General features: G+C 56.5%; 46 protein-coding genes and 4 pseudogenes (2 of these 50 cut by a window edge). 26 read left to right on the forward strand and 24 right to left on the reverse strand.

All coding sequences use genetic code 11. From position 1 onward, the window contains the following. The 3 genes in view from AC07UI_RS24110 to AC07UI_RS24120 are tightly spaced (at most 17 nt apart) and all read right to left on the reverse strand, a layout consistent with a single transcriptional unit that may run on beyond the window. Positions 1–719, reverse strand: partial view of a TauD/TfdA family dioxygenase gene (locus tag AC07UI_RS24110; protein WP_494994867.1) — the 5' portion only. 328 nt of this gene lie to the left of the window's left edge; the window shows 719 of its 1047 coding nt (coding positions 1–719); its start codon is at positions 717–719; its stop codon lies beyond the left edge, outside the window. Between the two features lie 17 nt (positions 720–736). Continuing rightward, positions 737–4165, reverse strand: a complete 3429-nt coding sequence (locus tag AC07UI_RS24115; RefSeq protein ID WP_494994868.1) for a condensation domain-containing protein — start codon at positions 4163–4165, stop codon at positions 737–739. 8 nt (positions 4166–4173) lie between these two features. Further along, complete coding sequence (locus AC07UI_RS24120; RefSeq protein WP_494994869.1) at positions 4174–5151, reverse strand: TauD/TfdA family dioxygenase; 978 nt, start codon at positions 5149–5151, stop codon at positions 4174–4176. A 257-nt stretch (positions 5152–5408) separates the two neighbouring features. Here AC07UI_RS24120 and AC07UI_RS24125 point away from each other — a divergent pair, with 257 nt between their 5' ends. From AC07UI_RS24125 to AC07UI_RS24140, 4 genes are all read left to right on the forward strand, one after another. Then, positions 5409–7469 carry a TonB-dependent receptor gene (locus AC07UI_RS24125; RefSeq protein ID WP_494994870.1) on the forward strand — a complete coding sequence of 687 codons (2061 nt, stop codon included), beginning with the start codon at positions 5409–5411 and terminating at the stop codon, positions 7467–7469. A gap of 117 nt (positions 7470–7586) precedes the next feature. Next, positions 7587–9008 (forward strand): diaminobutyrate--2-oxoglutarate transaminase, encoded by a 1422-nt coding sequence (locus tag AC07UI_RS24130; protein WP_494994871.1) that lies wholly within the window; start codon positions 7587–7589, stop codon positions 9006–9008. A 69-nt stretch (positions 9009–9077) separates the two neighbouring features. Continuing rightward, positions 9078–10232, forward strand: coding sequence for an efflux RND transporter periplasmic adaptor subunit (locus AC07UI_RS24135; protein WP_494994872.1), 1155 nt, complete (start codon positions 9078–9080; stop codon positions 10230–10232). 44 nt (positions 10233–10276) lie between these two features. Beyond that, positions 10277–13402 carry a multidrug efflux RND transporter permease subunit gene (locus AC07UI_RS24140; protein ID WP_494994873.1) on the forward strand — a complete coding sequence of 1042 codons (3126 nt, stop codon included), beginning with the start codon at positions 10277–10279 and terminating at the stop codon, positions 13400–13402. Positions 13403–13791: 389 nt separating this feature from the next. Here the strand turns inward: AC07UI_RS24140 and AC07UI_RS24145 are convergent, their stop codons facing one another. The 5 genes and pseudogenes from AC07UI_RS24145 to AC07UI_RS24165 form a co-directional block, all read right to left on the reverse strand. Next, entirely contained in the window at positions 13792–15336 is a 1545-nt protein-coding gene (locus AC07UI_RS24145; protein ID WP_494994874.1) for a Fic family protein, read from the reverse strand. A gap of 384 nt (positions 15337–15720) precedes the next feature. Beyond that, positions 15721–15840: pseudogene (locus AC07UI_RS24150) on the reverse strand (HAD-IA family hydrolase); the annotation flags it as partial. 146 nt (positions 15841–15986) lie between these two features. After that, on the reverse strand, positions 15987–16175 hold the full coding sequence (locus tag AC07UI_RS24155; protein ID WP_494994954.1) for an aldehyde dehydrogenase family protein: 189 nt from the start codon (positions 16173–16175) through the stop codon (positions 15987–15989). Between the two features lie 25 nt (positions 16176–16200). Further along, positions 16201–16446, reverse strand: coding sequence for an aldehyde dehydrogenase family protein (locus AC07UI_RS24160; protein WP_494994875.1), 246 nt, complete (start codon positions 16444–16446; stop codon positions 16201–16203). A 252-nt stretch (positions 16447–16698) separates the two neighbouring features. After that, complete coding sequence (locus AC07UI_RS24165; protein WP_027603435.1) at positions 16699–17082, reverse strand: winged helix-turn-helix transcriptional regulator; 384 nt, start codon at positions 17080–17082, stop codon at positions 16699–16701. A 102-nt stretch (positions 17083–17184) separates the two neighbouring features. Between AC07UI_RS24165 and AC07UI_RS24170 the strand changes: the two genes are divergently transcribed. Continuing rightward, on the forward strand, positions 17185–18303 hold the full coding sequence (locus tag AC07UI_RS24170; RefSeq protein WP_494994876.1) for an NADH:flavin oxidoreductase: 1119 nt from the start codon (positions 17185–17187) through the stop codon (positions 18301–18303). Between the two features lie 321 nt (positions 18304–18624). Here AC07UI_RS24170 and AC07UI_RS24175 read toward each other — a convergent pair whose 3' ends face one another. Continuing rightward, positions 18625–18918 carry a hypothetical protein gene (locus AC07UI_RS24175; RefSeq protein WP_494994877.1) on the reverse strand — a complete coding sequence of 98 codons (294 nt, stop codon included), beginning with the start codon at positions 18916–18918 and terminating at the stop codon, positions 18625–18627. Positions 18919–19031: 113 nt separating this feature from the next. Between AC07UI_RS24175 and AC07UI_RS24180 the strand changes: the two genes are divergently transcribed. The 7 genes from AC07UI_RS24180 to AC07UI_RS24210 are packed head-to-tail and all read left to right on the forward strand — an operon-like array spanning position 19032 to position 25233. Then, entirely contained in the window at positions 19032–19976 is a 945-nt protein-coding gene (locus tag AC07UI_RS24180; protein ID WP_494994955.1) for a fatty acid desaturase, read from the forward strand. Next, positions 19894–21039 carry an ABC transporter ATP-binding protein gene (locus tag AC07UI_RS24185; protein WP_494994878.1) on the forward strand — a complete coding sequence of 382 codons (1146 nt, stop codon included), beginning with the start codon at positions 19894–19896 and terminating at the stop codon, positions 21037–21039. The genes AC07UI_RS24180 and AC07UI_RS24185 overlap by 83 nt, the downstream gene beginning before the upstream one ends. Beyond that, positions 21036–21665 (forward strand): ABC transporter permease, encoded by a 630-nt coding sequence (locus AC07UI_RS24190; protein ID WP_494994879.1) that lies wholly within the window; start codon positions 21036–21038, stop codon positions 21663–21665. The genes AC07UI_RS24185 and AC07UI_RS24190 overlap by 4 nt, the downstream gene beginning before the upstream one ends. Further along, on the forward strand, positions 21665–22348 hold the full coding sequence (locus AC07UI_RS24195; RefSeq protein ID WP_494994880.1) for an ABC transporter permease: 684 nt from the start codon (positions 21665–21667) through the stop codon (positions 22346–22348). Before AC07UI_RS24190 ends, AC07UI_RS24195 begins: the two co-directional genes overlap by 1 nt. A gap of 49 nt (positions 22349–22397) precedes the next feature. After that, positions 22398–23303: an ABC transporter substrate-binding protein gene (locus tag AC07UI_RS24200; protein ID WP_494994881.1), complete on the forward strand. Its 906-nt coding sequence runs from the start codon at positions 22398–22400 to the stop codon at positions 23301–23303. 36 nt (positions 23304–23339) lie between these two features. Next, positions 23340–24668 carry an LLM class flavin-dependent oxidoreductase gene (locus AC07UI_RS24205; protein ID WP_494994882.1) on the forward strand — a complete coding sequence of 443 codons (1329 nt, stop codon included), beginning with the start codon at positions 23340–23342 and terminating at the stop codon, positions 24666–24668. A 43-nt stretch (positions 24669–24711) separates the two neighbouring features. Next, complete coding sequence (locus tag AC07UI_RS24210) at positions 24712–25233, forward strand: substrate-binding domain-containing protein (RefSeq protein WP_494994883.1); 522 nt, start codon at positions 24712–24714, stop codon at positions 25231–25233. A 508-nt stretch (positions 25234–25741) separates the two neighbouring features. Here AC07UI_RS24210 and AC07UI_RS24215 read toward each other — a convergent pair. From AC07UI_RS24215 to AC07UI_RS24230, 4 genes are all read right to left on the reverse strand, one after another. Next, entirely contained in the window at positions 25742–26764 is a 1023-nt protein-coding gene (locus tag AC07UI_RS24215; RefSeq protein WP_494994884.1) for a transketolase family protein, read from the reverse strand. Further along, a complete protein-coding gene (locus AC07UI_RS24220; protein WP_494994885.1) occupies positions 26761–27609 on the reverse strand; it encodes a transketolase in 849 nt (282 codons plus the stop codon). Before AC07UI_RS24220 ends, AC07UI_RS24215 begins: the two co-directional genes overlap by 4 nt. A gap of 17 nt (positions 27610–27626) precedes the next feature. After that, positions 27627–28925, reverse strand: coding sequence for an MFS transporter (locus tag AC07UI_RS24225; RefSeq protein ID WP_494994886.1), 1299 nt, complete (start codon positions 28923–28925; stop codon positions 27627–27629). A 98-nt stretch (positions 28926–29023) separates the two neighbouring features. Continuing rightward, positions 29024–29773, reverse strand: coding sequence for an SDR family NAD(P)-dependent oxidoreductase (locus tag AC07UI_RS24230; RefSeq protein WP_494994887.1), 750 nt, complete (start codon positions 29771–29773; stop codon positions 29024–29026). Positions 29774–29971: 198 nt separating this feature from the next. Here AC07UI_RS24230 and AC07UI_RS24235 point away from each other — a divergent pair, with 198 nt between their 5' ends. Beyond that, positions 29972–30886 (forward strand): LysR substrate-binding domain-containing protein, encoded by a 915-nt coding sequence (locus AC07UI_RS24235; protein ID WP_494994888.1) that lies wholly within the window; start codon positions 29972–29974, stop codon positions 30884–30886. Positions 30887–31439: 553 nt separating this feature from the next. Continuing rightward, positions 31440–31895 (forward strand): annotated as a pseudogene (locus AC07UI_RS24240) (tyrosine-type recombinase/integrase); the annotation flags it as partial. A 96-nt stretch (positions 31896–31991) separates the two neighbouring features. Here the strand turns inward: AC07UI_RS24240 and AC07UI_RS24245 are convergent. The 6 genes and pseudogenes from AC07UI_RS24245 to AC07UI_RS24270 form a co-directional block, all read right to left on the reverse strand. Beyond that, positions 31992–32126: pseudogene (locus tag AC07UI_RS24245) on the reverse strand (methyltransferase domain-containing protein); the annotation flags it as partial. Positions 32127–32180: 54 nt separating this feature from the next. Further along, entirely contained in the window at positions 32181–33119 is a 939-nt protein-coding gene (locus AC07UI_RS24250; protein ID WP_494994889.1) for a carbohydrate kinase family protein, read from the reverse strand. Between the two features lie 131 nt (positions 33120–33250). Then, positions 33251–33889, reverse strand: a complete 639-nt coding sequence (locus AC07UI_RS24255) for a nucleoside/nucleotide kinase family protein (RefSeq protein ID WP_494994890.1) — start codon at positions 33887–33889, stop codon at positions 33251–33253. 164 nt (positions 33890–34053) lie between these two features. Beyond that, positions 34054–34980 (reverse strand): ABC transporter substrate-binding protein, encoded by a 927-nt coding sequence (locus tag AC07UI_RS24260; protein ID WP_218537081.1) that lies wholly within the window; start codon positions 34978–34980, stop codon positions 34054–34056. 43 nt (positions 34981–35023) lie between these two features. Then, positions 35024–36046 (reverse strand): ABC transporter permease subunit, encoded by a 1023-nt coding sequence (locus AC07UI_RS24265; RefSeq protein ID WP_223484890.1) that lies wholly within the window; start codon positions 36044–36046, stop codon positions 35024–35026. After that, positions 36043–37602, reverse strand: coding sequence for a sugar ABC transporter ATP-binding protein (locus AC07UI_RS24270; RefSeq protein ID WP_494994891.1), 1560 nt, complete (start codon positions 37600–37602; stop codon positions 36043–36045). The genes AC07UI_RS24265 and AC07UI_RS24270 overlap by 4 nt, the downstream gene beginning before the upstream one ends. 517 nt (positions 37603–38119) lie before the next feature. On the opposite strand from AC07UI_RS24270, the gene AC07UI_RS24275 reads away from it, so the two are divergent. The 4 genes from AC07UI_RS24275 to AC07UI_RS24290 all read left to right on the forward strand — a co-directional run bounded on the left by AC07UI_RS24275 (position 38120) and on the right by AC07UI_RS24290 (position 43142). Then, positions 38120–39130 (forward strand): LacI family DNA-binding transcriptional regulator, encoded by a 1011-nt coding sequence (locus tag AC07UI_RS24275; RefSeq protein WP_008006387.1) that lies wholly within the window; start codon positions 38120–38122, stop codon positions 39128–39130. A gap of 335 nt (positions 39131–39465) precedes the next feature. Then, positions 39466–41130: a glucose-6-phosphate isomerase gene (pgi, locus tag AC07UI_RS24280; protein WP_494994892.1), complete on the forward strand. Its 1665-nt coding sequence runs from the start codon at positions 39466–39468 to the stop codon at positions 41128–41130. A 239-nt stretch (positions 41131–41369) separates the two neighbouring features. Continuing rightward, positions 41370–42596 (forward strand): maltoporin, encoded by a 1227-nt coding sequence (locus AC07UI_RS24285; RefSeq protein ID WP_494994893.1) that lies wholly within the window; start codon positions 41370–41372, stop codon positions 42594–42596. 114 nt (positions 42597–42710) lie between these two features. Continuing rightward, the gene (locus AC07UI_RS24290; RefSeq protein ID WP_494994894.1) at positions 42711–43142 is read left to right on the forward strand and encodes a hypothetical protein; all 432 of its coding nucleotides are present in this window, start codon (positions 42711–42713) and stop codon (positions 43140–43142) included. 68 nt (positions 43143–43210) lie between these two features. On the opposite strand, the pseudogene AC07UI_RS24295 reads toward AC07UI_RS24290, so the two are convergent. Together AC07UI_RS24295 and AC07UI_RS24300 are read right to left on the reverse strand one after the other, a co-directional pair. Then, positions 43211–44008 (reverse strand): annotated as a pseudogene (locus AC07UI_RS24295) (tyrosine-type recombinase/integrase); the annotation flags it as partial. A gap of 152 nt (positions 44009–44160) precedes the next feature. Continuing rightward, positions 44161–45075, reverse strand: a complete 915-nt coding sequence (locus tag AC07UI_RS24300; protein ID WP_494994895.1) for a LysR family transcriptional regulator — start codon at positions 45073–45075, stop codon at positions 44161–44163. Positions 45076–45343: 268 nt separating this feature from the next. On the opposite strand from AC07UI_RS24300, the gene AC07UI_RS24305 reads away from it, so the two are divergent. From AC07UI_RS24305 to pgm, 5 genes are all read left to right on the forward strand, one after another. Beyond that, positions 45344–46366, forward strand: a complete 1023-nt coding sequence (locus tag AC07UI_RS24305; protein WP_494994896.1) for a zinc-dependent alcohol dehydrogenase family protein — start codon at positions 45344–45346, stop codon at positions 46364–46366. Positions 46367–46699: 333 nt separating this feature from the next. Continuing rightward, positions 46700–46909 (forward strand): hypothetical protein, encoded by a 210-nt coding sequence (locus AC07UI_RS24310; protein WP_494994897.1) that lies wholly within the window; start codon positions 46700–46702, stop codon positions 46907–46909. A gap of 104 nt (positions 46910–47013) precedes the next feature. Then, positions 47014–48474, forward strand: a complete 1461-nt coding sequence (locus tag AC07UI_RS24315) for a hypothetical protein (RefSeq protein WP_494994898.1) — start codon at positions 47014–47016, stop codon at positions 48472–48474. A gap of 110 nt (positions 48475–48584) precedes the next feature. Continuing rightward, positions 48585–49985 carry an aminotransferase-like domain-containing protein gene (locus AC07UI_RS24320; protein ID WP_494994956.1) on the forward strand — a complete coding sequence of 467 codons (1401 nt, stop codon included), beginning with the start codon at positions 48585–48587 and terminating at the stop codon, positions 49983–49985. Between the two features lie 104 nt (positions 49986–50089). After that, positions 50090–51736, forward strand: a complete 1647-nt coding sequence (gene pgm, locus AC07UI_RS24325) for a phosphoglucomutase (alpha-D-glucose-1,6-bisphosphate-dependent) (protein WP_494994899.1) — start codon at positions 50090–50092, stop codon at positions 51734–51736. Between the two features lie 182 nt (positions 51737–51918). Here pgm and AC07UI_RS24330 read toward each other — a convergent pair whose 3' ends face one another. Then, positions 51919–52614, reverse strand: coding sequence for a pirin family protein (locus AC07UI_RS24330; RefSeq protein ID WP_494994900.1), 696 nt, complete (start codon positions 52612–52614; stop codon positions 51919–51921). Between the two features lie 272 nt (positions 52615–52886). On the opposite strand from AC07UI_RS24330, the gene AC07UI_RS24335 reads away from it, so the two are divergent. Then, positions 52887–55361, forward strand: coding sequence for a UvrD-helicase domain-containing protein (locus tag AC07UI_RS24335; protein ID WP_494994901.1), 2475 nt, complete (start codon positions 52887–52889; stop codon positions 55359–55361). 75 nt (positions 55362–55436) lie between these two features. On the opposite strand, the gene AC07UI_RS24340 is transcribed toward AC07UI_RS24335, so the two are convergent. Both AC07UI_RS24340 and AC07UI_RS24345 read right to left on the reverse strand, forming a co-directional pair. Continuing rightward, positions 55437–55709 (reverse strand): DUF1652 domain-containing protein, encoded by a 273-nt coding sequence (locus AC07UI_RS24340; protein WP_494994902.1) that lies wholly within the window; start codon positions 55707–55709, stop codon positions 55437–55439. Between the two features lie 60 nt (positions 55710–55769). Beyond that, the gene (locus tag AC07UI_RS24345; protein ID WP_494994903.1) at positions 55770–56012 is read right to left on the reverse strand and encodes a hypothetical protein; all 243 of its coding nucleotides are present in this window, start codon (positions 56010–56012) and stop codon (positions 55770–55772) included. On the opposite strand from AC07UI_RS24345, the gene AC07UI_RS24350 reads away from it, so the two are divergent. Further along, positions 55983–56798 carry a helix-turn-helix domain-containing protein gene (locus tag AC07UI_RS24350; RefSeq protein WP_494994904.1) on the forward strand — a complete coding sequence of 272 codons (816 nt, stop codon included), beginning with the start codon at positions 55983–55985 and terminating at the stop codon, positions 56796–56798. The genes AC07UI_RS24345 and AC07UI_RS24350 overlap by 30 nt on opposite strands. Before the next feature lie 50 nt (positions 56799–56848). Continuing rightward, positions 56849–57671, forward strand: partial view of an NAD(P)/FAD-dependent oxidoreductase gene (locus AC07UI_RS24355; RefSeq protein ID WP_494994905.1) — the 5' portion only. It continues 584 nt past the right edge of the window; 823 of the gene's 1407 nt are visible here — the first part of the coding sequence; its start codon is at positions 56849–56851; the stop codon falls past the right edge of the window.

Consider the following 57671-nt stretch of genomic DNA (forward strand, 5'->3'; position numbering starts at 1 on the left):
GTACGCGGGTGACGCACCACCGCCGGCCCGCGCTGGCGTGTACGCAAGCGGTTGTTTTCTTTCCATTCCACTTCGATGCCGACGCTGGCGCAGTAGGCTTCCACTTCACTGCGGTCTTCGGACTGGAACACGGTCTGCCACGGCAGGCCGAAACCGTCGCCATAGTTGCGCACATACAGCACGCCTTTTTCACGGAACCGCGCTTCGATGTCGGGGCTGATCTTTGCCTTCACCGCACGGGTCGAGCCGATCGGGGTTTCGCCACCGGTCTCGGACGGGATATGGCAGTAAAAGAACAAACGCAGCGGAAAGCGTGGCGAATAGGAGTGTTCGTTGTGCGGAAAAATCATCTGGTCGGCCGGGTAGTCGGTCGAGGTATAAATGTTGCCGCCGACCCGGGTGCGCGGCGAGGCGCGGAACATGTATTCCAGCGCACCGGGGGAGAGGGCGGCGATCACCTGATCGAATTGCTCCACGGACAACACCGAGAACCCGCGAAACAGCAGGGCGCCGTATTGCAGCAGTTTCTTCTCAATGCTTTCACGTTCACGGGTCGCCCAGGCGACCAGATCGACGCCGCTGACCGCCGGCTCAATCACCAGCGGCAAGGCGTGGTCCGGGCTGAGCAGGCGCTCGCTGACCAGTTGCTGTTCCGAGACGTTCATGGCTTTGCGGCGCACAGCGCCGAGGGCGCGAGACGATGGGGGCACGATAGACATAAAGGCATCCAACTCGGTTAAAGGGTCAATGAGCGACGTTTGGTTTGCATCAGCTGGCTGCGACCGGCCAGGGCTTGGGACTGTTGGCGTTCGCGCTGGAAAACCTGATCCCATGCGCCGAGGCGTTCGGCCAGTGCCGGCAGCGATTCGTCCAACAGGTTCCGGGTTTCGCCCAACAGGCGCGTCCACAGGTGTTGCAGGCGCAAGGCGCGATCCTGATCGAAGCAGTCGCCGCGATACTTGAGGGTCGCGTCGATGCCTTCGGCACCGTGCACCAGATCGAGCACCAGGTGGAAATCCCCCGGCGCCTGCGCCACGTCCAGCGCCGTCATGTGCGCACCGGCGATATCGGTCGGGGTTACCCGTGACGGTTGATAGTTGAGCTTGACCTGGAACAGCGGCGAGTGACCGGCACGACGCTCCGGCGCCAGTGCCGACACCACCAGATCGAAAGGCAGACCCTGATGGGCGTAGGCCAGTCGTGCCTGGTCGCGAACCCGCTGAAGGAAACCGGCCAGGGTCGGTTTGCCATGCAGGTCGCAGCGCAGGATCAGTTGGTTGACGAAGAAACCGATGACGTCGTTGTGTTCCGCCAACGGACGGCCGCTGACGTCGGTGCCCAGCAGAAACTGCTCCTGGCCACCCAGTTGCTTGAGCACTAGCTGATAGCTGGCCAGCAACAGCATGAACAGGGTCATGCGTTGCTCGCGGGCCAGGGTTGCAAGGTGTTCGCAGGTCGCTTGAGGCACGCTGAAGTTCAGGCTGTGCTCGCCATGGGTCTGGCCGCTGCCACCTAGATCGAGGGTTTGCGGCACGTTTGCCAGATGCTCACGCCAGAAGTCTTGCTGCGCAGCAATCCGTTGTGCGCTCCAATGCTCGGTTTCCCAGTGGGCGAAATCCAGATATTGCACCGGCAGTTCGGCGTCGGTGACGCCGGCCAGTTCTGCCAGCAATACTTGCGCCGAGCGCCCGTCGAATGCGATGTGGTGCAGGGTCAGCAGCAGGTTGTGCCGCTCGTCGTTTTGGCTGAGCAGTTGAGCGCGCAGCAGCGGTCCGGTTTCCAGTTCGACTGGCGTGGCGTGTTCGTTGGCCAGGCAGTGTTGGAGTGCTTGCTGTTGCTGCGGCTCGCTCTGGTCACGCAGGTCGTGCCAGGTCAGTGGCACGGCGGTGGCCGGCAGCACCTGTTGCTGCGGGCCATTGACCCCGTCGCGATACACCGTGCGCAATACACTGTGACGGCTGACCAGCGTGTTCAGCCGCAGCGCCAGGGTTTCGATATCCAGCGGACCTTGCAGGCTCAGGTGCAACACCAGATTGTGCCGGGTGTCGTCCGGATTCAGTTGGCGCAAAAACCACAGGCGACTTTGCGCGAATGATTGACGACTTTGGCTGACGTTCGTACGTGCGGTCGAGGCGTTAGCCATCGGCGATGGCTCGCTCAGGAAACCCTGCAAGGCCAGCGCCCATTGCGCCAGGGTTTGTTCGCCGAACAGGCTTTGGGTGTCGAGCTTCCAGCCCAGATCCTTGTGCAGGCGAGCGGCGAAGTCGGCGACGCTGATGGAATCCAGACCCAAGCCGATCAAGCTGAGTTCGAAGTCTGCCGCGAGATACGGATTGACCTCGCGCAGGGTTTGTTCAAGCCATTGGCGGCAAGCGGTTTGCGCGAGTTGCGGCGTATTGCCCACCAACTGCTTCAGTTGAATGAGGTCAATGGTTTCGCTGTTCGGGGCGATCTGCCCGCCGCTCTGGGCGATGATGCTCAAAGTACCCGCAGCCAGTTGTTTGCGTGCACCCTGACGGGCGATCTTGCCGCTGGTGGTCATAGGGATGGTGCCAGCTTGCACCAGCACAATCTGATCGATGCCGCAGTCGGCGGCTTCGCGCACGGCGTTTTGCATTGACGCAAACAGCACCGGGTGATGCGCCGGGTCGACGAACTTGCGTTGTGGCTCGGCGACGATCACCAATTTCTCGCGACCCAGCAGCGGGTCCATTTCCGAAAACGCGGCGATGCGCCCGGTGCGAATGCCCGGCTCGGAATCGGTAATGGCGAATTCAATGTCGTGGGGGTACAGGTTGCGCCCGTTGAGAATCAGCAGATCCTTCAGACGCCCGCAGATCACCACCTGACCTTCGTGCATGAAACCCAGGTCGCCGGAACGCAGATAATTGCCGGGTTCGCCGACAATGCGCGCCTCAAAGGCTTCGCGGCTGGCTTCGGGGTTTTTCCAATAGGCTTCGGCGTTGCTCGGGCCGCTCAGCCAGATTTCGCCGATGCGATCGGCAGCGCAGCGTTCATGGCTCTGCGGATCGGCGATGGCGATGCTGTGCAAGGCCTGCGGATAACCGCAGGCGACGAATTCCACGGCGGCGGCATCGGTTGCCGCGAGGGCAACACGACCGGTTTCCAGTACGGCCTTGTCCAGACGCAACACCACCGGCAGCGCGTCGGCCGGCGTGGCGCTGACGCACAACGTCGCTTCGGCCTGGCCATAACCCGGACTGATCGCCAGAGGATTGAGACCGCAAGCGGCAAAGCGCTGGGCGAAGGCTTCGAGGGTGCCGGGGTGGATCGGTTCGGCGCCGTTGATTGCGTGTTGCCAGGCACTTAGGTCGAGCTGCGCGATCAGGTTGTCGCTGACCACCCGGTTGCACAGGGCAAAGGCGAAATTGGGGGCAAAACTGGCGCTGGCGCGGTAGCGGCTCAACGCCTGAAGCCAGGTAGACGGCGCGTTGACGAAGGTCTGCGAAGCCATCAGGTAGCAGGGCATACCGCTATAAAGCGGGGCCAGCATGCCACCGATCAAACCCATGTCGTGGTACAGCGGCAGCCAGTTGACCATGCCGCCATGCTCATCGAAACCGTAAGCCTGACGCATCAGTTCGACGTTGGCGATCAGGTTGCGCTGGCGTACTTCAACGCCTTTTGGCGTGCCGGTGGAGCCTGAGGTGTATTGCAGGAAGGCAACGGTCGCACCGTCGACATTCGGGCGTTGCCAGTCACTGGCTGGCGGCATGCCCAGGTTCTGGACCGTCAACACGTCGACTTGGTTTTCCACCAGTTCCAGCAATGCCTGGCAATGATCCGCCGGTGCGAGGATCAGTGCCGGTTCGGCATCCACCACCACCTTGCGCACGCGGTCGAGGTGCCGGGGCTTGCGCGACGGCGGCGGGAACAACGGCACGGCAATCAGGCCGGCATATAAGCAGGCGCAAAACGCGCGTGCGTAGTCGAGGCTGCTGGGTAGCATCAACAACACGCGATCGCCCGCTGCGTAACGCGATTGCAGGGCGGCCGCGAGGGATCGGGACTGCTCGTGCAGTTGGGCAAAGGTCAGGGTTTCGCCGATCTCGACGCCGTCCGGCAAGAAGTGCAGGGCAGCACGCTGCGGGAAGTGCAGGGCGTTGGCCTCCAGCACTTCGATCCAGTGATTGAATGAGAACATGGTGGGATTCACGCCATGGCAACGATGACTTTGCGGTCACCGGTGTAAGGATTGCGGCCGTGTGCGACCAGTCGATTGTCGAGCATCAGGATGTCGCCGGGCTGCCAGGGGAAACTGATGGCGGTCTGGCGATAGACCTCGCGCACGGAATCGAGCACCACGTCGGGAATGGCCGAGCCATCGCCGAAGTAAACGTGGCGGGGCAGGTTCTCTTCACCCACCGCGGCCAGCAGGCTGGCGCGCACGCCCGGCTCGATGGCCGACACGTGAAACAGGTGTGCCTGATTGAACCAGACCCACTCACCGGTATCGGGATGCTGCAGCACGGCGGCACAACGCTGGCGGGTGCGCAGGTCGCCGTCGGCTTTCCATTCCCACTCGATGTCGTTGTCCTGGCAATAGCGCTCAACCTGGGCACGGTCCTCGGTGTTGAACACCTTCTGCCACGGCAGATCCAGCGCACCGCTGTAGTTGCGCACGTAGAGCAGCTCGCGACCGGCAAACAGTTCACGGATGTCAGCGGGCATGCGCTGGTAAATCAGGCGGCTGTCGGCAATCGGCGTTTCGCCACCGCTTTCACTGGCCTTGATGCAGTGGAACCAGATGCGCGAAGGCCATGGCCGGGTGTAGGCCTGCTCGTTGTGCAGGGGAATGAATTGATGGGCCGGGTATTCGGTGGAGCTATAGACCCCGGCAAACACTTTGCTGCGCGGCGTGGAACCGAACTCGTAACTGGCCAGCGGTGCGCCGAAACTGGCGGCAAAGCGCTTGAAGTCGATGGGCGTGGCGACGGTGAAGCCTCGAAACAGCACCCCGCCAACGGTGGTCAGGATATGGGGCAACGTGTCGCGGATCGACGCGTCGAGGTCATGAATCGACTGTCCCGGTTTCGCCAGTACCAGCACGGGCAACGTTGGCTCGCGGCCATCCACTGGAGCATTGGATAAGGGTTCGGAACGCCCGCTCAGGTGTTCGATTGAAGTCATCCTTACGCATCCTTTTTATCTTTCTCGGTCAGGCGGAATGACGTTGGCAAACCTGAAAATCGGGGCAAGGTTGCCAGGACAAAGTCCGACTGAAATGTATTCGTTCTGATATGCGGCGGCATATTAAATACAAATGAGATAGATTATCAATACTATTCCTTTAAGTTTTTTTTTGATCTAGACTGCCGCCGTCTGTAGAAAAACAGCGTTCTTGACGTAAGAAAAAAACACAAATATCTGTTGCATGGGAGCGGGGCGTGAATTTCAAAAAGAATACAATTGCGTTGGCTGTAGGGTCGGCGGTGTGCCTGGCTAGCAGCGCATGGGCGACTGAACAGTCGAACACAATGGAGATCGCTCCGATCACGGTGACGGGTGAAAAAATCAACCGCACCCTTGAGCAAACCCAGTCCAGCGTCGTGGTAGTTACTGGCGAACAGCTGCGTGAACATGCTGACAAGGATCTGGTGGATGTGTTTGCCCGTACGCCGGGTGTGTACAACCAGGCCGGTAACGAAAACTGGGGTATTCGCGGTGTGCCGGTGTCCGGTTTCGACGACCAGGGCCCGGCCACGCTCAACGGTGCGGTATCGGTGTTCATCGACGGCGCCCAGCAGCCGAACCGCGCGTTGACCCTCAGCCCGATCCCGCTCTGGGATGCGGAGCAGGTCGAAGTGTTTCTCGGTCCGCAATCCTCCACGCAAGGCCGTAACTCCCTGGCCGGTGCGGTGGTCATCCAGACCAAAAATCCAACCTTCCAGCCGACCTTCTCGGCGCAGACCAATGTGGGGAACTATGGTGAGCGCGGAGCGGCCGTAGCCGGTGGCGGTTCGATCGTCGACGACAAGATTGCCGGGCGCATTGCCGTGGATTATCAGGACGGCGACGGCTATATCCGTAACGTCACGCTGAATGACGACGCGAACCCGCGACGCACCAGCAACGCTCGCGGCAAGTTGCTGATTCTGCCCAACGACGATGTCGATGTACTGTTGACCTATGCCCACAGCGAAAACCGCCAGGGCGACAACTCGGTGATGCGGGTCAACAACCGGGTCCGTTATTACGAGCTGTCCTCCAATACGCAGGCGTTCGATAACGTCAAGCAGGACACCCTCAGCGCGAAGATCGATTACCGCCTGAACGATGCCTGGACGCTGACCAGCCTGACCGCCAACACGCGCTCCGACTATAGCGCCCGGCTGGACTTCGACCAGACCGCCGAGGTCAATGACGTCATTCTGCGCAAGCAGAACGGTGACATGTTTAGTCAGGAACTGCGCCTGGGCTACCAGTCCGACACTGTTCGCAGTTTCGTCGGTGCCTACTACGGCCACACCACCAACAACTTCCACGACAAGTTGTTGTTCGACAACGAACTGGCCGGCGCCACCAAGGGTGACACGCGCATTGAAAACCAGGCGTTGTTCGGTGAGATCAACTGGACGTTCGCCCCGCGCTGGACCCTGATCACCGGCCTGCGCTTCGACCACGAGCAGAACGACACCGACATCGACCAGGATGACTTCTCCAGCGCCGGCAAAGTCAGCAAGTCGTTCAACGCCGCGCTGCCGAAAGTCGGCATCAACTATGAACTGGCCACGGATCAGTTCGTCGGCTTCATGGTGCAGAAAGGCTATCGCGGCGGTGGCGTCAACGTACGCGCCGGTGGCGGTCACGCGGCCTACGATCCGGAATACACCACCAACTACGAGCTGTCCTACCGCGGCTCGTTCTTCGACAAGACCCTGCGTACCCGCGCCAACCTGTACTACACCGACTGGAAAAATCAGCAGGTCAGTGTGCTGGACCCGGACACTCAGTTCGTTCACATCTTCAACGCCGGTCGCAGTGACATCAAGGGCCTGGAAGTCTTCGTTGAAAAAGACATCACCGAACAGCTGACACTGACCGTCGGTGGCGCCGTCACCGATGGCAAGTACAAGGACTTCGTCGCGGATGACGGCAAGGACAGGAGCGGCCAATCGTTCCTTTTTTCGCCCAAATACAAGATGTCGGTGGGCGGCGTCTATCGCTTCGACGACCGCCTGACTTTCGCCACCGACGTCACCTACCAGAGCACCACCCCGTCGGAATACGAGTTTGATTCGAGCGGCAAGGTCACCGGTGTGCGCAAGAGCGACAACTACTGGCTGGCCAACTTCAACACCGAGTACAAAGTCACCCAGAATGTTGCAGTGTCCGGGTTCATGAAAAACGCCTTCAACAAGGAATACGTCACCAACAACCGCAGCGGTGACATCATCGACGTCGGCGCACCGCGCACGGTGGGTGTGGTTCTGCGTTACGACATGTAAACCCATCTGCGCGAGGAGGCAGTCTCCCCGCGCTCGGTTTCAAGGTTGTTGCTGCCTGCGACGCTCGTTTTCAGGCAGCCCCGTTCCCTTCCAAACCCAGCCTCCATGGAGGAAATCATGAATGCTTTTTCGAATGTCACGGCGGGTGGCGCGCAACAGCTACATCTGTTGCATACCGGTTTGTCGAGTCCTTACTGCCTGGATCCGACACCGCTGCTCGAACGCCAGCAACAGCAGGAGTCCAACGCCCGCAGTTACCCTCGGCGCATTCCACTGGTGCTCGAACGAGCCCATGGCATTTACGTGCAGGACAGTCGTGGACAAGTGTTCGTTGATTGCCTGGCCGGTGCCGGCACCCTGGCGCTGGGCCACAACCACCCGGTGATTATCGAAGCCATCACCCAGGTCATGGCCGCTGGTGTACCGATGCACACCCTGGACCTCATGACGCCGGTGAAGGATGCATTCGTACAAGAAATTTTTGGCTGTCTGCCCACAGAATTCGCTCGCAATGCGCGCATCCAGTTTTGCGGCCCCAGCGGGGCCGATGCGGTTGAAGCGGCGCTCAAACTGACCCGCACCGCCACCGGACGGCACTCGATCCTGGCGTTTGAAGGGGCTTACCACGGCATGACCCTGGGGACGCTGGCCATCAGCGGTAACCTGTCGCCGAAGAATGCCCTCGGTGCCTTGATGCCAGGCGTGCAACGCTTGCCTTTCCCCCACGATTACCGTTGCCCGTTCGGTGTGGCCGGCGATCAGGGCGTAACCTTGAACGTGCGTTACCTCGAGCATTTGCTCAACGACCCGGAAAGCGGTGTTACTGCACCGGCGGCAATGATTCTGGAACCGATCCAGGGCGAGGGCGGGGTGATTGCCGCACCGGACCGCTGGCTTCAGGAGCTTCGCCGGTTGACCCAGGCTCACGGCATTCCGTTGATCGTCGACGAGATTCAGTGCGGCATCGCCCGCAGCGGCCGGATGTTCGGCTTCGAGCAGTCCGGTATCACACCTGACGTCATCACCTTGTCCAAAGCCATCGGTGGCGGTCTGCCGCTGTCGGTCATGGTCTACAACGATTCGCTGGATGTCTGGCAGCCGGGTGCCCACGCCGGTACGTTCCGTGGCAACCAACTGGCAATGGCCGCCGGTACCGCGACCTTGCGCTTCATCCGCGATGAAGGCTTGGTGGCACACGCCGAAACCGCGGGCGCGCATCTGCACAAGCAGTTGCAGATGCTGCAAAGCGAGTTCGCCTGGGTGGGCGATGTACGTGGTCGCGGCCTGATGCTCGGTATGGAAATCGTCGACCCGCAAGGCGCCCTCGACGTACAGGGGCATCCGCCAGTGGACGCGGTCCGGGCCAAGGCCTTTCAGCAGGCTTGCCTGAAGTACGGTCTGATTGTCGAGCTGGGCGGACGCCATGGTGCGACCGTGCGCTTCTTGCCGCCGCTGATCATCACCGAACAGGAAATCGACTTCGTCGCGCAAATCCTGTTCCAGGCAGCGAGCTCGATCAATGAGCGCTGCACGGGTTAATGATCTGCCGATGCACGGGGCTTGCCGAGATGGGCCGGCAAGCCCGCTCTTTTTGCACAGGGACTGACAATGCGCAAGGCTTTAGCGACGATGAAACCCGCTTGGGTGTTGATGGCGGTGTTGGGATTAAGCGGCTGCGGTGCTCAGAATCAGCCCTCTGAACACACTGCGTCAGCGCCTCAGGTGAAGACGCTCACCGTGCAACCCCGACCGTTTGCCATGACCTCCGACCTGCCGGGCCGAATCGAACCGGTGCGCATCGCCGAGGTGCGCGCGCGAATTGCCGGTGTTGTGTTGACCCGTCATTTTCAGGAGGGCAGTGACGTCAAGGCGGGCCAACTGCTCTTCAGCATCGACCCGGCGCCGCTCAAGGCCGCCTTGATGCGGGTCGAAGGCGACTTGGCCAAAGCCGAGGCGGATGTCTATCGCGCCAATGCTCATGTCCAGCGTTACAAACAGCTGGTGGAAGTCAACGCTGTCAGCCCGCAGGCATTTGACGACGCGGTCTCTGATCTCAAGAGTGCCCAGGCCAATCGCCTGGCCGCTCAGGCTGATGTGGCCACCGCCAGACTCAACCTCGGTTACTGTCAGGTGCGTGCACCGATCAGTGGCCGCATCGGCCGTGCCCTGGTCAGCGAGGGTGCACTGGTCGGCCAGGATGAAGCTACGCAGATGGCGAGGATTCAGCAACTGGACCCGATTTACGCCGACTTTACCCAGTCCGTCGATCAGGTCGTGGCCTTGCAGCAAGCCGTGGCCAGTGGTCGCCTGACCCTCACCGGCGCAGGCGCGGCCAAGGTCACGGTGCAGATCGGCAGTCCGGCACAAACCCGACAAGGCAAGTTGATGTTCTCCGATATCTCCGTGGATCGAAGCACCGGGCAGGTCACCTTGCGCGGCGAGTTTCCTAACCCTGACAACCTGCTGCTGCCGGGGATGTATGTGCGTGTAGTGGCGCCGGCGGGGGTCGATCCTCATGCGCTATTTGTGCCGCAAAAAGCAGTGCAGCGGGGCCCTGACGGTCAGGCCCGGTTGATGTTGGTGGACGCCGAGGGGGTGGTGCGCGAGCGCATTATCAGCACTGGCGCGATGCTTGGCTCCGATTGGCAAATCACTCAAGGGTTGTCGGCCGGCGAGCAGGTGGTCATTGAGCGGGCCGATAAACTGAGTGCCGGCACGCCGGTCACCGTCGTTACCCTGGCTGAGCAGCAGGCCCGAAACTGACGGTCTGACGCATTCTTCCACGGCTGTTAGCCAGGATTTTACCGATGCCCGATTTTTTCATTAATCGTCCGAATTTCGCCTGGGTCATCGCGTTGTTCATTGCGCTGGTGGGAGCGCTGACACTGGGCACCTTGCCGGTCAGCCAATACCCGGACGTGGCCCCACCGCAAATCAGTGTCAGCGCCAGCTACCCCGGCGCCTCGGCGCAGATCATCAATCAGAACATCACCAGTCTGATCGAGGAGGAACTCAACGGGCTGAAAGACTTGCTGTACTACGAGTCCAATAGCGCCAACGGCAGCGCCGAAACCACCATCACCTTCAAGCCGGGAACCGATCCCGACATGGCGCAGATCGATGTCCAGAACCGCTTGCAACGGGTGATTGGGCGGCTGCCTCAAGCCGTGATCGAGCAAGGCCTGAAAGTGGAACAGGTGCGCGCCAACTTCCTGATGATCTACGCCTTGTCTTACACCGATGGGCAGCAGGATTCTATCGGGTTGGCGGATTACGCCGCACGGGGCATCAACAACGAGATTCGCCGCGTGGCCGGGGTCGGGCGGGTGCAGATGTACACCGCCGAGCGCGCCATGCGCATCTGGGTCGATCCCACCCGGCTGGTCGGTTACAACCTGTCGATGTCTGACGTGAGCAAAGCCATTGCCGCGCAAAACGTGCAAGTGCCTGCCGGCAGCATGGGCGAACGTCCGGGGCCTGCCGACCAGCACATTACCGCCACCGTGATGGTGCAGGGGCAGCTCGAATCGGTGGAGGCGTTCGGCAACATCGTGCTGCGGGCCAATGACGACGGCTCCAGCGTCAGGATCCACGATGTGGCGCGGGTCGAACTGGGGCGTCAGGACTACCGCTTCGACGCTCGCCTCAACGGTAAACCCGCGGCGGCCATGTCGGTGCAATTGGCACCGGGCGCCAACGCGCTGCAAACAGCGGCCGCGATCAAGGCGCGGCTCGAGCAACTGTCGAGCACCTTGCCGGCGAACATGACATTGAGTGTGCCCTACGACACCTCGTATTTTGTCGACGTGGCGATCAAGCAAGTCATCTACACGTTGGTCGAAGCCATGGTGCTGGTGTTCCTGGTGATGCTGTTGTTCTTGCAGAGCCTGCGTTACACGTTGATCCCGGCGATCGTGGTGCCGGTCTGCCTGTTGGGTACACTCGCGGTGATGGCCCCGCTGGGTTTTTCGATCAACATGATGACCCTGTTCGGCATGGTGCTGGCCATCGGTATTCTGGTGGACGACGCCATCGTTGTAGTGGAAAACGTCGAGCGCTTGATCACTCAAGAGCGGCTGTCGCCCAAAGACGCGACCCGCAAGGCGATGCAGCAGATCAGTGGGGCGATTGTCGGCATTACTCTGGTGCTTGCGGCGGTGTTCCTGCCGTTGGCGTTCATGGGCGGTTCGGTGGGGGTGATCTACCAGCAGTTTTCCATGGCGCTGTCGGTGTCGATTCTGTTTTCCGGGTTCCTCGCACTGACCCTGACGCCGGCCCTGTGTGCCACGTTGCTCAAACCCTTCGATCCGACGCATCAGGCCCGCCCCAACCGCTGGGCGAATGCCTTCAATCGACGCTTCGATGCCTTGGCCCAGCGTTACGAACGGCTCAGTTCGAGTTGGGTCCGGCGCAGCACCCGCAGCATGTGCCTGTACTTGATGTTGCTATTGGTACTCGCATTCGCCTATCACCGATTGCCGTCCTCATTCATGCCGTCCGAGGATCAGGGCTACATCATCACGGATATCCAGCTGCCACCCGCGGCTTCAGCCTCGCGCACCGACGTGACGGTGCAAGCGTGGGAGCACTATGCCCTGGCGCAACCTGCCACGGACCAGGTGCTGGCGATCATGGGGTTCAGTTTCTCCGGGGTCGGAGCCAACGCTGCATTGTCGTTTGTCAGCCTCAAGGACTGGTCGGTTCGTGGAAACGGGCAGGCCAGCGATGCGGTGGCCCGGCGCGCGAATGAGGCCTTTGAAAATGCCGCCGATGGCACGCTGTTCAGCGTGGTGCCTCCACCGGTGGAAGGCCTCGGCACCTCAAATGGTTTCGAGTTACGGTTGCAGGATCTGGCGGGGCAGGGGCACGAAGCGCTATTGAACGCTCGAACCCAATTGCTGGAGGCGGCCAAGGCATCGCCGGTGATTGACTACCTTATGGAGGATGGCCTGGCTGATGCGCCACAAATCAATGTCAGCATCGACCGTGAGAAGGCCGAAGCCCTCGGTGTGAGTTTTGATGTGATCAGTTCAGCGTTGTCCTCGGCGCTGGGCTCGGAACAAATCAATGAGTTTGCCAATCAGGGGCGGATGCAGCGGGTAATCGTTCAGGCGGACAGCATCAGCCGCCAGACGCCTGAAGCGCTGCTGCGCCTGCAAGTGCCCAACCGGCAGAACCGATTGGTGCCACTGGACGCCTTCAGCCGTTTCGAGTGGCAGGTCGGGCCACTGCAGATCGCTCGCTATAACGGCTCGGCGTCGCTACGTTTTTCCGGTGATGCCGCGCCGGGTTACAGCACCGGTCAAGCCATGGAAGAACTGCAGAAAATCGCCCGTCAGCTGCCGGCCGGTTTCAGCCTCGAATGGGCCGGGCTGTCACTTCAGGAACAGCAGGCCAGCGATCAGGTACCGCTGCTGGTGGGGTTGTCGTTGATTGTGGTGCTGCTGGTACTGGTGGCGCTGTATGAAAGCTGGACCATTCCCTTTGCCGTGCTGTTGATCGTGCCTATCGGCATGCTCGGTTCGGTGGCCGCGGTGACGGTCATGGGTATGCCCAATGACGTCTATTTCAAGGTGGGGTTGATTACGATCATTGGGCTTGCGGCGAAGAATGCGATTCTCATCGTCGAGTTTGCCAAGGCGCTACACGCTCAGGGAGCCAGCCTCGCGCAAGCGGCTGCTCAGGCCGCGCGTCTGCGTTTTCGTCCGATCGTCATGACGTCTCTGGCCTTTATTCTCGGTGTGGTACCCCTGGCAATCGCCACCGGTGCGGGTGCTGCCAGCCAGCGGGCGATCGGCACAGGCGTCATCGGTGGCATGCTGGCGGCGACCGTGCTTGGAGTTTTGTGGGTGCCGGTGTTCTTTGTCTGGGTCTTGTCCGCGGCAAAGCGGTTGAATCGCCAGCGTGTCGTCATCACCGAACCCACGGCATAGTCGAGCAGTCTCCAGCCAGAGGTTGGCGGTTAGTTTTCAAAGACTCTCAGGGTCGCCAAAGAACATTTTGACTGGGCTCTAGAGCGGTAGTTTCAGGCCGAAAAATCTTTGTGATGCCCCCAGCTTTGCCCCACTCGCACGTGGTACACGAGCGATCGCGAATGGGGACTCCGACTGAATTCCAGTATGGCGCATGGTGGCTTTCAGTGTAATGCTTCAATCGAAACTGACCGGTACGCTGTGCTTGCCAAGTTCGGAATCCTTGACTCAAAGCGGACCTACAGTGAGCGGTTTCGCATCAAGCGGATGCCGCTTATCCCCGTCACCTTCGATCTGCTTTCGGTCCAAGGAACCAAGCGTTGTGAAAGGCAGAGACGTGAGGTTGAAGATCACTCTTCGCCGCTCCCCACTTCTTGTTCCTCGAATGCGGAGCGCACGGCTTCCACAACACGTTCCGCCCGGTGAGCGTCGTCCAGCTGCGGATACGCTTTCTTCAATTTGCCAGATACCTGCCAGCCATTTTCCTTGAGAGAGCGAATGATGCGGTTCGTGTCCTGATCCGGCATTTCTACCACCTCTTTGAGCCGCTCCTGGGCGCGCTGGAAAATGACCAGCACACGGGCCTCATCGGCCATCTCGGTACGGACCGTATGCGCCACGACCTGTGCCGTGTACAGGACGTGTTCAGTCAGATCGGGATAGCGCCATGCGAATTGCGCGTCGTCGTAGTCATCGAAGACCAGGTTGCTCGGGGTGCCGTCCTCGTAGACGACGAGTTCGCCAAACCGATAGGACGCTGCGTAACGTTGCATGAATGGCCGCGAAAACACCTCCAGCGTACGATCGTAGCGCGCCCGAAAATCGATCGAGCTCGTGATGGTGGCCGACACCGGCAGGATCACGCCATCAGGCACCGCCTTATCGCGGATCAGGGTGTCGTTGATCAGGAAGCGATGGATCCGACCATTGCCGTCCCGCATGGGGTGGATATACACAAAGGCGAAGGCGATGGCCGCAGCTCGAGCCAGCGGCTCGGCGCCCCGTGTTGCCAGCTCGAATGCTTTCAGGCCATCGAGCAGTTGCGCTAGCACCTCAAATTGCGGCGCAATGTAGTGCACGATATCCTCGCGCATGGTCGCCTGTCCTACGAAGACCGGCGAGTACCGCAGGCCCAGTCCGAAGGCCTCATGACCCAAAATACCGGCTTGCAACGTGTGTAGGCTATCGTTGCTCAACGGATCCTTGATATGGCCACAGTACTTGGCGATCACGTGGGCAAACCGCTGGATCCTGTCGGCCTGGTCTGCCTCTTTCTCGATCAGAAAGCTCGCACGCGACTCCTTGAGCGTCAGCCAACTGGCCGTGCGCATCAGGATGTCGGCGCCAAAGGTTTGGTTCAGCTCGCGCAGTGCTGCATCCAGGTCAAATTGCAGCGCTTGCTGTACGGTATCGGTACGGCGGACCAGGGGGCAGAACTCCGGCACGCCGGGCAGATTATTGTTGATGCGCCAGCGCCGTATCCGTAGTGGCTCAACGCGGGTCAGGTACTGCTGCGACGAAACGGCATCGACATAGCCGCCATTGGTCACATCCGGCACATCCAGATGTTGTCCGGTTAGCCACTCGTACAGGAATCCGGTGCGGCGGGCATATTGCCCAAAGGGCGCTTGCCGGCACCAGGCTTCGATGGGCTCTGGGCCAACAGCCGCAAACAGACGGGCGAAAAACTCGAGGTGAATTTCTTCGTACTTGAGCCCAAACTCGAAATGCCCCGCGAAATTGTCCACCGGCTGGTAGCTGGCGGGATACTTGTTCTCGACATGTCCGTTGCTCTCGCGGCTCATCCGTGTCGTACCGATCACCGATTCGACACGTAGGGGTTGTGCAAGCGCGATACCGTAGCGATCGGCGAGTGCCTTGAAGCCTACCTTCATTGTCGAAACCCCTAACGCGAGCTTAAAAATGATAACCGGAAGGATATAGTACGCGAAAATGATAATTCAGGGGGCGCGAAAACGCTAACGATCACTTGAAAATGATAACAAAACAACGGTTTTTTCCGAAAACGATAATCGCCTGGAGTGCCTTGTAGGAGAAGCGTATAGGACGACGCTTGCCTGGCCGCGTAGAGTCGTCAAAGTAGACTCTCAGGGTCGCCAAAGAACATCTGAATAAGGCGCTATATCAATAATTTAAGAGCTTGAATTATTCGCTATGCCCCCTCATTTGCCCCCGCTGTCATGAGGGGGCACGAGCGAATGCTAACGGGCATCTTGGCGTAGATAGGGGGGGAGGCGATTAGGAGGCGTGGTGGTCTTTCACATCTTCATCCAGCTCCCCACGTTGACCACCGGCATGTGGGCGCGACTCGCCGCTTCCATTCCTTGAGGGCTATCCTCGAATACCAGGCAGCGGGAGGGATCCAAGGACAAGCGTCTCGCAGCCTGTTGGCGCTGATGCGATTTTGACCCAGGTTACTGATTTTAGCTGACCCATGTGCAGCCTCTGAAATCCCACGCAAGGTCATCGATTGCTGAGTATTTGAATGGGTCAATGATTTCCGGCGGCCCGGGTCAAAATCGCATCAGCGCCAACAGAGCGGCCAATTCCATGGCGTGATTAACACACAAACGCCAATCGGCTCGCGTACGATCTCAGTGGTGCCCATCTCGTGTTCGAAACTGTATTTGGCTAACGCGGCGCGAGCGATTTGAATGTGGGCCAGGCCGGCCGTGACTTGCAATTGCTCGGCAAGCCATAGCGGTGCGCCCATTTCGTCGGACACTGCTATCGCAAGATCATGCGCGCAACCGGTAGGCTGCGATGATTCGATCGAAGAGTGCAAGACGCTCCTCAACCGATATTTGCGAGAAGGTCTGGAAGGCGGCTCTCGCCGCTGCGACCGCTTTATCGACGTCGATAGTGCCGCCGAGCGCGACCTGGTCGGCAACCGTTTCGTCAGCCGGATTAATTACATCTAATACGGTATTGCCAGCGGGCTCCACCCACGAACCATCGATGTAAAACTGAAGATTTTCGCGCATTTTAGTCCTCGTCATATTGGGCTTTCCAAAAAAGTCAGGCCGCTGGGATCAGCGCTGCCGCGTCGATATCGAAGGCGCTTGGCCAGTCGTCGAGAGTCGCAGAGAGGCGTTGATCAAAGGTCGCAATAAGGCATCAAGTGAGGCCATCTTTGTCGACCATTACAAGGTATACGCGATAAACCTATAGTCAATTAGGCACTTAAAGTAGCGTTGGTAGGTTCAGGGATACCGCGGGCAAACCTGCGAAGTCATTCACTCCGCCAGGCTAACCTGCGCGGCCTCGTCAAACTTCAACCGGGCCGTTTCAACCTCAGGCAATTTGTCGAGCGTCCATTTATGCAATTCGCGAAATGGCTGCTGCAGTGTTCGACCAAGTTGGGTGATCTCATACTGGACTGCCACGGGCGAGAACGAGATGACCTGGCGCGAGACGAGACCATTTCGTTCCAGTCGCCGCAGGCACTGTGTCAGGGCCTTCTGAGTGACGCCCTCCAGGCGACGCTTGATGGCGTTAAAACGATGCGGCCCGTCATCAAGTACCGCCAGAACCATCATCGACCACTTGTCTGCGATTTGGTCGAACAGCGCCCGGCTTGGGCACTCCGACGAAAAACATTGCGGCTTTAATTCCAGCATCGAAGTTTCCTCATGTATACCTAGGCGACTCTAGGTGCCTAATTGACATTTGGTTTACAAAATATACTTATATGGCTTCCAAAAGCAAATGGAGTCCATCCAATGTCAAACCCTGATACCAGCATTTTTTTTCGTCCTTTTTCCATCCGGTCGCTTGAATTGAAGAACCGGATTGTCATGGCGCCAATGACGCGTCTGTTCTCACCTGAAGGCATCCCGGGTGAAGCGAGCACTGCCTACTACCGGCGGCGGGCAGAGGGACGTGTCGGGCTGATTTTGTCGGAAGGCACCGTGATTGATCGCCCAGCATCACGCAATGATTCCGGTATTCCTTTTTTTCACGGCGAAGCGGCGCTGGCTGGGTGGAAAAACGTGATCGATGCGGTCCACAACGCTGGCGGGCGCATGGCACCGCAGATCTGGCACACCGGTGCCACGCGTTACATCAACGACTGGGAGCCAGATGCGCCAGTGGAAAGCCCGTCGGGCCTTGATTCGCCAGGTGACCTGCGTGGCTTGGCGATGAGTGAAGAGGACATTGCCGACACGGTAGCAGCGTTCGCCAAGGCCGCAGCGGATGCCAAACGACTGGGCTTCGATACCGTTGAGATCCACGGAGCCCATGGTTATTTGATCGATCAGTTTTTCTGGTCTGGTACCAATCTGCGCACCGACCGCTACGGCGGCCCGACAATCAAGGAACGCTCGCGCTTTGCCAGCGAGATCGTATCTGCTGTTCGTCATGCTGTTGGCCCTGAATTCCCGATCATCATGCGTGTCAGCCAGTGGAAGCAACAGGATTACGGAGTACGCGTCGCTGAAACGCCAGCTGTGATGGAAGACTGGCTGTTGCCATTGGTCGAGGCTGGTGTCGACGTCCTGCACTGCTCACAACGCCGCTTCTGGGAACCTGAGTTCCCCGAGATTGACGGTGAGAACGGCCTGAACTGCGCGGGCTGGGCGAAGAAAGTAACCGGGGCCGCGACCATTAGTGTTGGTTCGGTTGGGCTAGAAAATGATGTTACTAATGCCTTTGCCGGCAAGGGATCAACCCCTGCGGGTCTGGGTCGGCTCGTCGAGCGCATGGAGCGCGAAGAGTTTGATCTGATCGCAGTAGGGCGTGTTCTGCTGAGTGACAAGGATTGGGTCGCCAAAGTGGAAAAAGGCGATTACGCAGATATGAAGGGCTTCAATCCGGCATCTTTAGCCGAATTGGTTTGAACCTTATTGCGGAGTGGAGAGTGTGATGCCACACAGGATTTAGTCTGAAGGGATCAGAGGTCTAGCCTCGGATGTTACGGGGGCGAGATCGAATTCTGCTGTTGAGTGGCGTTGACATGACCACCTCAACGCCACTCAACATCCACTCAAAACAGAGTTGTGTTGCGGTGTGGCCCTTGCATTTACGCGCAGGCTACATAAGGTCGCGACTTGACGTCTTGGAGCAGGCAAGTCCGGAACGGGGAGGTATGTGGCTCAGCGCTTATTTGTTTTTGGAATAAGCATAATAAAATATATTCTTTGATCGTATTAGTCTCCATGCTACCTTGCTGTCACCGGACTGCCGGATATGTTCAATCCTATTCTTTTGGTACGACTATGTCCGGCGCCCGAATCTTCCAAATCAGCCTTGAGGCTCTGTCGCATGACGGAGCCCATGCAGCGATTTCTTACGCCGGCAATATCCGCATCAGTCCTTTTTCTTCCATTGCCGTTCCATTCGTTACAGGCAAACCTCTCCCCTGTCAGGCCAACAGCGAAGCCTGCAGTGCAATCAGCGAAGGCTTGGCGTTTCTGCTCTACGCCATGTGAATAATCGCTGTTGGGCACTTCCATACCGTTAGCCTAGCCAATCCTCTTCAGGTAATACCCGGTCCCATGGGGTTGTAGCTTGACGCGTGAGTGATTGGGCTTCTGTTCCGAGCAAGATCTATCGCGACTTACAACAAATGCCAAACTATTTGGATGAAGCTCATCGAGCTGAAATCGTTAAGCTGAGCACTACCGTAACGAGTAAAACTGAATGGCCCACCTGGCTTTTGTTAGTCGGGTTCTATCTGGCCTGGGCATTTATTGTTTTTTATGGGGGCGTACTTGGCGAAGTATTCAGCCTTGTCCTATTGGTTCCACTGGTTGTGCTCTGGATGTCGATTCAGCATGAGCTTATCCACGGTCATCCAACGCGTTGGCCTGGCATAAATAAAGCCTTGGGATTTCTGCCATTTGCCGTGTGGTACCCCTACGACATTTATAGAGACACACATTTGGCGCATCACCACGACGAGGTATTGACGGTGCCGGGTCAAGATCCGGAAAGTCGTTATGTCACCGGTGCTTTTTGGTTGCGCTCGCCTCGGTATATCAGAACGTTGTTATGGGTAAACAAGACCTTGGGTGGTCGTTTGCTTATGGGCGCGCCGTTGGCGGTAATAGCTCTCGTGGGCAGTGAGATTGGAGGACTATTTCACACCGGGCGAATCGCTTGGCGGATGTGGGCTGCTCATATACTAAGTGTTGGCGTAGTGCTGGCTCTGGTTGAGCAATACAGCGCCATCAGTGCCATACAGTACATATTCTTAGTTTCGCTGCCGGCCTTGTCGATTGCCATGATCAGGTCGTTTTACGAACATCGTCCGTCAACGCTTCCGGAACACCGCACAGTTATCAATGAATCATCAGGGCTGTTGAGTTGGCTGTTTCTTAACCTCAATCTTCACTTGGTTCATCACGATCTTCCCGGTTTGCCCTGGTTTTACTTACCCCGGGTGTATAGAGCCAGGCGTAAACAATGGATCGCTCGAAACAACGGCTATGTCATTCACGGCTACTTCCAATTATTGCATCGGCATCTGGTCAATCCCGTGGATTGTCCTCGCCATCCTGCCAGGCACTAAAAATACCAAAGCTAATCTGGGCGTCGGAAAAATGATACGTTTTGAAGCCATCAAGAAAACTCATAAGGGCAGCCCGCGAATGGCCGTGAGCGATTTAACGCTTCATGTTCGGGAGGGGGAGATCTGCGTATTTGTCGGGCCAAGCGGGTGTGGCAAAACGACCATCTTGCGAATGATCAATAGGCTGGACACCCAGGACAGTGGTCGCATCTGTGTCAATGGGGTCGCGACCGATGAGCTTGACGTCGTTACGCTACGCCGCGGCATTGGTTTCATGATGCAGAGCGCAGCCTTATTCCCTCACCAGACGGTTGCCGAAAATATTGGCGCGGTACCGCGGCTCTTGGGCTGGAGCAAACATAAAATCTGCCAGCGCGTGAGCGAGCTCATTTCCCTGGTTGGACTTCAGCCCGAATTTCTTGACCGGTATCCTAATCAGCTGTCGGGCGGGCAGCAAAGTCGTGTCGCTCTGGCGAGGGCATTGGCCTCGGACCCACCGGTTGTATTGATGGACGAACCCTTTGCCGCGCTTGATCCGGTGATACGCGAGCGACTGCAGGATGAACTGGTTGCGCTTCAGAGGCGTTTGCATAAAACCATTATTCTGGTGACCCACGATATGGAGGAGGCCATCAAGATTGGTGACCGGATTGCCATCTTCGAGGGCGAAGGAAAGCTTGTTCAGTTCGACACACCTCACAATATCCTTGCCCATCCTGCCAGCGACTTCGTGAGGAATTTCGTCGGCAAGGATCCGCTGTTAAAAAGACTGTCGCTGATGAAGGTTTCTGATCTTCCAGCGGATGAAGTCGATTGCGAATTCAAACTCCTACTGGATGATAAATCCAATCCGTTGAAATGGATCAGTGAATCGAATGTACCTGTTCCCGAGCTTACAACGGTGTCGAACAATGACTCGTTGCATCACGCACTGGTTAAAATCTTAACGGCTCCGATCGGTGTGGTTGTTCGAGTGGACGAGGCGGGCGGTTACGAAGGTTGCCTCTCGATTGCCAGCCTTCACAGCGCACTCAATGAGCGCCGCTTCGGAAGTGCGCAATGATTGACTGGTCCTGGATCGTTGAAAACTGGCAGCAGATCGGCCAGCTGTTATTTGATCATATTCAGCTGGTGACCTTGGGCCTGTGTATAGGGATGCTATTAGCGGGCGCAATGGTGCTCTTGACGTTGTGGCAGCCAGGATTGGCGCGCCCCATGATTTATGTCAGCGGCATACTCTTTACCATTCCGTCCCTGGCGCTGTTTATTTTGATAATGCCTTTTACCGGTTTATCCAAGACGACGGCGGTCATTGGTTTGAGCCTGTATTCCTTGCTTATTGTGTTGCAGAACACCTTGGCGGGGCTTGCGAGTAATCCCCCGGACGTATTGGAAGAAGCCCGTGCGCTAGGGTATACGCGCATGCAGAGATTCCTCGGGGTTGAACTTCCACTGGCGCTGCCTTCGTTATTGGCAGGCTTGCGAACGACCTCGGTTACATTGGTGGGGCTGGTGACCGTTACTGCCTTGATTGGTCAAGGCGGATTAGGCCAGATGTTCATTGCCGGGCTGGCTCAAAGTTTCACTACGCCTGTGGCGGTCAGCCTAGTCCTGACGGTGATGTTGGCGTTATGTTTTGATTTTCTGTTTTATTCAATAAATAAATGGCTGGTCCCTTGGGTGCGCTGATGAGCATGATCGCAGGTGTCTACCTTTGGTTTTCTCTTCCTGACAATTGGTTGGGTGAAAACGGAATACTAACTCGGCTGGCAGAGCATATTTATTATGTGTCTTTGAGCCTGGCTATTGCTTGTGCAATAGCGTTGCCGCTCGGCGTACTTCTGGCTAACTACCGCAAAGGCGCGCAGGTGGCGATAGGGCTGTTCAATATTGGGCGAGCATTACCTTCTCTGGGTATTGTGATACTTGCAATCATGCTCATTGGCTATGAAACCAGCACGGTGATTATCGCATTGGTGACCATGAGCATCCCGCCGATATTAACCAATACCTATGTTGGAATCGATCAGGTGGATTCGTCTCTGAAACAGGCTGCCAGATCGATGGGGATGTGCAGATGGCAGATGTTTATTCAGCTCGAGTTGCCGCTGGCTTTTCCGCTGATCTTTTCTGGATTTCGATCAGCCCTGGTGCAACTTATCGCAACAGCCACCATCGCTGCGTATGCAGGGTTCGGCGGGCTGGGCAGGTTTCTTATTGATGGACTGGGCCGAAATGATACGCCGCAAATTATTGGCGGCGCACTGATGGTGTCGGCACTTGCGATTGTCAGCGAGTGGGTTTGTTCAATGATAGAAACACTCATGGTTAGAAAATGGCGGGCGGGGAATGTTGAACTAAGCGCTACATGACCAGGGGCATTTGAAAGTGCGTATTAACTTTGCAGAGGTGCAGACCCAAATGAAAAACAAACAACGTTCGAAGGCTCGCTCAGTGCACTCGGTTTCATTGTTGCTGGGGCTAGGCTTGCTGGTTGGCAGCACGTTTGCCAATGCTCAGTCCATCACCATTGGAGGGGCCAATTTTTCCGAGCAGACGATTCTCGCCAACATCTATGCGTCAGCCTTGAAAAATGAAGGGATAGACGTCAAGACCCGACTCAATCTGGGGAACCGCCAGATCATCGCCCAGGCGCTGGAAAACGGGGATATAGACGTCGTACCCGAATACATAGGATCACTGTTGAGTTTCTATGACGACAAGACCGCCCTGACCACCCCAAAGGAGATCCTCAGCGCTTTGCAACAGAAGTTGCCGGCGGACCTCCAGCTGCTTGAGCCTTCGTCCGCGGGCTCCATTACCGCTTGGGCCGTCACCCGAAAAACCGCAGAAAAGTACAACTTGCACACCTTGTCCGACCTGGCGCCCGTCTCGGGTGATTTCACGCTGGGCGGGCCTCCCGAAGTCGCCACTGCTGCATTGGGCCTGCCCGGGTTGAAGGCGGTCTACGGCATCAACTTCAAGAGCATCAAATCGCTGGACATGGGCGGGCCCTTGTCGCGGCTGGCGTTGAACTCAGGCGCTATCGACGTCGCCACGGTGGTCTCCACGCAAGGCATCCTGGCTAAGGAGCCTTGGGTTGTCCTCGAGGACGACAAGCACCAACAGCCCCTGCAAAACATCACGCCACTGGGTCGCAAGGCGTTGCTAACCCCAGAAGTCACCCAGGTGCTCAACGAGGTCTCTGCAAAACTGACCGATGACGACCTCAAGCAACTCAATCGCCTTGTTGATATCGATCACAAGGATCCCGCAAAAGTCGCGGCGCAGTGGGTCGCCGAACATACCGTCAAGACGGCCCAGTGAAAATGAATGCGACGTCGGTAAGGTCGCGGAGGCGTTATGTCCAATAAAAGTATGATTTTGAATTTGTTCTTTTTTAACCCCCAAGGAGATCATCGTTTTTCCTGGCGCCACCCGCTGTCACCGACCCAGGAAATATTCACGCTCAAGTACTACGTAAAACTGGTGCAGGCGGCCGAGGCGGCGAAGTTCGATGCGGTTTTTGTCGCGGATCACGTCGCGGTCTGGGACTCCGTGGCCAGTGGGTTGAGGCACTATGCCAACGCCCGCCTTGAACCTATTACGCTCTTGTCCGCACTGGCTGCCGTGACTGATCACATTGGTCTGATGGGCACCGCTTCAACTTCCTATAACGAGCCGTTCAACCTCGCGCGATATTTTGCTTCGTTGGACTATCTCAGCGCAGGGCGAGCCAGCTGGAATATCGTGACTTCCTGGCTGGAAGAAGAGGCTTCGAATTTCGGATTGTCAGGCGTGACGAAGCACGGCGATCGTTATCTGCGGGCCGAGGAATTCATCCATGTCGTCAAGCAGCTTTGGGACTCCTGGGAAGACGGTGCGCTTGAATTTGACAAGGGTACCGGCGACTTTGCCGATTCGTCGAAGATTCACCCGATCAATCACAAAGGCGCACATTTCAGCGTACGTGGGCCGCTTAATGTGCCGCGTCCACCTCAGGGACATCCGGTCCTTGCCCAGGCGGGGTCTTCTGAAGCGGGCAAGAACCTGGCCGCTGCGCATGCGGACGTGCACTTCTGTTTCATCAATTCGGTCGAAGAGGGACTGGCGTATAGGGCCGATTTGAATCGCCGACTCGAGTTGAAGGGCAGGCATTCCAGTGACCTGAAAATCATTACCGGCGTGCTTCCGGTGGTTCTGGAGGATGAGACTGAGGAGGAGCGACGCCGGCAACTGGAGGACAGCCTCATCATCGATGCCGTGGCGATCGATCTGGTCTCCAGTTACACCCGTCTCGACTTGACAGGACTTTCGCCGGACAGCCCATTGCCAGCTTTGCCCGATGAATCTGAGTTCGATGGCATTCGAACTGAGCTGGCCCTGCTCAAGAAGTACGATACTTCCTTGTCTATCCGCGAAATAGGGCGCCGGTTGGTCAAGAGCTCCAGTACCTGGCTGCTGATCGGAACGGCGGAACACATTGCCGATAAGCTTTCGGCGTTATACGAATCGAATGCCGTTGATGGCTACAACCTCATGTTTCCGTTTTTGCCGACGGACTTCGAAGCCTTCACACGCGGCGTGGTGCCTTTGCTGCAAGCCAAAGGGGTTTTCCGCAAGGAATATGAACCTGGGACGCTGAGGGACCGCTTGGGCTTGAAAAGGCCTGTTAACAGCTTCTTGCTGTGATCTGGGGCCAAGCGCTAATCACATCCCCTGACTGGATTTTCATATGACCAGCGATCTTTCCATGTACCTCGCTCCTGCCAGGGTTTTACAGGCACAAGAGGCCTGGCTCCAATGCGTCCTGGAGATCTTGGGCGAGCGCCGTGAGCAAAAGCCGATCGTTGATCCAGCGCCCCATTGGCTTTCCCCGGATCTCTTGTTATCCCAGACCTGTGGTTATCCATTCATCACGTCACTGCGGGGAAAGGTGAGACTGGTAGGGCGCCCGAGTTATGAGCTTACCCATAGCTCGGGTGGTGACCATTGCAGTTTGCTGCTCTGCAGAGCTGATTCGGCCGTGACTGATCTGGTGGGTTTCCAGGGCAGCCATGGGCTGATCAATGCCCGGGATTCCAACTCTGGAATGAATTTACTGCGCCACACGCTGGCAGGGATCAACGAGCGTGGTTTTTTCTCGAAACTAACCTTCACCGGATCGCACAGGGAGAGCATTCGAAGGCTGAAGTTCGTGGGGGCTGAGAATCGTCTCATTCGATCATATGCTGTCTGGCAAGCGACTCCTCTGTGAGTGCTCCAAAGCGTTCCATGAAAACGCTATGGCGAATTTGGAAGCTGGGGGATATCACAGGTCACGCGTTGCGTGAGTACATTTCAACGTGCGACTACGGAACGGGCCTGTGCCACTTGTGTATTGCTAAGGCGGCCGCTGAAGACGAAAGGTACGGTCCTAGTATTGAGACCAATTATGAAAGCTACCTCGATCAGGTGATGTTTGATCTGAAGGTAGATCAGAGAACCGCTCGCGCTGAGGTGATGCATGTACTGGGGTTAAGCCGGTGGCGGCGGGAGTCCGCATTGTACGGCTTGGTACGGGAGATTTTTCCTGATCATCAGGTTTTGCGTGAGGCTACTCCGGAGTGGCTTGGCAGGATGAGACTCGACATTTACCTACCAGAGCTGGGACTCGCTATTGAGCATCAAGGAGAGCAGCACTACCGGCCTCTAAAGGTCTTAGTTCGCCTGCTTCAACGAGGGCCGCTAAAGGGCACCTGTTTTCAGGTGCCTCTACGTTGCTGCTACAGCCAGCTTTTGATTTGGGTGCAAACGGCTTGAGTTGAAATACCGTAACGATCATGCAGTGTCGGCAAAGCTCCGGCGTCGAGGAACGCGTCAGGTAAAGCTATTTGTCTGAAGGTTGGAGTAACGCCGTTACGTAGCAAGACAGTCGCAACAGCCTCGCCCAATCCACCGATAATGGAGCTGTTTTCTGCAGTCACTACCAGACGACCAGGCTTCCTGGCTTCAGAAAGGATGGTTTGCTCATCCAGTGGTTTGATCGTCGGCACGTGCAACACGGCGACATCAACGCCGTCAGCCTGCAGTTCTTTGGCCGCTTCCAATGCGCGCATCGTCATCAAGCCGGTGGAGATGATCAGCACATCATTGCCGGTGCGCAGGGTCTTGGCCTTGCCGATCTCGAATTTGTAGCCGTATTCGTCCAGCACCAGGGGCACATTCCCGCGCAACAAGCGCATATAGACAGGCCCTTGGTGAGCCGCGATGGCGGGTACCGCCTGTTCGATTTCCAGCGCATCGCACGGATCGACGATCATTAGGTTGGGCATCGCACGGAAGATCGCCAGGTCGTCCGTGGCCTGATGGCTCGGGCCGTAGCCGGTGGTGAGACCAGGCAAACCACAGACGATTTTGACGTTGAGGTTTTCCTCGGCAATCGCCATGCAGATGAAGTCGTAGGCGCGACGGGAGGCGAAAACCGCGTAGGTGGTGGCGAAGGGAACGAAGCCCTCCCGAGCCATCCCCGCCGCCGCACTCATCAGCAGTTGCTCAGCCATGCCCATTTGATAGAAGCGATCTGGATGCGCCTTGGCGAAGATGTGCAGGTCGGTGTACTTGGACAAGTCGGCGGACATGCCGACGATATCCGGACGCTGATCCGCCAGCGCGGCTAACGCATGCCCGAAAGGTGCCGACTTGGTGGCTTGGCCTTCGGAGGCGATCGAGGCGATCATCGCCGAGGTGGTGAGGCGTTTTTTTGCCGGTTCGCCCTTCGAGGTCGGAGTGTTGGCCGCGTTACTCATTGTTTTTTTCCTTCTTCAAGGTTGTTCAGTGCCAGATCCCATTCGTGTTCTTCCACGCGGATGAAATGTGTCTTTTCGCGGGTTTCCAGAAACGGCACGCCCTTGCCCATGCGGGTATCGCAGATGATGACGCGTGGTTGGGTTCCAGGATGGCTGCGCGCGGCGTCGAATGCGGTGACCAATGCATCAAGATCATTGCCATCGACCCGCTGGGTGAACCAGCCAAACGCCTGCCAGCGATCGACGATCGGCTCGAACGACAGGATTTCACTTGAATAGCCATCGGCCTGTTGATTGTTGACGTCGACAATCGCGATCAGGTTGTCGAGTTTCCAATGCGAAGCCGACATCACGGCTTCCCAGGTCGAGCCTTCATTCAGCTCGCCGTCCGACAACAGGTTGTAGACGAAGGAGGGCGACCCTTTGCGTTTGAGGCCCAGACAAGCACCTACCGCAATCCCTAAACCTTGGCCAAGGGAGCCCCCCGTGATCTCCATTCCCGGGGTGTAGGTGGCCATGCCCGACATTGGCAGGCGACTGTCATCCGATCCGTAGGTTTCCAGCTCATCTACCGGGATAATTTCGGCTTCGATCAAGGCCGCATACAGCGCAATCGCATAGTGACCAATTGAGAGATAGAAGCGATCACGCTCCTCCCATTCAGGATCTTCGGGGTGATAGTTCAGCGCATGGAAATACGAGACAGCCAGCAAGTCGGCGGCACCGAGGGCCTGGCCAACGTATCCTTGCCCTTGGACTTGACCCATTCGCAGTGCATGGCGGCGGATGTTATACGCGCGCTCCACCAATGTTTTGGATGAAGCGAGTGAAGGATTGGTAGTCATGATGAAACTCCGTTAACTCAACGATTAACCAAGGCGGCGGGGATGCGCAGTACCAATAGAGCACCGCCGACCAGAACGCCGGTGATCAGGTACATGCCAATAGCGCTGGAGCCTGTCAGCGTGGTGATCCAGCCAATCAGGTAAGGCGAGCAGAAGCCGGCGAGGTTGGCGAAGCTGTTGACCGCCGCGATGCCTGCGGCGGCTGAGACGCCACCAAGCAGCGTGGTGGGTAACATCCAAAACATCGACGTCGCGGATAAAATTCCGGAAGCGGCCAGGCAAAGACTCAGAATAGAGAGCATCACATTTCCGCCCATCAGAGCAGCCAGGCTCAGCCCGATAGCACCCGCGATCATCGGTACAATGAGGTGCCAGCGGCGCTCGCGATGTTTGTCGCCACTGCGTCCGGCATACAGCATGGCCACAATTGCGCAGAGGTAGGGCAGGCTGGTCAGCACGCCGATTTTCATCGGGTCGGACACCCCTGCGTTACGCACCAGGGTCGGCAGCCAAAAGGTAATTGCGTACTGTCCCATCACGACACAGAAGTAGATGGCGGCCAGTAACCAGAGACGACGGTCGCGGATGAATTCGCCCACAGAGGCATGGGTGACTTTTTTCTGGTCATCCTCGGCCAACTCACGGGTGATCAGCGCCTTTTCATCGTCGTTGAGCCAGCCGGCTTGATACACGCCATCCTTGAGATAGCTCAACACCAGCAGTCCAACCACGACTGTGGGTATAGCCTCCAGCACGAACATCCATTGCCATCCGGCCCAGCCGTGCATACCAGCGAAGTGGGTCATGATCCAGCCGGAGAGAGGGCCACCCACCATGCCTGACAGCGGAATGGCGATAAACCACAACACGGTCATGCGCGCACGACGGTAGGACGGAAACCAGTAGGTCAGATACAACAACAGACCCGGCGCCAGCCCTGCTTCTGCAATGCCAAGCAGAAAGCGCAAGGCATAGAATTGCCATGCGGTTTCAACGAAGGCGAACAGGGCAGACACGATGCCCCAGGTGATCATGATGCGCGCGATCCAGACCCGCGCACCGACCTTGTGCAAGATGATGTTGCTGGGGACTTCGCAAAGGAAGTAGCCGATGAAGAACATGCCTGCGCCCAGCCCGTAGACCGTTTCGCTGAGCGCCAGATCGTTCATCATTTGCAACTTGGCAAAGCCTACATTGACTCGATCCAGATAGGCGCACAGGTAACACAGCATCAGAAAGGGCATCAGGCGCCACGCGGTTTTCCGGTAGGCGTTGGAGCGCACGGTCGAAACCGCTTCGAGCGACAGGGTTGTCATGATGGTCTGATCTCTTGTTTTTATTGACCGCCAGGCAATAGGGCCCGGCTGCGTCGTCGATCCAGATCCGCACGGGCCGCGAGGCCCGCCAGGTGTTGTCAGTGAATCAGCATGCCGCCGTTCACATCCAGGGTGATGCCAGTCAGGTAGGAGGATAGGTCGCTGGCCAGAAATAGCGCCGCATTGGCCACATCCTGCGCCTCGCCCAGGCGACCCAACGGGATGCCGTCGATGATCGCGTGGCGGCGTTCGTCCTGCATCAGGCCGCCGGTGATGTCGGTGTGGATCAGGCCGGGGGCGATGGAGTTGACGCGAACCTTGTCCGGCCCCAGTTCCCGCGCCATGGCCTTGGCCAGGCCCAGCACGCCGGCCTTGGCGGCGCTGTAATGAGGGCCACCGAAAATGCCGCCGCCGCGTTGAGCGGAGACCGACGACATGCACACGATGCTGCCGCTCGACTGCTGGCGCATCATCGGAATGACCGCCTGCGACATGAGCAGGGTGCCGCGCAGGCTGACGTCCAGCACCTTGTTGTAATCCGAAGGGCGGATGTCCAGGGTCTTGAGGGGTTGGGTGATACCGGCGTTGTTGACGAGAATGTCGATGCGACCGAAGTGCTCGATGATTTTGGCGACGGCCTGCTGGACTTGCGATTCGTCTGCGACGTTGGCGGCGAGGCCGAGATGACCTTCGCCCAGGGATGCGGCGGCATCCCGTGCGGCGGATTCGTCCAGATCGAGGATCACGACAAGTGCGCCTTGTTGCGCGAAGGTCGTTGCAGTAGCGCGGCCGATGCCACGTGCGGAAGCTGCACCGGTGATGATCGCGACTTTGCCTTGAAGAAGCATGGAAGAGTACCTCTGATTGTTTTTATTGGGTCGATCCACGAAGAACCGATGACTCAGCTTGTTCTCCACGCTGACCCTGAGCAATAACGCGAATGTCACTTGATGCTGAAAAAAATTCAGCACTCGCCAATGGGCTCTCCCGATGTTTGAATAGCTGCATGCCCGGCCCACGCCACTTGCAGCGGAATAACAATAATCATGAGTACACCTGGCGATGCACCTCCGATCCTGCCACCCCTGAAAGCCATTCAGGCCTTTGAACAGACCGCACGCTTCGGTAACGTCGCCCGCGCCGCCGAATTGCTTGACCTGACACCCTCGGCGGTCAGTCACCAGTTGGCCAAACTGGAGGCAATGATCGGCCGCCAGCTGTTTCTCAGAACGGCCAGGGGCGTGACATTGACCCCGGTCGGTGAGCAATACCTCACCGAGGTTTCCGGCATCCTGCACAGTCTGGCGGTGGCGACCGAACGGGCCACCAGCGATGTCAGCCTGGATTGCCTGCGGTTGCACTCGTCGCCCAGTTTCGGCCTGTTGTGGTTGATGCCGCGCCTCGAACAGTTTCGCCAGAGTCATCCCGACATCCAGCTCAACCTTTCGTGCTCCTACGAATCGCTGCATTTCAGTCGCGACAAGATCGATGTGGACATCCGCCACGGCATGCCCAACTGGCCCAGCTACGAAGTGCGGACGATTCGCAATGAACAGATTGCAGTCATGGCTTCCCCGAAGCTGCTGGAAAAACACCCGATCCGGACCGCTGCGGATTTGCTGGACAGCCAGTTGATCCTGTCGGAGGCCACGCTGATCAAGTGGCCGCAGTTGTTTGCCCAACATGGTGTGTCACGCCCCGAGAAGCCCTACACCCTAAGCTTCGATCGTTCCTACATGACGCTGGAGGCTGCCAGCCACGGGCTCGGCTTTGCCCTCGAAAGCACCTTGCTGGCGCAGGACTATCTCGCACGCGGTGCGTTGGTAGAGGTAGCGCCGGAGCTGAGCGCTTCGATTACTGCACACCACTTGGTTTTCCCAAGGGCCCACGCACACTTCCCTCGGGTCAGACGATTCCTGGAATGGATGCAGAAAGAGTTGGGGCATGATTTTAGTTACTGAATGTCAGTTAGGTGCGAGGAGCTCCGATACCATGTTCATCAAGAGTCCATCGACGGCGAGGCCGCTTTTGCGGCGTTCGATATTTGGAGTGGTGTTCGATCGGGCGATGTCGTTTTTGAATCGCCACGATAAACGAGAGAACACAGCTGATCGACGTACCTCCGACCATCGCGGCAATCGTGTGGAAAATGATACTCACGGCCTGATAGCTGCTTCTCCGCGTGGCTGTAGAAAGCACTCGGTAGCGCGACTCGGACTTATGTTCTTCTCGTTCTTGACATGCCCTCCGAACAAGTCCAAAAATGAGCCCATTCCCACTGAGGGGATATTACAAAACCTTTAGATTTCAATGGGTCGGACGCTAGATGAGAGTCTCGTTTCCCGCTCCAATTATTGCGCTGCAGAGTTCCACAGAATTCTGTAAGTGATTGAAATCAGGACCGTCGGGTCCTTTTTTCGTTCCGACGGGAATTGCTGAAGTCCAGCACCATCCAGTGCTTTTAAGTCCTAAATTGAGTCTCGAATGAGAGTCTTGAATTCGGACAAGCACTGTCGCCGTGATGAGGCGCGTGCTTTGGTTGCCCAGGGCATCAACCCTTATGAGCATCGTAAACAGCAGCGTCGCGCAGTTCGTAGCGCAGCGGAGCACACTTTTGAAGCAGTGTTTGATCAGTGGGTCGAGTTCCGCAGGCTGAGCCTCAAGGAAGGTCGCCAGAGCACGCTTCCGCAGATCTTGAGAATCTTCAAAAAAACCTCCTGCCAACGCACGGCCGGCTGTCCATCTACGACATTAATCGCCACGACCAGTTCGACTTGCTAAGCGGAATCGAACAACGCGAGGCGTTAACGACAGCGGAAAAATGTCGGACCTGGTTCAAGCAATTACTCCGATACGCCTTGGTGAAGGTTGAGGGGCTTGGCCAAAATTCCGCGTCGGACCTTGATGTGGTAGCGCTTCCCAAGCCCCCTGTCACACAATCTCTTTCTCCGTATGAACGAGTTGCCTGCGCCCGGGGTTTTCCCGAAACATTGCGCAACCTCAAAGAGGTATCGCCCACCGCCTACCTGACCTTACATTCGACAAATCACCTTCATCCATACGAGACGGAGATTGCACGGTGGTCCTCGCGCTATCCGACCAGGTCGCGTCGCCATCTACGCCGATCACCTTGATAGTCCGTTCAGCCAGCGCCCGCAACAGCCAGCCTTCGGCACAGCCCAAGTCAAGCGGCGGTGGTGGGGCCGACTTGCTCGCGAAAACTGCAATGCCCGCGATACAGATCCCGACCAGATATCAATCCAACTGATGTCGATAAGGCAAGTCCGGCCCGGTCTTGCCGCAGGTCAGGGCGGCGGCGCTGACGGCGAAGGTGAGCATCGCGTCGATCTGTTCGCGACTCAAGCGCTGCAAACCCTCCACTGAATCCAGCTGCTGTTCGGTCAGCCAGGCGATTAATGCCGCTTGGAAGGTGTCGCCGGCGCCTACGGTATCAGCCATCACCACCACGCAGGCCGGCGCCGACCAACTGCCATGGCGGCGGCTGAATACCGTTGCTCCCTGGCCGCCACGAGTGAGGAATACCAGCTGGCAGCGGTGTTCCAGCCAGTCATGGATCACGCTCTGCGGGTTACGCTCGGGGTAGAGCAGGTTCAGGTCCTCGTCGCTGACCTTGATCAGGTCGGCATGCTCGACCAGAGTGTTGATGCGTTCGCGCCACAGTTCGATATTCGGTTCTGGGTTGAGTCGCACGTTGGGGTCGAGGCTGATCAGGCGTTTGCCGCTTTCCCGGCGGACCAGGGCCAGCAGGGTGTCGGCAATCGGCTGCACCACCAGCGAGAACGAGCCGATATGCAACCCACGCACCTCAGCGCCTAATTCAGGTAAATGCCCCGGCAACAGCTGGCGATCGGCACAACCTTCGCCTCGGAAGCTGTAATGCGGCGAGCCGTCGGCACCGACGGCGACCATCGCCAGGGTGGTCGGTGCGTCGAAGTCCTGCAGGTAGTCCGGGCGCACGCCTTCCTCCTGCAGCACTTGCTGTAAACGCCGGCCGAGGTAGTCGCTGGACAGCCCGGCGAACAGCGCCACGTCGATGCCCAGACGGCGCAAGCCGACGGCGACGTTGAACGGCGAACCACCGGCAATCGCTTTGTAGTTCACTTTTGAAGCTTGAACGTTGACGTCGTTTTCACTGAAGAAATCGAACAGCGCTTCACCACATACCAGATACATAGTCATTCGCTCTTTAAAGGTTCGCTACAAGTTGTTAATAGCGTTCGTAGGCCTGTTAGCGTTGAAAAGCTAGCCAAGCAAAGCGCTTGGTTAACGGCGTGATTCTTTCTCAAAAGAGAGGAAGTGGGATCTTAATTTGTGATCGTGAAGTCAGCGATATTGCTGGCCGAAATCACAATGTCGGCATTCGGAAGGTCGTTGCGATGAACTTTTTCATAGGAAGTAGACTCATCGAAACCCAATGATCGCCATCGATCAAGCAGGCGCGCTTCCAGGGTTTTGCGGTCAGCCTGCAGCATTATGGTGGCGTCAAAACAGTCTCTTAAGGACGACCATGGGGCGAGGTCTAATAGAAGGTAGTTTCCTTCCACGATGAGATATTTCACGTCAGAGGAAATCAATTGTCCTGCAGCACGGGATATCTCCAGGATTCGATCGAATACCGGAACGGCAACCGCTGGTTCGTTGTTCGCACGAAGCCGTAGCAGCAGACTCCTGAAGCCACCCACATCGAATGTATCAGGTGAGCCCTTACGATCTAAAAGGTTCAAGGATCCAAGAACCGCATCATCGTAATGAAAGCCATCTCCGGGAACAACAGCTGCGCTCCCCGGCATAACGCTATTAAGAGCCTCTACCAAGGCCTGAGAGACGGTGGACTTACCGGCACCAGGCGGCCCCGCTAGCGCAACGACAATTCGATTCCCAGACAGGGCCTTAACGTAGTTGAGTAGCTCTGTACTTACTATTGTGTTTGTTTTGGTAAACATGCCAAATCTCTCCTCAGCAGCCGTCGCTCAGGTTTCCCGTAGGTTCGCCCCTCTAGGGATTTTCATGCCGTTCGGCCGCTGCGAGCAACTCGCAGCAGCCATTCCCCGCATTAAAGAGGTGGGACCCCTATGTCATTTGACTCAATCGCTCAGTGGTCAATTGGTCAGTGGTCAGCTTGCCAGCCTTTGTACTCCATGACGTTGGCTCGTGTTACCAGTGAGGGTTGAAGCAGTACCGTTGTGCTTTCCAAAGATTTGCCATTCAACAGGTCATAACCCATCGTTACGGCCTGTTGTGCCTGGCCCCAAGGGGATTGCGAGGCGGATGCCTGGATCTGTGTATCGCTTTTGAGCGCAGTCTCTATATCGGGAGCTCCATCCACCGATGCGATAATGATGCCTTTGCGCTTGAGTTGTTTTGCTGCCAGGTCTGCACCTATGGCCTGGGGGTCATTGATCGCGAACACCGCGTCGACTTTTGCAAAGCGAGTCAAGTCGCCTTGCATCACGCTGTAGCCACCTTCGCGCGAGCCTTTGGCATCCTGATTATCAGACAGTACTTTGATATCGGGTGCCTGCGCGAATACACTCTTACAGCCATTGACTCGGTCCAAGACTGCTGAAGTTTGCGTACCATTCTGGATAATAACGTTACCCTTGCCACCCAGTTTCTCAGCGATGTACTGACATACAATCCTGCCGGCTTCGACGTTATCGGTCTGTACCGTGGCGTTGGCACCTTGCACCATGACATCTACGCCCACAACCACTATGCCTGCCTTCCTTGCTTTCGCAATCGCAGGCGCGATTGCGACAGGGTCGACGGCGTTGACAAGAATCAAGTCTACGCCCGAAGAAATGAAGTTATCGATTTGAGTGAACTGCTTATTCAAATCGTAATCTGCCGACACTGAGATAAATTTTGCGGCGGGATTGATATGCAGTGCCTCGGCTTTGGCGCCATCTACCATCGCTACAAAGTAAGGATTACCCAGCGAGCCAACAGTTATCCCGACGGATTTCAACTCTCGCGCTTGAGCGCTGCTAAATGCCAGTAGTGTACAAACAGCGGTAAATATTATTTTTTTCATGAGCACTGTCTCTTGTTATTGGAGTGTGGGGGGTATATATGATTCAGGTTCGTGCACCTGACTGCCGAAAGCGATCGAGGGCTACCGCTCCGATGATGACAACACCTTTGATAATGTATTGCCAGATATCCGAGACTCCCAGCAATATCAGGCCATTGGAAAGTGTAGCGATAATCAGGGCGCCAATTAGCGTACCGACGATAGTGCCGACGCCTCCTGTAAAGCGCGTGCCTCCCAGAATAACGGCGGCGATAGCGTCGAGTTCATAAGACTGTCCCATTTGCAGTCCATTAGCAGCCATCAGTCGAGCGGAAGTCATGATGGCCCCCACGCCCGCCAACAAACCGGACAGGGCATAAGTAAATAACAGGACTTTCCAGACTTTGATTCCCGACAACCGTGCGGCCTCAGGATTACCGCCCACTGCGTAAATCTGTACGCCTAACACCGTACGTCGAAGAATAACCCACGAAAGAGTAACCACGACTACCGCGATTACAACCAGCCATGGCACCCCGAACAACGTATCGTTTCCAATGTAAGCAAAGGACAGGTCGGGATTGAAAACCGTTTTGTCTTCGCCGATGAGGCGTGCGATTCCACGCATCGCAGTCAAACCGCCTAGCGTGACTATAAATGCCGGTAGCTTTCCAAACGCGACCAATACACCATTGACGAGCCCTAGCAGCAGTCCGACTCCAAGCCCCGCAGCGATGGCCAGGGGAGCAAAACCCGGAACTTGCGATACCAATAGCGCCACTACTGCGGAAACAGCCAGAATCGAACCAACCGAAAGGTCGATTCCACCTGTCAAAATCACGAAAGTCAGACCTGACGCCAATACCACATTGATAGAGGCTTGCTGACTGATGATTGAGAAATTCTGGACCGAGAAAAAGCTCTCGCTCATCAGGCCAAAGCCTACACAAAGGAGTAACAACACGGGTAGCATGCCCGCCACTCTCATCAGTTGGCGCATTTTATCCTGCGTGGAAACTCCGGCGATGCTTCGTACATCAGGCGCGGTGAAGTCACTTGCTACTTTGCTTTGCAGTGGGGAAGTCATTGGACTAAGTCTCCGTTGGCTAGAGTCAACCTGTCGCTGCCTGTGGCAAACGCGATAATGGCTTCAGGTGTGATATCAAGACCGCTATGGCCACCGAGTTCGGTGACAAGTTTACCTTCACACATGACCAGTACACGGTCGGCAATTCCAACGATCTCTGGTAGTTCACTTGAAATTATCACTACGCAAACGCCGGATGCTGCTAATGCATTGATGATTTTATATATTTCTGATTTAGCCCCAATGTCGACACCCGATGTAGGCTCGTCGAGGAACAATACCCTGGGCTTCATCTCCAGCAAACGAGCCAGCAAAACTTTTTGCTGGTTGCCTCCAGACAGCGCTCCAACATTGATATCTGAGGACGCTTTGATATTGAGTGCCTGGATTGCTTGTTCGGTACGTCCAGTTCCGGCCGTTCGGTCCACAAACCCCGCAAGTCGAGCATCACTTCCCACAACACATACATTGATATTGTCGTGGACACTCATGTCGAGAAAAAGGCCCAGCGCTTTGCGGTCTTCTGTCAGATAGGCGATGCCTGCATTACCTGCATCGCGAGGAGAGCGTATGACTACAACTTCGCCGTCCATTTCAATCTTTCCGCCTGAGTGTGCATCGATACCTGCGATTAATCGGGCAAGTTCGGTTCTCCCTGAGCCCACCAGTCCTGCAATCCCGAGAATTTCGCCGGCATACAGATCGAAACTGCAATCTTGAATATTGAAGTCATCTGTAAGATTGCGAACACGTAGTATCGGTTGCTCGTAAGAGCACAAAGAACGCTCATGGGCGTAGAAGCCGGAAACATCGCGGCCAACCATCATCCGGACCAGGGTTTCAGCTGACAGCGTGACGCGATCCAGCGAACCAACGTAACGACCGTCCCGGAGCACCGAAACACAATCGGACAATGCGTATATCTCGGCCATTCGATGGCTGATATAGATGATCGCGACGCCATCATCACGTAGCTGCCGAATCAATGTAAAAAGACTTTCGGTCTCTTTTGTGGATAGCGGCGTTGTAGGCTCGTCCATCACCAGGATTCGCGTATCGGCATGAATTGCACGCGCGATTTCAACAAGTTGTTGGTCCGCAATCGACAAGGTGCCGACCAGTGCGTGCGGATCAAATGTGACGCCAAGTCGCTTTAGTACTACGAGCGCGCCTTCGGTCATTGCCTTGCGGTTTATAACTCCACATCGACGAATCTCTCTACCCAGGTAGATGTTCTCCACCACGCTCATATTTGCGCACAAGCTGAGCTCTTGATAGATGACGGATATGCCATGGCGCTTCGCATCGTTCACGCCATAGTTTCGAATATCACATCCGTCGATTCGTATAGTGCCACTGTCGGCGACATAGGCCCCCGATAGTATTTTCATCAGAGTGGATTTTCCGGCGCCGTTTTCGCCCATTAGCGCGTGGATTTGTCCAGGGAAAATACTGAGGTCAATATCATGCAGGACGCGCACCCCATTGAATGACTTCGAGATGGAATGCATTTCCAATAGGGCAGGAGGGGGGCTTTCAGATCCAGTGCTCAGCATAGCTGTTAACTCCTTATCTACCGATTTGAGAGGCAGTTGAAACCTCTCATCGGTGTTCTTGTTTGAGCAACATAGTCGAAAGGAAAGCGCTTGCGCAAGCGCTTTCCTTTTCGTTCGAGGAATTCTCCAAAAAGCACTTCAACGTCCATTCCCTAGGGAAGCCCCGATCAAAGAGCACATGAAAAGGATGTTAGAAAAGCGCTTGCGCAAGCGCTTTCGTCTCGGCTATGCTTTTTTCAACAAGCGCTGCTGCGTCCATCAATTGGTTCGCAGGATGATCGCTACGATAATAAAAAGGAGTGCCCGGCTATGCTGCATAGCGGATTCCACCATCTCGATTCACAGACTTCAGATGCGCTGCGCATCTCGCTGGGTCTTTCACGAAATTGCGGGCTCGCCCCGGCATCAATTCCGAGAGCCATCGACGCATTTTCTCGCCGTGAGCTTTACAATAGGTAGCAACTGGACATGAGTTCAGCGCTATCCATCAAATCACGTGAGAAAGGAGTGATGCACAGTGGGCGCAAAGATGAGCGATGTCGCGAGAGCCGCGAACGTATCAATGTCTACGGTATCTCATGTTCTCAACGGTACTCGTAAAGTACATCCTGACACCGTCCGTAGTGTGAATCAGGCTGTAGAGTCCGTAGGCTATATTCGAAACTCACTCGCTCGGTCTCTGGCTCGCTCCTCTTCGGGTTCGGGTGCTATCGGCGTGGCGATTGCTACGCTTTCAAACTATTACTTCAGTGAAACAGTACGTGCCATCGAAGCGGCATGCGCGAAAAGCGGATTGATGATGATATTGGTCAATACGCAAAGAGATCCGGAACAGGAACTCAAAGCGGTTAAGGCACTGCATGAGCGACGTGTTGACGGGATTGTACTCGCTTCGGAATATGATCCAGAAAATCGAGTATTTAATTACTTAAAAGCCAACAAGATACCCACGGTTCTCATCGATCGACTTCTCTCGACGTCTTTTGATCAGGTGGGGGTAGAGAATAAGCACTCCTCTCAAGAGTTGATTGCACATTTGATTAAGCTGGGTCATCGGCGTATCGGGATGGTATCCGGACGATTGACCCAGTCTTCTTCTCATGAGCGAATTGACGGCTACCGTGCGGCTTTAGCTGACGCTGGAATTGAGTACGAAGATCAATTGGTTTGCTGTGGTGAATCGGCGATTGCGCCGGCAATGGAAGCCACTCGCCATTTGCTATCGCTAGAGCACCCGCCCACCGCAATAATGACTGCAAACAACTTGATGACCATTGGTGCAATGCAGGCCCTTCGTGAAGCGGGGCTTGAGGTGCCAAAGGATATCGCGTTGGTTGGCTTTGACGATTTCGACTGGGCGGATGCTTTTAGCCCAAGATTGACAGTTGTAGCGCAACCTCTCGAGGAACTCGGAGCCCAGGCTGTGAAGCTTTTATTGAAGCGTATCAAGCAACCTGAGGGTAGACGTCAGACTATTAGATTGAAACCCTCTTTAATTCAGCGAGATTCATGCGGCGCTCCCAAATGACTGTAATCAGGATTTCGTCCTGAGGATCTAGCGGTGCAGACGTGAATTACTTGACTCTTGTTCACGTCTCGCCGCATGGATAACTTTGAAACTAAACGACTAGCACCTGGTTTCCATTTGTCGTGCACGTATATGTATGTTTTCAGTGTTTTCTGCTTGAGTGCCCCGCGTTCGGTTTTGTTTTTCTTCAGGTAATTGGTTGTAACTGCAAAATGCAGAGCTTATTCCTGTGATGGCGCTTCTGCGTTCGCAGAATTACGAAATGCTTAAATTTGAATGGCAAGACAAGAGTCGATTTAGACGGCACAAGCCGTATTGGCGAAGAGGGGCTGGGCATGAATAACTACAACAAAACGAATGATGTAACTGCACTGCCGGCATGGCGCAATCTGCTCGACCATCGGAAGAGCATGAAAAATTTTAGTATGCGCGATGCCTTTCGAGATGACAGTAAACGCTTTCAAGAGTTTTCCTTGGCGGGCTGCGGGCTTTTTTTGGATTACTCCAAAAACCTGATCACTCACGAGACGCGTTCATTGCTTGTAAACCTTGCTCGCGAGGCAGGCGTGGAACAGGCAGCGCATGCCATGTTCAGTGGAGAGAAAATCAACTGCTCCGAGGGGCGTCCTGTGCTGCATACCGCGCTGCGGCGACCAGTGGGTGACGCTTTGATGGTCGATGGTCGCAACTTGATGCGCGATGTGCATGGAGCCCTGGCGCAAATGACTGACGTTGTGAGTCGTATCCATAACCATCTGTGGCGTGGTTACAACGACAAGGTCATCACCGATGTCGTAAACATTGGTATTGGTGGCTCATTTCTGGGCCCGGAGCTTGTCTCTGAGGCATTGGCGCCTTTTGCTCGGCATGGAGTGCGGTGCCATTATCTAGCTAACATCGACGGCAGTGAATTCCGAGAGGTTACAGCCGGACTGAACGTAGAAACAACGCTGTTCATCATCTCCAGCAAAACCTTCGGTACTCTTGAAACCTTGAAGAATGCACAAGCTTCTCGTAGCTGGTACTTGGCTAAGGGCGGGACGGAGGAGAAGCTATATCGCCATTTCATTGCTGTGACAAGTAATCGCCAAGCGGCGCTGGATTTCGGCATTCGTGAAGCAAACATTTTTCCTATGTGGGACTGGGTCGGTGGCCGTTACTCACTATGGTCTGCAATTGGCCTACCGATTGCTCTGGCCATTGGTATTGCTAACTTCAAGGAGCTGCTATCCGGCGCGTACGCGATGGATCAGCATTTCCTGAACGAACCATTGGAACAGAACCTTCCTGTTCTTTTAGCGGTACTCGGCGTTTGGTATCACAACTTTTGGGGTGCGCAAAGTTATGCTTTCTTGCCCTATGACCATTACCTGCGCAACTTCGTGAAGCATCTGCAGCAGATGGACATGGAGTCAAATGGCAAAAGTGTTCGTCATGACGGCACGTCAGTGTCCTGCAGCACGGGCCCAGTAATCTGGGGCGGCGTGGGGTGTAACGGACAGCACGCTTACCACCAGTTGCTGCATCAGGGAACTTCTCTGATTCCAGCTGACTTCATTGTGCCTGTGGTCAGCCACAATCCAGTGGCTGATCATCAGGAATGGCTGTACGCCAATTGCTTGTCTCAAAGCCAAGCGCTGATGTGGGGCAAAACCCGCAGTGAAGCTGAGGCAGAGCTAAAAGCCAAAGGCCTTTCATCCAGTGAGATTGAACGACTGGCGCCGCATAAAGTGATCCCCGGTAACCGGCCAAGCAATACAGTTGCTCTTGAGATCATCAATCCACATAGTCTTGGTGCGCTGATCGCCCTTTATGAGCACAAGGTCTTTGTCCAGGGCGTAATTTGGGGAGTCAACTCGTTTGATCAATGGGGCGTGGAACTGGGCAAGGAGCTAAGCAACAGCGTCCATAGCCTCCTGACTCGCTATGACGCGCAACCGGCTGATGATTCCTCGACGCAGGGTCTTATAGATTTCTTCCGAGGACGTCATCGGGGGTAGAGCCTCATAAGATTGGACGGGACTAATGCCTTATCGTTAGCTCGTCGTGGTCACTTTGCACTGCCTGGATTTTTCGCATGCTTTTGGTTCAGGTAATGCAGTGCCTTTTTTATTCGATTTAACTTGGTATTTCCCTGTCGGAAACCGGTGCGTGGAGTTAGTCGCGTATCCGAATCAAAAGCGTGCTGTTCGTGTTATCGGCCTTGTCCAATAAATATAACAAACAAAAGGTGTTATGAATGAACGTTAAAACTCTCAGCGCAGTTCTGGGTGCGTCCTTTGCTGTCGGCTTTTTGCCCGTTGATGCGTATGCAACAGACTTCAGTGGTTATTTCAGAACCGGAGTAGGAGATTCGACTCAAGGAGGGAAACAGTCGTGTTTTCAGCTACCGGGCGCGCAATCCAAGTACCGTCTGGGCAACGAATGTGAGCAATATCTGGAACTGGATTTGCGTCAGGATCTGCTTTCACTGGACGACGGCTCGGTGGTCAGCGTGGAAGGCATGGCACAGTTTTTCAACGAGTATGGCCATGAACCAAAATTTGACGGGGAGCACGGCTATACGCGGATGAGCCAGCTCTACGCTGAGTGGAGCAAGATGCCGGCATTGAATGGCGGTTCTTTCTGGGCGGGCCGTCGTTACTACAACCGAAACGACATCAATATTTCCGACTACTTCTACTGGAACCAAAGCTCAACGGGCTTTGGGTTCGATCAAGTCGCATTGGGAGATCTGAAATACAGTTACGTATTCTCACGCAAGGACAACGTCTTCCAAAAGGATTTTGTTACTCGTCATGATGTGACCGTCAGCGGATTCAACACAAATCCCGGTGGCGAGATTCAGCTGGGCGTCAGTTATCTGGACAAGCCGAGCCGCGAGAATGCTCATCAGGGCTGGTCGGTGGTTGCCCAGCACAAGCAGGTCGCGTTTCTCGGCGGAGTCAACAAGTTCGCTGTTCAATACGGCCGAGGGCCGGGCACCGCATTGGGCTACACCGGTGATACCACGTTGGATGAGAGCAACAAGAGCTGGCGGCTCGTGGAGTTTTTCGACTGGCAAATGACTCATGCTTTCAGTGGTCAAGTTGAATTGGTCTATCAAAAAGACACGCGGCCTGATGGTGATGATCAGAACTGGTTATCCATTGGTGTTCGGCCAATTTATGCGTTCACGGATCAGTTCAAGTTGATCACAGAAGTTGGGCGCGACCAGGTTGAAGCCGCAGACGGTACCCGAAAACTCACTAAGTACACCATCGCGCCTACCTGGTCACCGAAGGGCACGGGATTCTGGGACAGGCCGGAATTTCGTCTGTATTACACCTACGCAACCTGGAACAAGGCTGCGCAACGCGCCGCCAGCTTACAATCTCCGGGATCGGCGTTGTCTGATACCGGTGCGTTTGGTACAGATCTGCAAGGCTCCAACGTAGGGTTTCAGGTCGAGTATTGGTGGAAATAAATCCTGAAATGGCAGTGCTGACAATCAGCCCGGATCTGCTTCAACAACTGCGGATAGCGAGGGCAATCTAACGCTTCTTCCCAAACAGAAGGGAGTGGTGAACCGCGAGAGGAAGTGAGCGAGTCAGAGGGCGCTGAATGTTGTGGCGTTCAGCGCCATCGTCGATCGAACATTGTTGAAGCTTTATCAGGCGAGTCACTCAGAGCGAGAGACGACGTCACTATCCTTTTATCCGGTGATCGGGTTTTAATTGCGTCACTGTGTCGCTTTTCGCATCAACTCTTTGCGCAATTTTCCGGGGGACATGCCAAACATGTTCTGAATATGTCGAATGAAATGAGGTGCATCGGCGAGCCTGCATTCGAAAGCGATTTCCCCTATATGTCGATCCGAGCTGATAAGGAGCCATCGGCCAAACCTGAGTCGAACCTGACGGTAGAATTGGGCTGGAGTGTTACTGGTTTCGGCGACAAACAGCCGCTCAAGTTGCCGTTTACTGGTTCAATCTGTCGTCACTCGCTCTGCATTTTGCCGCAACTGGTCTAAGTAGTTCGCCCATTGTTGAGCCGCCTCCCGGCGTTGCACTAGCAGTTGCGCACGCGCATACACAGCCCCCAGCGCATCTGCACCAGTTCGCCAGGGCGGACTGGCAACATGACCAGCAGCCGCATCGCGGTGGCAACGCTGCCGTCGTTACAGTCATCCAGGCGTAGAAGAAATCTGCCCAGGTCGGCTGGCCTTTCAATCGCCGGATTGCTAGTCACGACGTGGCGAATCTTTAGCTCCTCGATGTTACTGAGCGCCACGTTGCGCTCCACCCAGCCTCGACCTTCGGCAAAACCCAAGATGGAACGTATGATGGTGCGTACGCGCCGAGCCATAGCCATGATGCGCTGGCGGCGCAGTTCCGTGATGATTGTGGTGATGTGTTCCAGCTTGATCTCGCTGACCGGTTTATTGCCGATGGCAGGCAAGATGTGGTTACTCAGCGCGCCACTAAACCCTGAGATGGACTTGGTGACCAGTTCGGCAGACTTAAATGTTAGCCACTGCTTGGCCACATACTCGAAGGTGCGCTCTTCGTTGAGCAGCTGTGCCTCGATCTTCGCGGTCTTGGCTTTGAGCGGAGCAATGTGGTTGGCCACGTCGCGGCGTGCGCCGCGGGCAATGTCGCGTGCCTCCTTCAGACCGATGTCGGGGTAGGCACCGATCGAGAAGCGGTTCTCCTTGCCATGCAGCCGATACTTCAAGCGCCAGAACTTGGAAGGTGGCTTTCCTGCCTTGCTCGACGCCCTTACCTCCAAGTAGAGGCCTGGGACATCGCCGTCGGCGTGCTTGCCGGGTTCGGTCAGCGAGCGGATGAAGGCATCGCTGAGTTTTCGTTTGAAAACAGGGGCATTATCTGGGGGCATCGGTGGGGGCATCGTTTTTTAAAAATCGAAATTTGCCCCCAATTATGCCCCCATGAGCTCTGGAATCCAGTGGAATTGGACGGACGACTTGGACTGAGTTTCACTATAACCCAATGTTAATAAAAGGTTTTTTGGCATTTAGTGGAATTCTGTTACAGACTATCGGGGTCCCCAAAGAACATCTGAATCCGCGAGCGCAACCAGCGTTCGCCCGGATCGTTGTCCTGAGAGCCGCGCCAGGCCATGTGCAGTTCGAAACTGCGCACCGGCAGCGGCGGTTCTTCGGCGCGTACACCGCCAGCGGCGGTCAGGGCATCGGCTGTATAGTCCGGCACCATGGCGACGATGTCGGTGCCCGCCAGCAGCGTGCCCAGGCCGTTGAACTGTGGAACGGCGAGCACCACGTGGCGCTTGCGGCCAAGGGTCTCCAGCTCTTCATCGATAAATCCGCTCAGGTCACCGGCAAATGACACCAGTGCATGGGGGCGGGCGCAGAAGTCATCCAGGCTCAGGGCTCCGGGCATACTGTCCGCGCGCAGCAGTTTCGGCATGCTGCGGCGCAAGACCTTGCGTTTGGCATTGGCCGGCAAATCAGTGGTGTAACTGACGCCAATCGAAATCTCACCGGACGCCAACAGCCCCGGCATTAATATGTAGTTGACCCGCCGCACCACCAACACGATGCCTGGCGCTTCAGCGCGCACGCGTTTGAGCAGCATCGGCAGCAAGGCGAATTCGACGTCATCCGACAGGCCAATACGGAACACTGCGTTGCTGGTCGCCGGGTCGAACTCGGAGGCGCGGCTCACCGCAGTGGAAATCGAATCCAGGGCCGGAGAGAGCAGGGCGAAGATTTCCACCGCCCGTGCTGAAGGTTCCATGCTGCGTCCGGTGCGCACGAACAGCGGGTCATCGAACAGCCCGCGCAGGCGTGACAACGCCGCACTGATGGCCGGTTGGCCGAGGAACAGTTTTTCCGCAGCCCGGGTCACGCTGCGCTCATGCATCAATGTTTCGAACACAATCAACAGGTTCAGGTCGACACGACGCAGGTCATTACGATTCATCTGGGGTCCTGGCAGAGTCAGCAAACTTGACGGGAACAGTCATATGAGAACAATGACCAGCATGAATCTTACGGGGAAAGACTGGTACTCTGCACCGGATAATTCAGATTTCCCACGATGCTGGTTCGGTTTTCTACGGATTTTGACGTCGTTGCCGGAGCTGCGGAATCAATGACAGGCATGTCGACTATTAATAGCCACTGATGGTCTTGGTCAGAAAGCCCAGATAGAGTTCAGGGCATTAGAGGTTACTTTGACGAGGTTTGCGATGTCCCGCACGATCCGTTTTCACAAGTTTGGTCCAGCCGAGGTGCTCAAATGCGAAGAGCATGCGGCAGCGATGCCTGCACCGGGCGAAGTGCAGGTGCGTGTCGAGGCAATTGGCATCAGTTGGTACGACGTGCTCTGGCGTCAGAATCTGGCGTCGTCCCACGCTCGACTGCCTTCGGGCCTTGGCCATGAAATGGCCGGCGTGGTGACGGCTGTCGGCGAGGGTGTCGATGATCTGGCGGTGGGTGACAAGGTCGCCAGCTTCCCGGCGCAAAGCCCGAACGATTATCCGGTGTACGGTGAGCAGATCGTTCTGCCTCGTTCGGCGTTGACCCGTTACCCCGACGTACTGAGCCCGATTGAAGCCAGCGTGCATTACACGCCACTGCTGGTAGCCTACTTTGCCTACGTCGATCTGGCACGGGTCAAACCGGGTCAGTTTGCCCTGGTGACCGATGCCAGCCACTGTGCCGGGCCATCCTTTGTGCAGCTGGGTAAAGCGTTGGGGGTGCGGGTCATTGCCGCGACCAAGACGGCTGATGAACGTGATTATTTGCTGTCGCTCGGTGCCGAGAAGGTAATCGTTACCGAAGAGCAGGATCTGCTGATGCAGATCAACAAGTACACCGACAGTCGTGGCGTCGACGTTGTGTTCGACGGCCTCGGCGGACCGCAGATGTCGTTGCTCGGTGATGTGCTGGCGCCTCGCGGCAGCCTGGTGTTGTATGGCCTGCAAGGCGGCAACCAGACACCGTTCCCGGCCTGCGCAGCGTTCCAGAAGAACATTCAGTTCTTTGTGCATTGCATCGGCAACTTCACCGGCAAACCGGAGCTGGGCATCATTCAGGACCAGGTGGCGTTGCAACGAGCATTGCGCGACATCAATCAACTGACTGCGGATCGTGTTTTGCTGCCACTCAAGACTCGGGTCTTCCCGTTCAATGAGTTTGTCCAGGCCCATCGTTACATGGACGAATGCCCATGCCGCGTGCGGGTTGCCCTTCAGGTCGAGCCGGCCTGATTGCCTTCGTCAGAGTCCGTTGCAGCGGGCTCTGACGTTTTGGCCAAAACGGATGGCCCCGTACTCTCTAAAGCACGCTGAAACTTTTACTCTCCCGTCTGTTTGTTCTCACCTGTCCAGTCATTTTAATTGAGCATTCTCCGTTCTCGCGTGCCAGCTCAGGCCGATATCCGTAAATAATTCGCTCCCTGCGCCGTTTAACTTAAATGATGCCACACATCCCGTGTTCTAAAGGCTTGGCAACTGAACTGGTTTTTTGTACGAATCTGTATCTTCCAATCATTGTATAAGCCTTGATAATTGGATGATCACTTTCGTCTCAAGGAATGAGTCATGGTTGAAGTTAAAGGGTCGCTTTGTTTTTGTGTCGAAATTCCCCGCAAGCCCCCCGCTGTGCGTGGTTTTGTGCGTCACTTGCAAGAAGCATGGCAAGCTGAATTAGTTGCGATCAATAATGCCTGCGTGCATCTTCTTTGTTTTGTGTGCTCATTGTTTGTAGGAAGTCGTAGGAAGTTTCCCAACTTGCTTTCATTTGCCTTTTGACAGTCCTGATATTTCATCGCGATGTTAATGTTTGGTAACTGAAGGTGAAGCAGAGCTGGCAATGGCCTGCTTGACACCGATTATACATTTCAGGTGTAACGACGATGAGTGCAATTCACGATCAAGCAATGAGCTATGTTTATCAGCAAGTACTGCATCGCTTACTGGGCTATTTCTCCCGCGCAGAACGGACGGCATTGCAACTTTTCATCCAGCGTCTGGTCGTTTCTGCCGGCGGAATGGAGCGTATCGGTAAGCACAAGGTGCTGATGGTCCATTCAGGTTCCTGGGACAGCAGCTACACCTTGGGTTTTCTGCGCGCCGCTCAGCTGAGCCTCGCCGGTAGAGCCCCGGCAACTTTCAACTTGCGGGTCGCTACCCTGCGCCATGCCTGGATGAGCCCGCAGACGTTGGCCAATATCCACCGCAGCTACGGCGCGTTGTTCGTTTATGACGATCCACGGGTTGAGGCGTTGATGCTCGATGCGCGCAATGTCCTGCCTTTTAATCATCTGGCGCCAATTTCCGAAACAGGTCGTGAACTCAATTGCCGAAACCTGTTGATCAGTGGTCACCTTTCGCAGGGCGAAGGGAGCTCGACGTTTGGCGATGACTATCATTTATCAATGGGTGATTTCTACGGGGTGATGGCTCGCTGGGACGGTGGTGTCGATACGTTGATCAATGGTGACTCTCCCTTCGAGCAAAGACAGTATCTGAGTTGTTTCATGAGTGCCGCGAAGAAAATCGGGTTATCGACCGAGTGCACCAGTGCGCCCGATTTCGATGATCTGTTGGGGACGCTCGAGCCGTTTGGGCAGGACTATTATCGCGTGCTATGCGCAGACAATGACCAGCAATACGTGCAGCAGGCGGTGGCTTATGAGGCGCGTCGGCGGGTGTCATACATTAGCCTGAATGAATTGGTTGGTGGTAAGCAGGAGGAGCGTTGGCGGTTGCTCAGCGAGTTTCTCGGCTTTCAGTTCGATCTGTTCACCTCTCACGTCAGCGAAAGCGAATACGCCAGTCTGTTGCTGTTGGCTCATATGCGAGGCTTGCAGGCTCAGTTTGTGCGTGGCCTGAGTTATGCAGAGGGGGTTGCCGAATACTTGAGACTGGCTTCGCTCCAGATGCGTAATAAGGACCTGCCCGAAAGCCTGGTAGAGCAAGTGCTTTGCGCCTACGCCAGTGCGCAAAGGATTGAGGAGCGTCGCGCCCAGGCAAACGCCTATGCCCGACAAACGCTGGGCCTGAATGAGGTGCAACTGGTTTGTCTGCTGTTCGCGCCCTTTGTCAACGGCGGGGAAGGTCTTGAGAACTTCCTGCGTCGTTGTCATCCGGGCATGCTTGTGGCTATGCCTGAGGTACATAAAGCGCTGCAGATGCAGTGGGCGCCGGAGCAGGTCATGCAATGGATGGTCGATGTCAGCGGTTTGCCCGTCGGCTTGCTTGGCAAGCTCTACGGCATGTGTCAGGCCGACGTTGGTGAGCCTGATCAAGGCCAGGAAGGACTCCTCATCTCCGATAGTGGTGATGTGACGACCGAAGAGTCAGCGGGACGTTGAAGGGGGTTGAGTTGATAGGGTCAAATAATGTGTTTCCACGTTCGCACTTGCCGGACATCCAAAAGCGCCTGCAGATGCCTGGTACCGTCACGCAGGCCGTGTCATCTTTTGTGAAAGGCGTCGAAAAAACCGATTTCGCTTATCAGGCGGTGTACCGTTATCTGACCAGCCTGATCGGTGAGGTGGGCACCGATGTCCGCGTCAAATTGCCTTCGCTGCGACAGCTGGCGGACCGGCTGAATGTCTCCATCTCGACGATTCAATATGCCTATTCACTGCTGGAGAAGGAGGGGCGGGTCTATTCGATTGCCAAGTCTGGTTACTATGCACGGCCGGTATCTTTCAGCAGTTGCTTGAGCATTGGCAATGATTTGCTTGAAACGGTCTACGTCAGTGCCAGACGCCCGGACATGCTGGTGTTGAGCGGCGACGAGCCAGCGCTGTTGCTGTCTCTGGATAACCCTTTATTGCTGATGGAGCGAGAACTGGTGCGCCAGTATCCGCGTCAGCTTCAGTCGCTGTCACAGCCATGTGGCGAGCTGGAGTTGCGCACCGCACTGGCCGCCCGCTACACCTCGTCCCCGGTGCGTTGCTGGCATGCCGATGATGTCTATATCGGCGCGGACCTGCGCGGGGTGTTGGAGATCCTCATCGCAGTGTTTGGGCTCAAGGGCGCTACGGTGCTGGTGGAATCACCCTGTGACTGGGGAATCCTGCGTTTGCTGCAGACGGCCGGTGTGCGGGTGATCGAGTTGCCACTGCAAGACACTGGCTGCCTGGACCTTGATTCGCTCACACATCTACTGAGGACCGAAGTGGTACGTCTAGTGATGGTGTCCTCCGGCATCAGTATGCCAATGGGCAGCCTGATGCCGGCGAGCGACAGGCGACGTGTGGCGCAGGTGCTGGAGCAGTACGGTTGTTGGGTGCTGGAGAACGACATCTACGGTGAGCTGGCTTTTGAACAAACCGGATGGCGCTTTCGTGACCTGGTCAGCACTGACCGGTTGATAGTGTTTTCTACATTCGAGAAGATCATTGGTCCGGAAGCGCCCTACGGGTATTTGCTTTCACGCCACTTGAGTGTCGAACTGCATCGGCATTTTCTCTTGCGGTCTTTCCGTTTGTCGCCCATTCGCCAGAAAGCCATCGCCCGGTTATACAGCAATGGTCGCCTCGACCAGCATCTACAGGTGCTGCGCCGGATGCTGGAAGAGCGTATGTGGTACATGATGCAACGGCTGCAGGAACGCCTGGCCGACTCACTTCAATTCATCGTGCCCGCCGGTGGCGCGACTGTCTGGGTGCGCTCTTTAAGGCCGGTGGATTTACGTCAAGTGTTCCAGCGCCTGCTCAAGCAGCGGATCGTCGTTGCCCCTGGCGACCTATTCAGCATTCACGGGCTTCATTCCCAGAGCCTGAGATTGAGTCATACCTTCAACGGTCATCATGATCTGGATGCGGCGCTGGGTTATCTGGCGGATGCCTTGAGGCTTGAGTTGCTTGAGTGAGTGGCGCCGGCAAGCATTTCAAGGCGATAGATAACGTCGCAAAGCGCTCAAACTGCCAGTAAACTGCGCCTCTATCCCTGAACCATCCTTTCCAGAGGTTATGCATGACAATCAGTCCTTTTGCGGGCAAACCGGCACCGGCAGAACTGTTGGTCGATATCCCGCGACTGGTAACGGCCTATTACACCGGCCAACCTGATGCAGCAGTTGCTACTCAACGTGTGGCTTTTGGCACTTCGGGACACCGCGGCAGCTCCTTCGAGCTGAGCTTCAATGAATGGCATGTCCTGGCCATCAGCCAGGCCATCTGCCTGTATCGCGAGGCTCAGGGTGTTGATGGTCCGCTGTTTGTCGGCATCGACACCCATGCACTGTCGACTCCGGCCGGTGCCAGCGCGCTGGAAGTGCTCGCGGCGAACGGCGTCACCGTGATGATCGCCGAAGGCGACGAATACACCCCGACACCGGCGGTCTCCCACGCCATTCTTTGCTACAACCGTGGTCGCACCTCTGGACTGGCAGACGGCATCGTCATCACCCCATCACATAACCCGCCACAAAGCGGGGGCTACAAATACAACCCAACCAATGGCGGCCCGGCCGATACCCACATCACCAAGTGGATCGAAGCCAAGGCCAACGAACTGCTGGCCAACAAGCTCGCTGGCGTGAAGCGCATCAGCTACGAGCAGGCACTGAAGGCAAGCACCACCCATCGTCACGACTACCTCAACACCTACGTTGCCGATCTGATCAATGTGATCGACATGGACGCCATTCGTGGCGCCAGGCTGCGTCTGGGCGTCGACCCGTTGGGCGGAGCAGGGGTGCGCTACTGGTCAGCGATTGCCGAGCACTACCGTCTGGATCTGGATGTGGTCAACACCCAGGTCGATCCTACGTTCCGCTTCATGTCGGTGGACTGGGACGGTCAGATCCGCATGGACCCGTCTTCCAGCTACGCCATGCAAGGCTTGATTGGCCTTAAAGAGCGCTTCGACGTTGCGTTCGCCTGTGACCCGGACCATGACCGTCACGGTATCGTCACGCCATCCGGCGGCTTGCTGGCGCCGAACAACTATCTGGCGGTGTCCATCGATTATCTGTTCCAGAACCGTCCGCAATGGCGTGCCGATGCGGCCGTGGGCAAGACCGTGGTCAGCAGCGGCTTGATCGATCGGGTTGCCAGACGACTGGGGCGCCGTCTGTATGAAGTGCCGGTGGGTTTCAAATGGTTCGCTGACGGCTTGTTCGACGGCTCTCTGGGCTTCGGCGGTGAAGAAAGCGCCGGTGCCTCGTTCCTGCGCAAGGACGGCGGCGTCTGGAGCACCGACAAGGACGGCCTGATTCCAGCGCTATTGGCGGCGGAAATGACTGCTCGTACCGGCCGCGACCCAAGCCAGATCTATCGGGCGCTGACCGATGAGCTGGGTGAGCCCTTCTCGGTGCGCGTCGATGCCAAGGCCAATCCCGAGCAGAAAGCCTTGCTCAGCAAACTGTCGCCGGAGCAGGTCAAGTCCACGCAGTTGGCCGGGGAGGCGATTCAAAGCATTCTCAGCCATGCACCGGGCAACGACCAGGCCATCGGTGGTTTGAAAGTCATGACCGAGAACGGTTGGTTCGCGGCACGCCCTTCGGGCACCGAAGACATCTACAAGATCTACGCTGAAAGCTTCATCGGTGATGAGCATCTCAAGCAACTGGTGGCAGAAGCTCAGACATTGGTGGATGGAGCAATTTCTGCGAAATGACTGATGGCCCTGTGGTGCTTGATCGTTCCCACGCTCCTGCGTGGTAACGCATCCCGGTGACGCTCTGCGTCACGCGGAGCGTCCAGGGCGGCATTCCCACGCAGAGCGTGGGAACGATCAAACGCAGACAAAAAAGGGGGCGACCAAACGGTCGCCCCCTTTTTTGCCTGGCATTTACAGCATCAAGCCAGATCCACCAGAACGATTTCACTGTCCTCGATCGCAGTCACTCGCAGCACTTGCTCATGCTCCACCGCAACTCCGTCTCGAGCTTGCGCACGCAAGCCATTGACTTCAATGACTCCGGTTGCTGGCACCAGATACGCCCGGCGACCGCTGTCCAGGCGATACTCGGCACTTTCACCGGCTTTCAGGTTGGCCGCCACCAGGCGTGCATCGGCGCGTATGCGCAGGCTTTGATCGTCGCCGGCCTTGCCGCTGGCCAGGGTAACGAAACCTTCGCGCTGCCCTTTAGGAAACGGCTTGGCCCCCCAGGATGGTGCCGAGCCGGCTTCATTCGGGATGATCCAGATCTGGAAGATCTTGGTCGCGGTCGATTCCAGGTTGTACTCGCTGTGGGCGATCCCGGTACCGGCGCTCATCACCTGCACGTCACCGGCTTCGGTACGGCCCTTGTTGCCCAGGTTATCTTCGTGGCTGATTGCACCTTCACGAACGTAGGTGATGATTTCCATGTCACGGTGCGGGTGTTTCGGGAAGCCGGTGCCGGGCGCAATCACGTCATCGTTCCAGACCCGCAAGTTGCCCCAGTTCATGCGTTTAGGGTCATGGTACTCGGCGAACGAAAAGTGATGATGGGCATCCAGCCAGCCATGGTGAGCGCCGCCCAGGGAGGTGAAGGGTCTGAGTTCAAGCATGATCGTCTCCAGTAAAGGTTCGTCATGTGGCTGAACATTTGAGCCGCAGAACTAAACCGGTGGTTGATGGCGAGTATCATCCAACAAGCCAATATCGATAAAAAGCGGAAAAAATACTTCAAACCAATCTAATTAACAGATGGTTTTGGAGGAGGAATTCTCCCTCACAGCTTTCAGTTCATCGCTTAAGCCAATGACGCATAAGCATTTCACTAGAAGTCATCGGCAAATGAAGCGACCATAGCCCAACAGCCTCACACACTGGAGTCAGCGTGCCGCAACACACCCCCGATCTTCCTCCCGAGCTTGTACCACTGGCCGAAATGCCGCTGTTCAAGCGTCTGGCCGCCCGGTTCTTCGGCCATGGCCTCAATCGCTTGCGCGCCCAGCACCGTGCGTCCTGGCTGCATGGCCAGGCCGACGGCTTTCGTAGCGGGCACAGCGCCGGCGTGGATTACGGCTACAAAGAAGGCAAGCTGGAGGGCATCGAAGAAGGTCGGCAGGTTCTGCTGATTCGCGACACGCGCTGCACCGAACACCGCGCGCCAGGTGTCGATGAGAACCTGTTCGATGACTGGCGCTTGCCGCTCACCGCCGAGCTGAAGAAGCGCATCAAAGCCGATGTCACCCGGTTACTCCCGCCGCAGGCGCAGCCGAGTGCAGCGCAGTGGAAGATGATCTTCAGCGACACACCCTCGACCACGGTGATTGCCGGTGCGGGGGCGGGCAAGTCGACCTCGCTGGTGCTGCGCATTCTGTTGCTGACCCATTACCTGGGTTTTGAACTGGGTTCGTTGACGGTGGTGACGTTCACCCGTGAGTCGCGCAAAGACTTCATCAACAAGCTGACGGAGATGTTCGCCATTTGGGGGCTCTCGCTGAGCCTCAAGGATGCCCGAGACGTGGTGCGAACCTTCCACTCACGAATCTTGCCGATGGTCCGTAGCCTGCCGGGTTTCTCTCGGTTGCAGGCTTTCGAGAACCTCAATGCCCGCTCGCTGCCGGGCGATGAAGGCGCTGACAGTAATCCGTTCGATCTGCGGATCAACGACACCCAGCGCCAGCAACTGAATGCCTGTTATCACGCTTTGCATACCCGTGATGAGCGATTCCGCGAACTGATCAAACCGCTGTCCCGGCACGCCTTGCAGCTCAAGGAACTGGAGCGTGATCACCCGGACGTGCAAAAGCGCATCGCGGTGACCGAGCTTGCGGCCAAGCGTGATGAAGAGCTCTGCGACACGATCGAAGACCTGTGGTTTCGCGCCGGTGCCTGGCCGATCAAAGGCATCGAACCCGACCGGCAGAGGTTCGAGATCAATGGTTCGTCATTTCATTGCCACGGCTATATCGCCGAGCTGGATGCCTGGGTCGTGCTGGGCTTCGACCCTCGTGAGAATGCACAGATCAGCCGGCCAGGCGCCAAGCTGTCGGTCCGCGCGGAATGGGCGGTAAAGCGCACCTTGTTTCAAGCTTTCTGTCGTAAGCCACTGATTTGGCTTGATAGTTATGATTCAGCGAAACGCGTTTTGTCGTCGCTGGCCGGGGGTGCCAGCGCGGGACCAGGCTTTGATTACAAGGTCAAAGGCGAGCTCGGTTCCGCGCCGCTGCTGGATTGCTTTGTCGCTGCGGCCGGGTTTATCGAGAACCTGGGGCTGGATGTACCTGCCGCTGTGGGCCAGATGAGCTTTGCCAAAGACGATCCTGATCGCTTTTTTTTCGAGGCCCTGAGCCTCTTCTGGCGGGCGCTGGAGGATCACTTGCTTGATCAATCGCCGCCGGTCATGACTTATAACCGCATGTTCGCGTTGTTCAGCGAGCACTCACCGGAAAACTTCAAGCTGTTGAGCGACGAGCTGCTGCGGCCGCTGTCGCACCTGATGATCGATGAGTTCCAGGACGTTTCCCCGCAAATCGTCTCCTGGATCCGCGCCAGCCTGCGGGAGATCCGCAGCCGTGGCCCGGCCATGCATGTCGGCCGGGGCGCGCAGCGTTCGTCGCTGTTATGCGTCGGGGATGATTGGCAATCGATCTATGGCTGGCGTGGCAGCTCGCCGAAATACTTCATGGAATTCAACAAGGAGTTCCCGTCTCCAAATACCACTCGGGTCATGCTCAGCGATAACTATCGCAGCCATCAGCACATCATCGACGCGGCAGAGCATATCGTCCGTGCGGCCCCCGCGATTGCCGGGAAAAAGGCCAAGGCCAGCGGTGACCCCAAAGAGTTGCTCCCGGTGAAGGTCATGGATAGAGACGACCTGGCGCTGGCCAGGCGCTTGGTCGAACACTATCGAAACGGCGATTCGGTCTTGATGTTATTTCGAAAAAGTAGCGATAAGTTATTGATAGAAGAGCATATTCAGGCTGTAGTTAATGTTGATTCTAGATTGCCAATCGAGGATCGCCGACTGAAACAACTGACCTACCACAGCTCCAAAGGCCTGCAGGCTGATGCAGTGTTTCTGTTGGGCGATTGCCAGCATCTGACCAGTTCACCCTACAAGAACCAGGTGTATCGCATGGCCGGGCTGGCCAGGGATGGCGATGTCGAACCGTATGACAGCGCCCAGAAAGACGAAATCCTGCGCCTTGCGTATGTCGGTATTACCCGGGCGGTCAAGCACTGCTACTGGTATGTCGACAGTCAGGATGTGCAGGCGGCCAATGTTCCGAAGGCCTCCGACCGGATTGCCGGGGACAAGGCGTTCTTCGATGATCAGCGGGGGATGAAGGTTCAGGTTTGAGACGCCGCAAAAAGCCTTTGGGTGCACCCGACAAAAAGCCCACGAAATGTGGGCTTTTTGTCGGGATTTCAATGGCTAACTAAAACCTCTTGAACTCATGGGTGGAATGAACGATTCAAGCTCGTCTTCTACCGCCTCGATTATTCTCTCCACATCGGTGGCGTTCATCACTGTTGCACAAGGGATACCGGCAATGGCGATCATGGTTTCGCCGCTGGCTCGGTCGAATAGCCGGGCAATCATGCTGTCGGGGGCATCCATGCTGGCCTCGAAGCCCATTGGATGAAAATGCCAGCGCATGAGCTGACAGGCATTGGGAAAGGTGACCTTGGAAAAGACCGTATTCATGTGTTGCCCACCTTGTTCGTTGAGCACTTCCTTAAGCTCGCGGTAGGAACGGAAGGGCCTTCACTGGCCCAACCTTTGAGCTTTTAAAAGTAGCATCACTCGCGACAGGCAGGAGGTTTTTTTCAGGCCGTTTGGCGATTGCTTTGAAAAGCTTTGATGCAGGTCAAATCCCGGTATGTCTAAGACAACGCGCCATTCTCTCAAGCCATCAATTGGCCATTGAAGCGCAAGCTGAAGTTCGGCAAGCTCTGTTTTTCTGTCATCGAGTGTTTTATGCCTGCCAATGATGATGGCCCGCTGCAAACCCAGGCCACCGGCGAAACCGTGCTGCGTTATCACCTGTGCTGGAAACACCGTGACCTGGAGGGGGTCATGGCGCTCTATCACCCGGACGTCCAGTACAACGATTTCTTTCAGAACCGCATTCTCGGTCTGGCTGAGCTGCGTGAGTACGTGCGCAGCAGTATGCCCCGCGATCCGGATGAAGCGCTCGAACACTCCGACCGCATCCGTCTGGATGGTAATACCGCGTTCATTCAGTACCGGGTGACGTTGCGTGGCGGCCAGGGGCTGGTGTCGTTTCGCGCCAGCGAAGCCATCACGGTGCGTGACGGTCTGATCTGGCGGGTCAACGAGTATGCCTCGCTGGTGCATGAGCACCCGTCCAGCAAGTCCGCTACCAGCCTGCGCCCGGCGGTCAGTCGGCTGGGGCTTTCGCCGCGACAATTGAGTTTTATGGCGCAAGACCTGCAACAGTATTTCGAGCGTCAGCAACCGTATCTGGACCCGGAACTCGATCTTCAGCGGGTGGCGAAAGAGTGCGGTTACAGCCGCAATCAGATCTCCTATCTGCTCAACCAGGTGCTGGGGCAAAGCTTCTATCGCTACGTCAACCAGGCTCGCCTTCAGCACGTGTTGGCGGCGCTGGACAAAGCAACGCCACCGTTGCGGGTCGACGAGCTGGCGTTCGCCGCTGGTTTCAATTCCCTCTCGGCCTTCTATAGCTGTTTCCGCCAACACACCGGCCTGTCACCGAAGGCTTATGCCAAACACATTTCTTTGCGTGCACGCGCGCAAGACAGCCTCTGAACCCAGGCACTAGGATCGCAGCCATCTAGTTTTGGGTTGCGGAGTCTTGCATGCCGGCGTGGCGCACTATCAGTTTGTGGATGGATCAACTCGAGGAGCCCCTGGTTGCCCGGCCGTCGCTGGAGCAAGACCTGGACGTTGACGTGGCGATCATCGGCGCCGGCTACACGGGGCTTTGGACGGCTTACTACCTCAAGCGTCTGGCGCCCGGGTTGAACATCGCCATCCTCGAAGCGCAGACCGCTGGTTTCGGTGCGTCCGGACGTAATGGCGGCTGGCTGATGGGCAACCTGCTGGGTGAGGATCGCTTACTTGGCGATCTGCCAGCCGAGCAACGCCGGGCATCGTTCGATTTGCTGCATGGCATTCCTGATGAGGTGGCGATCGTCCTCGAACGCGAAGGCATTGACTGCGATTACCGCAAGGGTGGTGCGCTGTATTGCGCAGCTCGCTATCCCGAGCAGCAAGCCAGCCTGCGCCGCTACCTGGACACACTCTACAGCCAGGGTCTCAACGAAGCCGACTACCGCTGGCTCAGCCCTGAGCAACTGGCGCAACAGATCCGCGTCGCCAAACCTTATGGCGGTATCCATGCAGCGCACTGCGCGACCATTCAGCCGGCCAGACTGGTACGTGGCCTGGCCCGGACTGTCGAGCGCTTGGGGGTAACAATCTTCGAGAACAGTCCGGTCACCGACTGGCAATCCGGCAGTTTGCGCACCGCCAAGGCGCAGGTTCGCAGCCGCTGGATCGTGCCCGCGGTGGAGGGCTATGCCGTGACGCTGGCACCGTTGGGGCGTTATCAACTGCCAGTGCAGAGTTTGCTGGTGGCCACCGAGCCACTGTCCGCCGCAACCTGGGACGAGATTGGCT

It is taken from the genome of Pseudomonas sp. GW821-FHT04C07 (assembly GCF_059420325.1).

Bases quoted from the DNA above. Each gene is read 5' to 3' on its own strand.
- AC07UI_RS24200 (WP_494994881.1), top strand. From the start codon at position 22,398: ATGAAAAACAAACAACGTTCGAAGGCTCGCTCAGTGCACTCGGTTTCA.
- AC07UI_RS24155 (WP_494994954.1), bottom strand. From the start codon at position 16,175: ATGGGCGCACCGCTATGGCTTGCCGAGCAATTGCAAGTCACGGCCGGC.
- AC07UI_RS24210 (WP_494994883.1), top strand. From the start codon at position 24,712: ATGACCAGCGATCTTTCCATGTACCTCGCTCCTGCCAGGGTTTTACAG.
- AC07UI_RS24135 (WP_494994872.1), top strand. From the start codon at position 9,078: ATGCGCAAGGCTTTAGCGACGATGAAACCCGCTTGGGTGTTGATGGCG.
- AC07UI_RS24145 (WP_494994874.1), bottom strand. From the start codon at position 15,336: ATGAAGGTAGGCTTCAAGGCACTCGCCGATCGCTACGGTATCGCGCTT.
- AC07UI_RS24310 (WP_494994897.1), top strand. From the start codon at position 46,700: ATGGTTGAAGTTAAAGGGTCGCTTTGTTTTTGTGTCGAAATTCCCCGC.
- AC07UI_RS24205 (WP_494994882.1), top strand. From the start codon at position 23,340: ATGTCCAATAAAAGTATGATTTTGAATTTGTTCTTTTTTAACCCCCAA.
- pgm (WP_494994899.1), top strand. From the start codon at position 50,090: ATGACAATCAGTCCTTTTGCGGGCAAACCGGCACCGGCAGAACTGTTG.
- AC07UI_RS24255 (WP_494994890.1), bottom strand. From the start codon at position 33,889: ATGTTTACCAAAACAAACACAATAGTAAGTACAGAGCTACTCAACTAC.
- AC07UI_RS24195 (WP_494994880.1), top strand. From the start codon at position 21,665: ATGAGCATGATCGCAGGTGTCTACCTTTGGTTTTCTCTTCCTGACAAT.
- AC07UI_RS24220 (WP_494994885.1), bottom strand. From the start codon at position 27,609: ATGACTACCAATCCTTCACTCGCTTCATCCAAAACATTGGTGGAGCGC.
- AC07UI_RS24260 (WP_218537081.1), bottom strand. From the start codon at position 34,980: ATGAAAAAAATAATATTTACCGCTGTTTGTACACTACTGGCATTTAGC.
- AC07UI_RS24340 (WP_494994902.1), bottom strand. From the start codon at position 55,709: ATGAATACGGTCTTTTCCAAGGTCACCTTTCCCAATGCCTGTCAGCTC.
- AC07UI_RS24315 (WP_494994898.1), top strand. From the start codon at position 47,014: ATGAGTGCAATTCACGATCAAGCAATGAGCTATGTTTATCAGCAAGTA.
- AC07UI_RS24180 (WP_494994955.1), top strand. From the start codon at position 19,032: ATGCCAAACTATTTGGATGAAGCTCATCGAGCTGAAATCGTTAAGCTG.
- AC07UI_RS24185 (WP_494994878.1), top strand. From the start codon at position 19,894: ATGTCATTCACGGCTACTTCCAATTATTGCATCGGCATCTGGTCAATC.
- AC07UI_RS24130 (WP_494994871.1), top strand. From the start codon at position 7,587: ATGAATGCTTTTTCGAATGTCACGGCGGGTGGCGCGCAACAGCTACAT.
- AC07UI_RS24235 (WP_494994888.1), top strand. From the start codon at position 29,972: ATGAGTACACCTGGCGATGCACCTCCGATCCTGCCACCCCTGAAAGCC.
- AC07UI_RS24215 (WP_494994884.1), bottom strand. From the start codon at position 26,764: ATGAGTAACGCGGCCAACACTCCGACCTCGAAGGGCGAACCGGCAAAA.
- AC07UI_RS24250 (WP_494994889.1), bottom strand. From the start codon at position 33,119: ATGTATCTGGTATGTGGTGAAGCGCTGTTCGATTTCTTCAGTGAAAAC.
- AC07UI_RS24225 (WP_494994886.1), bottom strand. From the start codon at position 28,925: ATGACAACCCTGTCGCTCGAAGCGGTTTCGACCGTGCGCTCCAACGCC.
- AC07UI_RS24170 (WP_494994876.1), top strand. From the start codon at position 17,185: ATGTCAAACCCTGATACCAGCATTTTTTTTCGTCCTTTTTCCATCCGG.
- AC07UI_RS24115 (WP_494994868.1), bottom strand. From the start codon at position 4,165: ATGTTCTCATTCAATCACTGGATCGAAGTGCTGGAGGCCAACGCCCTG.
- AC07UI_RS24285 (WP_494994893.1), top strand. From the start codon at position 41,370: ATGAACGTTAAAACTCTCAGCGCAGTTCTGGGTGCGTCCTTTGCTGTC.
- AC07UI_RS24140 (WP_494994873.1), top strand. From the start codon at position 10,277: ATGCCCGATTTTTTCATTAATCGTCCGAATTTCGCCTGGGTCATCGCG.
- AC07UI_RS24330 (WP_494994900.1), bottom strand. From the start codon at position 52,614: ATGCTTGAACTCAGACCCTTCACCTCCCTGGGCGGCGCTCACCATGGC.
- AC07UI_RS24270 (WP_494994891.1), bottom strand. From the start codon at position 37,602: ATGCTGAGCACTGGATCTGAAAGCCCCCCTCCTGCCCTATTGGAAATG.
- AC07UI_RS24350 (WP_494994904.1), top strand. From the start codon at position 55,983: ATGCCTGCCAATGATGATGGCCCGCTGCAAACCCAGGCCACCGGCGAA.
- AC07UI_RS24175 (WP_494994877.1), bottom strand. From the start codon at position 18,918: ATGGAAGTGCCCAACAGCGATTATTCACATGGCGTAGAGCAGAAACGC.
- AC07UI_RS24165 (WP_027603435.1), bottom strand. From the start codon at position 17,082: ATGCTGGAATTAAAGCCGCAATGTTTTTCGTCGGAGTGCCCAAGCCGG.
- pgi (WP_494994892.1), top strand. From the start codon at position 39,466: ATGAATAACTACAACAAAACGAATGATGTAACTGCACTGCCGGCATGG.
- AC07UI_RS24265 (WP_223484890.1), bottom strand. From the start codon at position 36,046: ATGACTTCCCCACTGCAAAGCAAAGTAGCAAGTGACTTCACCGCGCCT.
- AC07UI_RS24300 (WP_494994895.1), bottom strand. From the start codon at position 45,075: ATGAATCGTAATGACCTGCGTCGTGTCGACCTGAACCTGTTGATTGTG.
- AC07UI_RS24190 (WP_494994879.1), top strand. From the start codon at position 21,036: ATGATTGACTGGTCCTGGATCGTTGAAAACTGGCAGCAGATCGGCCAG.
- AC07UI_RS24305 (WP_494994896.1), top strand. From the start codon at position 45,344: ATGTCCCGCACGATCCGTTTTCACAAGTTTGGTCCAGCCGAGGTGCTC.
- AC07UI_RS24160 (WP_494994875.1), bottom strand. From the start codon at position 16,446: ATGCGCGAAAATCTTCAGTTTTACATCGATGGTTCGTGGGTGGAGCCC.
- AC07UI_RS24120 (WP_494994869.1), bottom strand. From the start codon at position 5,151: ATGACTTCAATCGAACACCTGAGCGGGCGTTCCGAACCCTTATCCAAT.
- AC07UI_RS24230 (WP_494994887.1), bottom strand. From the start codon at position 29,773: ATGCTTCTTCAAGGCAAAGTCGCGATCATCACCGGTGCAGCTTCCGCA.